General features: G+C 65.7%; 49 protein-coding genes and 3 tRNA genes (2 of these 52 running past the window's edge). 39 read left to right on the top strand and 13 right to left on the bottom strand.

Annotated elements, in window-relative coordinates; translation table 11 throughout:
• The 5 genes in view from AC1X6S_RS02985 to AC1X6S_RS02965 are tightly spaced (at most 12 nt apart) and all read left to right on the top strand, a layout consistent with a single transcriptional unit that may run on beyond the window.
• Positions 1–402, top strand: the 3' end of a protein-coding gene (locus AC1X6S_RS02985) for a cytochrome ubiquinol oxidase subunit I (protein WP_483404325.1). Its footprint begins 1011 nt before the window's first position; only the last 402 of its 1413 coding nucleotides appear in the window; its start codon lies off the left edge, out of view; its stop codon occupies positions 400–402.
• Positions 403–410: 8 nt separating this feature from the next.
• Positions 411–1436 (top strand): cytochrome d ubiquinol oxidase subunit II, encoded by a 1026-nt coding sequence (gene cydB, locus AC1X6S_RS02980; RefSeq protein ID WP_483404324.1) that lies wholly within the window; start codon positions 411–413, stop codon positions 1434–1436.
• A 9-nt stretch (positions 1437–1445) separates the two neighbouring features.
• Entirely contained in the window at positions 1446–3092 is a 1647-nt protein-coding gene (gene cydD, locus AC1X6S_RS02975; protein ID WP_483404323.1) for a thiol reductant ABC exporter subunit CydD, read from the top strand.
• Positions 3089–4801, top strand: a complete 1713-nt coding sequence (gene cydC, locus AC1X6S_RS02970; protein WP_483404322.1) for a thiol reductant ABC exporter subunit CydC — start codon at positions 3089–3091, stop codon at positions 4799–4801. Before cydD ends, cydC begins: the two co-directional genes overlap by 4 nt.
• 12 nt (positions 4802–4813) lie before the next feature.
• On the top strand, positions 4814–5431 hold the full coding sequence (locus AC1X6S_RS02965) for a TetR/AcrR family transcriptional regulator (protein ID WP_483404321.1): 618 nt from the start codon (positions 4814–4816) through the stop codon (positions 5429–5431).
• A gap of 10 nt (positions 5432–5441) precedes the next feature.
• Here AC1X6S_RS02965 and AC1X6S_RS02960 read toward each other — a convergent pair whose 3' ends face one another.
• A complete protein-coding gene (locus tag AC1X6S_RS02960; protein ID WP_483404320.1) occupies positions 5442–5891 on the bottom strand; it encodes a nitroreductase/quinone reductase family protein in 450 nt (149 codons plus the stop codon).
• Between the two features lie 134 nt (positions 5892–6025).
• Between AC1X6S_RS02960 and AC1X6S_RS02955 the strand changes: the two genes are divergently transcribed.
• The 6 genes from AC1X6S_RS02955 (at position 6026) to holA (ending at position 16128) form a co-directional block, all read left to right on the top strand.
• Positions 6026–7456, top strand: coding sequence for an anthranilate synthase component I family protein (locus AC1X6S_RS02955; RefSeq protein WP_483404319.1), 1431 nt, complete (start codon positions 6026–6028; stop codon positions 7454–7456).
• 69 nt (positions 7457–7525) lie between these two features.
• Positions 7526–10078, top strand: a complete 2553-nt coding sequence (gene leuS / locus AC1X6S_RS02950; protein ID WP_483404318.1) for a leucine--tRNA ligase — start codon at positions 7526–7528, stop codon at positions 10076–10078.
• A gap of 113 nt (positions 10079–10191) precedes the next feature.
• A complete protein-coding gene (locus AC1X6S_RS02945) occupies positions 10192–10860 on the top strand; it encodes a helix-hairpin-helix domain-containing protein (RefSeq protein WP_483404317.1) in 669 nt (222 codons plus the stop codon).
• 171 nt (positions 10861–11031) lie between these two features.
• Positions 11032–12042: an alcohol dehydrogenase AdhP gene (gene adhP, locus AC1X6S_RS02940; RefSeq protein WP_483404316.1), complete on the top strand. Its 1011-nt coding sequence runs from the start codon at positions 11032–11034 to the stop codon at positions 12040–12042.
• Positions 12043–12851: 809 nt separating this feature from the next.
• Positions 12852–15041 (top strand): ComEC/Rec2 family competence protein, encoded by a 2190-nt coding sequence (locus AC1X6S_RS02935; RefSeq protein WP_483404966.1) that lies wholly within the window; start codon positions 12852–12854, stop codon positions 15039–15041.
• Between the two features lie 46 nt (positions 15042–15087).
• Entirely contained in the window at positions 15088–16128 is a 1041-nt protein-coding gene (holA, locus tag AC1X6S_RS02930; RefSeq protein WP_483404965.1) for a DNA polymerase III subunit delta, read from the top strand.
• A 150-nt stretch (positions 16129–16278) separates the two neighbouring features.
• On the opposite strand, the gene rpsT is transcribed toward holA, so the two are convergent.
• Entirely contained in the window at positions 16279–16539 is a 261-nt protein-coding gene (rpsT, locus tag AC1X6S_RS02925; RefSeq protein WP_108391200.1) for a 30S ribosomal protein S20, read from the bottom strand.
• A 117-nt stretch (positions 16540–16656) separates the two neighbouring features.
• Positions 16657–17397 (bottom strand): alpha/beta fold hydrolase, encoded by a 741-nt coding sequence (locus AC1X6S_RS02920; RefSeq protein WP_483404315.1) that lies wholly within the window; start codon positions 17395–17397, stop codon positions 16657–16659.
• A 145-nt stretch (positions 17398–17542) separates the two neighbouring features.
• On the opposite strand from AC1X6S_RS02920, the gene lepA reads away from it, so the two are divergent.
• From lepA to hemW, 3 genes are read left to right on the top strand one after another with little or no spacing between them, the layout of a single operon-like run.
• Positions 17543–19396, top strand: coding sequence for a translation elongation factor 4 (lepA, locus tag AC1X6S_RS02915; protein WP_483404314.1), 1854 nt, complete (start codon positions 17543–17545; stop codon positions 19394–19396).
• Positions 19397–20050 (top strand): DUF1990 family protein, encoded by a 654-nt coding sequence (locus AC1X6S_RS02910; protein ID WP_483404313.1) that lies wholly within the window; start codon positions 19397–19399, stop codon positions 20048–20050.
• A gap of 29 nt (positions 20051–20079) precedes the next feature.
• Positions 20080–21303, top strand: coding sequence for a radical SAM family heme chaperone HemW (gene hemW / locus AC1X6S_RS02905; protein WP_483404312.1), 1224 nt, complete (start codon positions 20080–20082; stop codon positions 21301–21303).
• Between the two features lie 12 nt (positions 21304–21315).
• Here the strand turns inward: hemW and AC1X6S_RS02900 are convergent, their stop codons facing one another.
• Positions 21316–21927 (bottom strand): DUF4870 domain-containing protein, encoded by a 612-nt coding sequence (locus tag AC1X6S_RS02900; RefSeq protein ID WP_483404311.1) that lies wholly within the window; start codon positions 21925–21927, stop codon positions 21316–21318.
• Between the two features lie 268 nt (positions 21928–22195).
• On the opposite strand from AC1X6S_RS02900, the gene hrcA reads away from it, so the two are divergent.
• The 15 genes from hrcA (at position 22196) to AC1X6S_RS02825 (ending at position 36713) form a co-directional block, all read left to right on the top strand.
• A complete protein-coding gene (gene hrcA, locus AC1X6S_RS02895; RefSeq protein ID WP_483404310.1) occupies positions 22196–23218 on the top strand; it encodes a heat-inducible transcriptional repressor HrcA in 1023 nt (340 codons plus the stop codon).
• Between the two features lie 81 nt (positions 23219–23299).
• The gene (gene dnaJ / locus AC1X6S_RS02890; RefSeq protein WP_483404309.1) at positions 23300–24397 is read left to right on the top strand and encodes a molecular chaperone DnaJ; all 1098 of its coding nucleotides are present in this window, start codon (positions 23300–23302) and stop codon (positions 24395–24397) included.
• A 3-nt stretch (positions 24398–24400) separates the two neighbouring features.
• Positions 24401–25141: a 16S rRNA (uracil(1498)-N(3))-methyltransferase gene (locus AC1X6S_RS02885; protein WP_483404308.1), complete on the top strand. Its 741-nt coding sequence runs from the start codon at positions 24401–24403 to the stop codon at positions 25139–25141.
• A gap of 47 nt (positions 25142–25188) precedes the next feature.
• Positions 25189–25539 (top strand): histidine triad nucleotide-binding protein, encoded by a 351-nt coding sequence (locus AC1X6S_RS02880; RefSeq protein ID WP_483404307.1) that lies wholly within the window; start codon positions 25189–25191, stop codon positions 25537–25539.
• A 124-nt stretch (positions 25540–25663) separates the two neighbouring features.
• Complete coding sequence (locus tag AC1X6S_RS02875; protein ID WP_483404964.1) at positions 25664–26680, top strand: PhoH family protein; 1017 nt, start codon at positions 25664–25666, stop codon at positions 26678–26680.
• A complete protein-coding gene (gene ybeY / locus AC1X6S_RS02870) occupies positions 26677–27138 on the top strand; it encodes an rRNA maturation RNase YbeY (protein ID WP_483404306.1) in 462 nt (153 codons plus the stop codon). The genes AC1X6S_RS02875 and ybeY overlap by 4 nt, the downstream gene beginning before the upstream one ends.
• A 3-nt stretch (positions 27139–27141) precedes the next feature.
• Positions 27142–28440 (top strand): hemolysin family protein, encoded by a 1299-nt coding sequence (locus AC1X6S_RS02865; RefSeq protein WP_483404305.1) that lies wholly within the window; start codon positions 27142–27144, stop codon positions 28438–28440.
• A gap of 2 nt (positions 28441–28442) precedes the next feature.
• Positions 28443–29450 carry a GTPase Era gene (era, locus tag AC1X6S_RS02860; RefSeq protein WP_483404304.1) on the top strand — a complete coding sequence of 336 codons (1008 nt, stop codon included), beginning with the start codon at positions 28443–28445 and terminating at the stop codon, positions 29448–29450.
• 85 nt (positions 29451–29535) lie between these two features.
• A complete protein-coding gene (locus AC1X6S_RS02855; RefSeq protein WP_483404303.1) occupies positions 29536–30738 on the top strand; it encodes a sensor histidine kinase in 1203 nt (400 codons plus the stop codon).
• On the top strand, positions 30735–31424 hold the full coding sequence (locus AC1X6S_RS02850; protein ID WP_483404302.1) for a response regulator: 690 nt from the start codon (positions 30735–30737) through the stop codon (positions 31422–31424). The genes AC1X6S_RS02855 and AC1X6S_RS02850 overlap by 4 nt, the downstream gene beginning before the upstream one ends.
• 255 nt (positions 31425–31679) lie before the next feature.
• Complete coding sequence (leuA, locus tag AC1X6S_RS02845; protein ID WP_483404301.1) at positions 31680–33440, top strand: 2-isopropylmalate synthase; 1761 nt, start codon at positions 31680–31682, stop codon at positions 33438–33440.
• 210 nt (positions 33441–33650) lie between these two features.
• Positions 33651–34385 carry a DNA repair protein RecO gene (gene recO, locus AC1X6S_RS02840; RefSeq protein WP_483404300.1) on the top strand — a complete coding sequence of 245 codons (735 nt, stop codon included), beginning with the start codon at positions 33651–33653 and terminating at the stop codon, positions 34383–34385.
• 2 nt (positions 34386–34387) lie between these two features.
• Entirely contained in the window at positions 34388–35188 is an 801-nt protein-coding gene (locus AC1X6S_RS02835) for an isoprenyl transferase (RefSeq protein WP_483404299.1), read from the top strand.
• Between the two features lie 698 nt (positions 35189–35886).
• A complete protein-coding gene (locus AC1X6S_RS02830; protein ID WP_483404298.1) occupies positions 35887–36576 on the top strand; it encodes a DsbA family oxidoreductase in 690 nt (229 codons plus the stop codon).
• Entirely contained in the window at positions 36573–36713 is a 141-nt protein-coding gene (locus tag AC1X6S_RS02825; RefSeq protein WP_483404297.1) for a hypothetical protein, read from the top strand. The genes AC1X6S_RS02830 and AC1X6S_RS02825 overlap by 4 nt, the downstream gene beginning before the upstream one ends.
• A 27-nt stretch (positions 36714–36740) precedes the next feature.
• On the opposite strand, the gene AC1X6S_RS02820 is transcribed toward AC1X6S_RS02825, so the two are convergent.
• Positions 36741–37226, bottom strand: a complete 486-nt coding sequence (locus AC1X6S_RS02820) for an aminoacyl-tRNA deacylase (protein ID WP_483404296.1) — start codon at positions 37224–37226, stop codon at positions 36741–36743.
• Between the two features lie 33 nt (positions 37227–37259).
• Between AC1X6S_RS02820 and dusB the strand changes: the two genes are divergently transcribed.
• The 5 genes from dusB (at position 37260) to AC1X6S_RS02795 (ending at position 42607) form a co-directional block, all read left to right on the top strand.
• Positions 37260–38420 (top strand): tRNA dihydrouridine synthase DusB, encoded by a 1161-nt coding sequence (gene dusB / locus AC1X6S_RS02815; protein ID WP_483404295.1) that lies wholly within the window; start codon positions 37260–37262, stop codon positions 38418–38420.
• A complete protein-coding gene (locus tag AC1X6S_RS02810) occupies positions 38410–39678 on the top strand; it encodes a deoxyguanosinetriphosphate triphosphohydrolase (protein ID WP_483404294.1) in 1269 nt (422 codons plus the stop codon). Before dusB ends, AC1X6S_RS02810 begins: the two co-directional genes overlap by 11 nt.
• 52 nt (positions 39679–39730) lie before the next feature.
• Complete coding sequence (gene dnaG, locus AC1X6S_RS02805) at positions 39731–41590, top strand: DNA primase (protein WP_483404293.1); 1860 nt, start codon at positions 39731–39733, stop codon at positions 41588–41590.
• A 39-nt stretch (positions 41591–41629) separates the two neighbouring features.
• The gene (locus AC1X6S_RS02800) at positions 41630–42478 is read left to right on the top strand and encodes an ATP-binding cassette domain-containing protein (RefSeq protein WP_483404292.1); all 849 of its coding nucleotides are present in this window, start codon (positions 41630–41632) and stop codon (positions 42476–42478) included.
• A gap of 56 nt (positions 42479–42534) precedes the next feature.
• Positions 42535–42607: transfer RNA gene (locus AC1X6S_RS02795), tRNA-Asn, on the top strand.
• Positions 42608–42792: 185 nt separating this feature from the next.
• Here AC1X6S_RS02795 and def read toward each other — a convergent pair.
• The gene (gene def, locus AC1X6S_RS02790; RefSeq protein ID WP_483404291.1) at positions 42793–43359 is read right to left on the bottom strand and encodes a peptide deformylase; all 567 of its coding nucleotides are present in this window, start codon (positions 43357–43359) and stop codon (positions 42793–42795) included.
• A 45-nt stretch (positions 43360–43404) separates the two neighbouring features.
• Between def and AC1X6S_RS02785 the strand changes: the two genes are divergently transcribed.
• Positions 43405–44328, top strand: coding sequence for a DMT family transporter (locus AC1X6S_RS02785; RefSeq protein WP_483404963.1), 924 nt, complete (start codon positions 43405–43407; stop codon positions 44326–44328).
• A gap of 3 nt (positions 44329–44331) precedes the next feature.
• Here the strand turns inward: AC1X6S_RS02785 and AC1X6S_RS02780 are convergent, their stop codons facing one another.
• Together AC1X6S_RS02780 and AC1X6S_RS02775 are read right to left on the bottom strand one after the other, a co-directional pair.
• Entirely contained in the window at positions 44332–45603 is a 1272-nt protein-coding gene (locus AC1X6S_RS02780; RefSeq protein ID WP_483404290.1) for an RNA polymerase sigma factor, read from the bottom strand.
• Positions 45585–45962, bottom strand: a complete 378-nt coding sequence (locus tag AC1X6S_RS02775) for a YciI family protein (protein ID WP_483404289.1) — start codon at positions 45960–45962, stop codon at positions 45585–45587. The genes AC1X6S_RS02780 and AC1X6S_RS02775 overlap by 19 nt, the downstream gene beginning before the upstream one ends.
• A gap of 252 nt (positions 45963–46214) precedes the next feature.
• On the opposite strand from AC1X6S_RS02775, the gene AC1X6S_RS02770 reads away from it, so the two are divergent.
• Both AC1X6S_RS02770 and AC1X6S_RS02765 read left to right on the top strand, forming a co-directional pair.
• A complete protein-coding gene (locus tag AC1X6S_RS02770; protein ID WP_483404288.1) occupies positions 46215–47477 on the top strand; it encodes a glycosyltransferase in 1263 nt (420 codons plus the stop codon).
• Positions 47478–47486: 9 nt separating this feature from the next.
• A tRNA-Ile gene (locus AC1X6S_RS02765) sits at positions 47487–47560 on the top strand.
• Positions 47561–47563: 3 nt separating this feature from the next.
• Here AC1X6S_RS02765 and AC1X6S_RS02760 read toward each other — a convergent pair.
• Positions 47564–47686, bottom strand: coding sequence for a hypothetical protein (locus AC1X6S_RS02760; RefSeq protein WP_483404287.1), 123 nt, complete (start codon positions 47684–47686; stop codon positions 47564–47566).
• 384 nt (positions 47687–48070) lie between these two features.
• On the opposite strand from AC1X6S_RS02760, the gene AC1X6S_RS02755 reads away from it, so the two are divergent.
• A complete protein-coding gene (locus tag AC1X6S_RS02755; protein WP_483404286.1) occupies positions 48071–49330 on the top strand; it encodes a low temperature requirement protein A in 1260 nt (419 codons plus the stop codon).
• Here AC1X6S_RS02755 and AC1X6S_RS02750 read toward each other — a convergent pair whose 3' ends face one another.
• Entirely contained in the window at positions 49331–49453 is a 123-nt protein-coding gene (locus AC1X6S_RS02750; protein WP_483404285.1) for a hypothetical protein, read from the bottom strand.
• Between the two features lie 13 nt (positions 49454–49466).
• Between AC1X6S_RS02750 and AC1X6S_RS02745 the strand changes: the two genes are divergently transcribed.
• A tRNA-Ile gene (locus AC1X6S_RS02745) sits at positions 49467–49539 on the top strand.
• Between the two features lie 372 nt (positions 49540–49911).
• Here AC1X6S_RS02745 and AC1X6S_RS02740 read toward each other — a convergent pair.
• The 3 genes in view from AC1X6S_RS02740 to AC1X6S_RS02730 are tightly spaced (at most 30 nt apart) and all read right to left on the bottom strand, a layout consistent with a single transcriptional unit that may run on beyond the window.
• Positions 49912–52467 (bottom strand): phage tail tip lysozyme, encoded by a 2556-nt coding sequence (locus AC1X6S_RS02740; RefSeq protein ID WP_483404284.1) that lies wholly within the window; start codon positions 52465–52467, stop codon positions 49912–49914.
• 15 nt (positions 52468–52482) lie between these two features.
• Positions 52483–57354: an FAD-dependent oxidoreductase gene (locus AC1X6S_RS02735; RefSeq protein ID WP_483404283.1), complete on the bottom strand. Its 4872-nt coding sequence runs from the start codon at positions 57352–57354 to the stop codon at positions 52483–52485.
• Between the two features lie 30 nt (positions 57355–57384).
• Positions 57385–57671 carry the 3' portion of a PASTA domain-containing protein gene (locus AC1X6S_RS02730; protein ID WP_483404282.1) on the bottom strand. 145 nt of this gene lie beyond the right edge of the window, so 287 of the gene's 432 nt are visible here — the last part of the coding sequence; its start codon lies off the right edge, out of view; the stop codon is at positions 57385–57387.

Raw genomic sequence — 57671 nt, 5'->3', positions numbered from 1 at the left:
TTCCGCTGGATGATCGGCATGGGCATCCTGCACGTCATCGTCGCGGTCGTCGGTCTGTGGCTGACCCGCAAGGGGCGGATGCCAACCAACAAGTGGGTATGGAAGGCCGCGGTCTGGTCGTTCCCGCTGTCACTCGGCGCGATGATTGTCGGCTGGGTCTTTACGGAGATGGGACGGCAGCCCTGGCTCGTGTTCGGGTTGCTGGAGACCGCCGACGGCGTCTCTCCCGGGGTGACCGGTATCGAGGTGCTCATCTCGCTCGTTGCTTTCACTCTCGTCTACGGTTCGCTCGCCGTCGTCGAGTTCCGGCTGATCAAGAAGACCGCCCAGGAGGGCCCAGCGGCCATCGGCGAGTCAGAGGAAGAACCCGGAAAACCACTCATCCACACCACGGTCTACTAGGAAGACAAATGGATCTCACAGTTCTCTGGTTCGGCATCATCGCCTTCCTCTTCGTCGGGTACTTCGTGCTCGAGGGGTTCGACTTCGGCGTGGGGATGAGCCTCCCGTTCGTCTCGAAGGACGACACCGACCGTCGCGTCGTCATCAACACCATCGGCCCCGTGTGGGACCTCAACGAGACCTGGCTCATCGTTGCCGGTGCGTCGCTCTTCGCGGCATTCCCCGAGTGGTACGCGACGCTGTTCAGCGGGTTCTACCTCCCGCTGCTGATCATCCTTATCGCGCTCATCATCCGCGGAGTGTCATTTGAATACCGCCACCAGCGGCCGGAGAAGGAGTGGAAACGTCGCTTCGACCGGATGATCATCACCGGCAGCGCCATTCCCGCCTTCCTCTGGGGTGTTGCCTTCGCCAACATCGTCCGCGGTGTGCCGCTTGACTCCGGCCACAACTACACGGGAACCGTCTTTGACCTGCTGAACCCGTACGCGCTTCTGGGCGGCGTCACCACGCTCCTCCTGTTCTTCACCCACGGAGCCGTGTTCCTCACGCTCAAGACCGAGGGCGACCTCCGGGTCAGGTCCCGTGCCCTCGCAATCCGCGCTGGCGTCCTCACGGTTCTCGTCGCCGCGTCGTTCCTGGTCTGGACCGTGTTGTCTTACGGCACCCTGCCGGCATTCATTCTCGCCGCTGCGGCCGCCGTGACCCTGATCGCCTCGGTGTTCGCGAACATCAAGGGCAGGGAGGGCCAGGCTTTCACGCTCATGGCGCTCACGATCACCTTCGCGGTGCTCACGCTCTTTGCATCGCTGTTCCCCGACGTGATGCCGGCGAGCAACGACCCGGCCAACAGCCTGACCATCGAGAATGCGTCGTCGAGCCCGTACACGCTCCAGGTCATGAGCTGGACCGCGCTCATCGCACTGCCGCTCATCCTCGCGTATCAGGCCTGGACCTACTGGGTGTTCCGCAAGCGGGTCACCCGCGGCCACATCGAGGCCGTCGAAGACTCCCACGTCCCTGCGGCAGACTAGCCTTTGAGTGTGCGTCCCCTCGATCCCCGGCTCCTTCGATACGCGGTCAGTGCACGGTGGTTCCTGCTCGCAGGAGCTCTCGTCGGCATCGCCACCACGGCCTGCATCGTCGCTTTCGCCTGGCTCATCACCGAGTGCGTCACCGGCGCAATCGAGGGGCGCGGTCTCGATGAACTGATGCCGTACATCGGCGCACTCGCCGGCTTCGCGGTCATCCGTGCCTCGCTCGTGTACGCGCAGGACCTCATCGCTGCGAGGGGTGCCGCGAGGGTCAAGAGCGAGCTCCGGCTCCGTGTTCTTGACGCTGTCCGGCTGCTCGGGCCAGCGTGGCTCGCCGAACACAACACGGCTCGAGTCGCGACCCTGCTCGGCAGGGGGATGGATGCGCTCGATGACTACTTCTCGAAGTACCTGCCCCAGCTGATCCTGACGGTGATCGTCACACCGGTGATTGTCGTCGTGATTCTGATTCAGGATCCGGTATCCGCGCTTTTCATCCTTGTGACCCTGCCCCTCATTCCGCTCTTCATGGTTCTGATCGGCTGGGCGACCCAGGCGGTGCAGCGACGGCAGTGGTCGGTACTCGGAACCCTGTCGTCCGGTTTCGTCGACACTCTCGGCGGCCTGGCGACGCTCAAGATCTTTGGCCGCGAATCGCGGCAGGTCACACGGATGCGCGCGATCACGACGGATTATCGCGTGCAGACAATGAAGGTCCTCCGTGTCTCCTTCCTGTCGAGCTTTGCGCTGGAACTCGCCGCGAGCCTGTCGGTCGCGCTCGTCGCTGTGTCGATCGGCCTTCGCCTCGTTGACGGGTCGCTCGTGCTCGGTGTCGGCTTGTTCGTCCTTCTCCTCGCACCGGAGGCATTCCTCCCGCTTCGCCAGGTCGGCGCGAACTTCCACGCCGCAGCCGAGGGCGTCGCGGCCGCCGAAGACGCGTTTGTCGTCCTCGATGAGGCGCGGGAACTGCCTGCGGATGCCGCGGTGCCAGCGGGTGAGGAGCGCGGTTCCGGCGTCCTCCAGTTGCGAAACGTCAGCGTCGACTACGGGTCGGGTCCGGTGTTCGCCCCCGTGTCGACCGAGTTCACTCCAGGTCGGCTGACGGTCATCGCCGGGCCGAGCGGATCGGGCAAGTCCAGCCTCGTCGCCGCGATTCTCGGCTTCGTGCCGCGCTCGGGCGACATCTCGCTTGGTGGAGAGCCCGTGCTCCCCGGCGCCCAGGACCGCCCGTGGCTCGCCTGGACCGGGCAGCGGCCGTCGCTGTTCCTCGGGACCGTTGCCGATAACGTGGCACTCGGGTCCGGGCATCCAGACCCCCAACGCATCAGGACCGCACTCGCCCTCGCCGCGGCCGGTGAACTGTCGCCGGACCTTCCCGTCGGCGTCGCGGGCTCAGGGCTCTCCGGCGGCCAGGCGCAGCGCGTTGGTGTCGCACGGGCGATCTATCGCACGCTGGAGAACTCCTGTTCTGTTCTTCTGCTCGACGAGCCGAGCTCTGCACTCGACCACACGACTGAAAATCGACTGCTCGACGGCCTCGCGAGCATCGCGCGCTCGGGAACCGCTGTGGTCGTCGTGAGCCACCGGGCCGCCGTGATCGAACGCGCTGACGCCCTGCTTCACGTCAGCTCACTCGCGGGGGTGTCGGCATCATGAGTGCGGTACCCCATGGCTCAAACACGGTGAGTGCCGGCCAGGTTCGCGCGGTTCTCACCACCGCGCTGCCCAGGACAAAGGGAGCGATCCTCGGTGTCCTGTTCGGGATCCTCGCCGCCCTGTGCACCGTGGCGCTGCTCGCAACGAGCGCATACCTCATCACCCGCGCTGCGGAGCAGCCGCCCATTCTCTACCTGTCGATGGCGGTCGTCGGTGTGCGCGCATTCGCCCTCGGGCGTGCGTTCTTCCGCTACCTCGAGCGCCTCGCCAGCCACGACGCCGCTTTCCGGCAGCTGGAGACCGTCCGCGTGGATCTTCTGCGGAGACTCATTCCGCTCGCGCCCGATGGGCTCGGCCGGACCCGCCGTGGTTCGCTGCTGTCCTCGCTGGTCTCCGACGTCGACGAACTCCAGAACCTGCCACTCCGGGTGCTCCAGCCCCTGGTTACGTCCCTCGGCGTTGCCGCCATCGCCGTCTGGGTCGTCGCACTGATCTCGCCGGCGGCCGCCGCGGGACTCGCACTGGCCCTCGTCGCCGCATTTGTCATTGGAACCGTGGTCTCCGGCCGTGTCGCGGCATCCGCTGAACGGTCCCTCGCTCCGCGCCGCGCTGCGCTTGTGGACGCCCTCCTCGACTACCTCGGCAGCCTCGACGTTCTCATCGCGTACGGTGCCGAGGCGGAGGGGCGCCGCAGGGTCGAAGCCGCCGACAGCGCGCTCACCCGAGCCCTCACCGCGCGATCCGCGGGCGTGGGGATCGCTGCGGCAGCGCTGTCGCTGTGCGCCGGGCTGGCCGTGGCGTGGTCGCTGGTAGCGGGGATTCCCGGCCTGTCGGCTGAGAATGGTCTCACCGGGCCTGCACTCGCGGTCATCGTCCTCGTTCCGCTCGCGGTCTTCGAGATCGTGGCGAGCGTTCCCCTCGCGGCGAGTGCGTGGAGGCAGGTGCGAGCGAGCGCTGAACGGATTGCCCGGGTGGCACCCACCGACGTGCCGAGCGAACTTCCCTCGGATGTCGGCACCGCCGAAGTGGCTCACAACCCGACGGCACCCGTCATCGCGCTCTCGAACGTGACCGCACGCTGGCCGGGGGCGACGGCACCGGCTCTCAGCATTGCCTCCCTCGCGATCCAGCGCGGTGAGCGAGTGCTTATCGAAGGGCCAAGCGGCGCCGGGAAGACAACGCTGGCCCACGTGCTCGTGAGATTCCTCGACTACGAGGGGAGCTACGAGCTTGCCGGGCAGCAGGTGCGCGACCTCCCCTTCGCCGCCGTGCGCGGTGTGGTCGGGCTGTGCGAGCAGGTTCCCTACCTGTTCGACGAGAGCATCAGACAAAATCTCCTGTTCGCGAGGGACACCGCAACGGATGCTGACCTCACCGACGTGCTCGAGCGGGTCGGCCTCGGCGAATGGCTCGTCGCGCGCGGGGGTCTTGACGCCAGGGTCGGTGAGCGCGGCGCGCTCGTCTCAGGCGGACAGGCGCAGCGGATCGCCCTCGCGCGAGCCCTGCTCCGGGAATTCCCCGTCATCGTTTTCGACGAACCGACGGCGAACGTGGAGGCAGATCTTGCCGAATCGCTTCTCGTCGACCTGCTGCGCGCGGGACAGGGTGACGACAGGACCATCGTCCTGATCACCCATGCCGACCTGCCGGACGGACTCGTGCACCGGCGGTTCCGGATCGAGTCAGGCATCCTGACCTCCGTGCTGTAGAAATGATGGACCATGAATGACGATGTTGCACCGGCCGTCGGGTTACGGGCTCGCAAGCGAGCGAAAACCAGGTCCGCGATCGAACACGCGGCGATCGCACTCGTCCTCGAGCACGGATACGATCACGTCACCGTCGAGATGATTTGCGCGGCCAGCGAGGTGTCGCAGCGCACGTTCTTCAACTACTTCGGTTCCAAAGAGGGCGTGATTTTGGGCCCGGCGCCGACACTGGACGACCTTGACGGCAAGCGGTTCATCTCAGAGCCGGGTAACGACATCGTGCATGACCTCGTCCGGATCATGGCATCCGCCCTCACCGACGAATCGGTCGATGCCGAACTTCTGCGGTCACGGTTTTTCATCATCACCGCCACACCGGAGCTTCTCGGCAGGCAAATGGACTGGATGGTCGCGCAGGAGAACGAACTCGTGGATCTGGTGCTCGCTCGTTTTGCGGTCTCGGGCCGCACGGATGGCGACCTCCGCGATGAGGCGGCGATGGTGGTGGCCCTCGCGTTCACGGTGCTGCGTTACACGCTGCAGAAGATGTTCGTCGGTCCAGGCGCCGAGTCGGTCGAGGCAATTCTCACGCAGGCATCCGCCCTGATCAGGCGCATCGCCGCCGAGTGACACCGAGCGGTCACTCCGCCTCGCGGGACTCACAGATCACCACGGGGATGTCGCGGCTGGTCTTGCGCTGGTAGCGAGCGTACCCGGGGTATGCGGCGACGATTCGTGGCCAGAGTTCGTCCTTCTCTGCCGGGGAGGCTGCGCGAGCGCGCATCTTGCGTGTCTTACCCGACACGGTCACCGCCACCTCAGGATTGCTGCGCAGGTTGAGGTACCACTCCGGGTGGGTATCGCTCCCGCCCTTCGACGCGACGAGGACGAGTTTTTCGCGGTCAGAGATCGGCGTTGTCAGCATCGTCGCCCGAGGACGTCCGGATGACCTGCCGATCGTGTGTAGTTCCACCACATCCATCGTCCCGAGCCGTGAACCGAGCCGGCCACCCGTCACGGCAAGTATGCCCCGGTGGAGGATGTTCATGGCGCGCATTCCCGCGTCGGTGATGGCTGCTTTCAGGCTCATGGTCGCGAGTGTACGTTGCCGCGGTCCGGACTCCCGGTGCGGTTGACCGCAGCGCGGTGGCTGGTACTCCGATGACGGGTGTATTGGACGATTAGGGCCCAACACGCCACGCGCGGGCATCTAGGGTATGAACTGTGCAATCCGGAACGACGACTCGAGCGCTGGACATCTGGGTCGACCCGGAAGAGGCGTTCCTCGCCCTGTTCTCGGAATCCGAGCACGCGTTCTGGCTCGACAGCGGCAGGTCCGCCGCGACCGGGTTCAGCTATCTCGGCGACGGATCCGCAACGCTCACCGCGTCGGTCGCCGACGGCACCGTCACCTACAGCGCTAGTGGGAACGAAACGCCGCAGGTTCGCTCCGCCACCGTTTTCGAGGCCCTGGCCGATGTCCTCGCTGAAGACGCGGTCCTGGCTCACCACGACGTCACGGTCGGTGAGTTCACGGCCGGCTGGGTCGGCTGGCTGGGGTACGAGGCTGGCGCGGCCCATGTCGGAACCAGACATCACCAGTCGCGCTACCCGGACGCGGCCCTGGTGCGTGCCGAGCGCGTGCTCGTCTTCGATCACGCGGCGCGCACCGTAACCGCTGTCGTTGTCGCCGCTCAGGTGGCTGGTGAGGTGGCGGGGCAGGTGGCGCCAGAGCCCGACTTCTCCTGGCTCGGCCCGCTGACGCGGCGCGGCATCACGGGGGAGAGCACCGAGCCCGCCGAGCCGGTCCCGGCCGGACCGGTCCGCTGGCGCCACAATCCCGGCGAATACGGCACGCTCATCGCCCGCGCACAGGACCACATCCGCGCGGGTGACGCCTACCTCCTCTGTCTCACCAACGAGCTGCGCATCGACGGCACGTTCGACGCGACCACCGTCTACCGTCGGCTGAGACGGTCAAGCCCGAGCCACCACGGCGGGCTCATCCGGATCGGTGGCGTTGCGCTCGTCAGTTCATCGCCGGAGCAGTTCCTCCGGATCACTCCCGAACGAACGATTACCACGCGTCCGATCAAGGGAACGCGTCCTCGCGGTGATGGACCCGCGACGGATGCCGCCCAGCGCGATGGCCTGCTGGCGAGCGTGAAGGAGCGTGCTGAGAACCTCATGATCGTCGACCTCATGCGCAACGACCTCGGCCGTATCGCGGCACTGGGGAGCGTGCGGGTGAGCGATCTGTTGACCGTCGAGAGTTATGCCCAGGTGCACCAGCTCGTCAGTACGGTGACCGCCCGGCTGGCGGAGGGCGTGACGCCGGTGGCGGCCGTTGCCGCCGCGTTCCCGGCAGGGTCCATGACCGGCGCCCCAAAACTCTCCGCGATGACCCTGCTCGATGACCTCGAACGGGGCCCGAGAGGTGTGTACTCGGGAGCGTTCGGCTACTTCGGGGCCGATGGCGCCGTCGACCTCGCCATGGTGATCCGGAGCATCCTGATCGATCATGACGGAGCAGCCATCGGAACAGGCGGCGGTATCACGGCACTCTCGGTCGCAGACGATGAGGTCGAGGAGACCAGGCTGAAGGCTGCCGCACTTCTCGATGCGCTCGGCGCAAGCCAACAGGAAGTAGGCTAGTTGGCTGGACCGTGAGTGAGCCCGCCCTGCTCCTGCAACGGTCATTTCCCGCTTATGAATGAGAGCCACGTGTCACACGACGAACTGAATCAGGCCAGCAACAGGTACGACTTTGCCGCGATCCAGAAGAAGTGGCTTCCGGTCTGGGATGAGATGAAGCCGTTTGCGACGAATGACGCCACCGATCGGCGCCCGCGCAAGTACGTGCTCGACATGTTCCCTTACCCCTCCGGTGACCTCCACATGGGGCACGCTGAGGCGTTCGGTTTCGGCGACATCGTTGCACGGTACTGGCGCCAGCAGGGTTTCAACGTGCTGCACCCGATCGGCTGGGACTCGTTCGGGCTGCCGGCGGAGAACGCCGCCATCAAACGGGGCGTCGACCCTCGCGGCTGGACCTACGAGAACATCGCCCAGCAGAAGAAGAGCTTCCGCACCTACGCGCCGTCCTTCGACTGGGACCGCGAACTGCACACGTCTGACCCCGAGTACTACCGCTGGACGCAGTGGCTGTTCCTCCAGCTGTACAAGAAGGGGCTCGCCTACCGCAAGGACAGCGCGGTCAACTGGTGCCCGTTCGACCAGACCGTGCTCGCGAACGAGCAGGTCGTCGACGGCAGGTGTGAGCGCTGCGGCAACCTCGTCACCAAGAAGAAGCTCAACCAGTGGTACTTCCGCATCACCGACTACGCCGACCGGCTCGTTGACGACCTCAAGCAGCTCGAGGGCGCGTGGCCGGCCAAGGTGCTCAGCATGCAGCGCAACTGGGTCGGCAGGTCGACCGGTGCCGACGTCGACTTCACCATCGAGGGCAGGGATGCCGCGGTTCCCGTCTACACCACCCGTCCAGACACCCTGTTCGGCGTCACCTTCATGGTCGTGGCCGTCGATTCCGAACTCGCTGCCGAGCTCGTTGCCGATGCTCCCGCCGAGACGCAGCAGGCGTTCGCCGAGTACCTCGAGCGCGTCAAGGGCGAGAGCGACATCGATCGCCTCAGCACCGAGCGTGAGAAGACCGGTGTCTTCCTCGAGCGGTACGCCGTCAACCCGATCAACGGGGAGCGCATCCCGATCTGGGCATCAGACTACGTCCTCGCGGACTACGGGCACGGCGCGATCATGGCCGTTCCCGCTCACGACCAGCGCGACCTCGACTTCGCGCGGGCGTTCGACCTGCCTGTCCGCGTTGTCGTTGACACCAACCAGCCTGTCACCGGAGCGATCCCGGTGCTCATCGATGGTGAGCTGCCGGACGATCTTCCTCCGACAGACCCCAAGGCCACGGGGGAGGCCCTCACCGGTCCCGGGCGACTGATCAACTCAGGTCCGTTCAACGGGCTGTCAAAGAACGCCGCCATGGCGAAGGTCACCGAGGCGCTCACCTCGTCCGGGCTCGGCCACACCGCCAAGAACTACCGCCTGCGCGACTGGCTGATCTCTCGGCAGCGTTACTGGGGCACCCCGATCCCGATCATCCACTGCGAGAAGTGCGGTGAAGTGCCGGTTCCCGAGGACCAGCTGCCGATCGAGCTTCCCTCGGCCGATGGACTCGACCTTCAGCCCAAGGGAACCAGCCCGCTCGGTGCGGCCGAGGACTGGATCAACGTCGCCTGCCCGACGTGTGGTGGACCCGCCCAGCGCGACTCAGACACGATGGACACGTTCGTCGACAGCTCCTGGTACTACCTGCGTTACCTCAACGCGACATCCGACACCGTGGCATTCGACCCGGCCGAAGCCGAGAAGTGGGCGCCGGTCGACCAGTACGTCGGTGGCGTCGAGCACGCGATCCTGCACCTGCTGTACTCGCGGTTCATGACCAAGGTGCTCTACGACCTCGACTACCTGACCTTCACCGAACCGTTCACCTCGCTGCTCAACCAGGGCATGGTGCTCATGGATGGCGCGAAGATGTCGAAGAGCCGCGGCAACCTCGTTGAGTTCGCCAGTGAACTGTCGCTCTACGGCGCTGACGCGCTTCGGGTCACCCTCGCGTTCGCGAGCCCGCCCGAAGACGACATCGACTGGGCGGATGTCTCACCAGCCGGTTCCGCAAAGTTCCTCGCCCGCGCCTGGCGTGTCGCGCAGGACGTCACGAGCGCACCCGACGTGGTGTGGAAGAAGGGTGACGCCGCTCTCCGGCGCCAGACGCACAGGTTCCTCGCCGACGCACCAGGACTCGTCGAGTCATTCAAGTTCAACGTCGTGATCGCCCGACTGATGGAGCTCGTCAACGCGACCCGCAAGGTCATCGACACCGGCAAGGGACCAGCGGATCCCGCGGTGCGGGAAGCAGCGGAAGTCACCGCCGTCGCCCTCAACCTGTTCGCTCCGTACACGGCCGAAGACATGTGGGAGAAGCTCGGTTACGAGCCCACCGTCGCGCAGGTGCTCTGGCGCAAGCCCGACGCATCGTTGCTTGTTGAAGAGAGCGTCACGTGTGTCGTCCAGGTGGACGGTAAAGTCCGCGACCGGCTCGAGGTCTCGCCGCAGATCGCCTCGGACGACCTCGAGAAGCAGGCGCGGGCATCCGCTGGTGTCATCCGCGCGATCGGTGATCGTGAGATCGTCAACGTCGTCGTGCGTGCCCCTCGCGTGGTGAGCATCGCCACCCGGAAGTAGGGCTCAAGCGACACACGAGCCCGCCGTCCCTTCACAGGGGCGGCGGGCTCCTTGTTTTCCCCACGGTGCCTGCCGAGAGCATGGTTCCGGACAGGAGCTGGTTGGCTTCAGGCATGGCCATGCAGTCGGAGGGGCATTCTGAGCGTGGGGCCACCGGGGTAAGGCGGGCAGAGCTGCGGTCGAGGAAACCGGCTCACGTTCGGCTCGGTGCTGGAGCCGTGATCGTGCTCCTCATTGCGGGACTCGCGGTCGCCGTGGTCGTCTCGCTCATCGGATCGGCGGGAACGACGTCGACACTCGCGGTGCCCTCGGCCGAACGATCAACCGCGCAACCGGACAGCGCCGGGGCTGTCGCGTACGTCCATATCCTCGGTGCGGTTGCGTCACCGGGCGTCTACCGGCTGCGGGAGGGGGACCGGGTTCTCGATGCCGTCGCGTCAGCGGGAGGGTTCACCCCAACCGCCGACCAGCGCGGCGTAAACCTCGCGCGGTTCGTGGTCGACGGCGAGCAGATCCACGTGCCGGAGATCGGGGCCCAGAGCTCTGCGGATGCCGTCGCGCCGGGCACAGGGGCACCGGGCAGTGAGCGGGGAAAAGTGAACCTCAACACCGCGACGAGCCATGAGCTCGAGGAACTGCCGAGGGTCGGACCGGAAATGGCGTCACGGATCATCGCCTGGCGCGACACGAACGGGCCGTTCACCGCCGTCGACGAGCTGATGAGCATCACCGGAATCGGGGAGAAAACGTTCGAAGCGCTCAGGGAACTGGTGACGGTCTGAGGCACGAGAGAGTTTCCGGCGCCGGATCCGATGGTCGAACCGTGGCGCCGTCGGGCCTTTCGCCCCTGATGGGGATGTGCCCCGTGAGCGATGGTCATCACGGAGTCGACAGTGGTCTGAACATCGCGTCGCTCGTACTCCGTCATCCTCGTATCCTCCAAAGGAGTCATCATGAAAGCCGCCGTTGTCACCTCATTCACAGAGCCGTTGGAAATCCAGCAACGGGACGTTCCGGAGCCAGGACCGGGCGAGGTGCTTATCCGCCTGGAAACGTGTGGCCTGTGTCACACCGACATCCATGCCGCCCACGGCGACTGGCCGGTCAAACCGAGCCCGCCCTTCGTTCCAGGGCACGAGGGCGTCGGTATCGTCGAAAAGCTCGGTGACGGAGTGACCAGCAGGGCCGTCGGCGACCGGGTGGCGATCCCGTGGCTGGGTTACGCGTGTGGAGAGTGTCGATACTGCATCGACGGGCGCGAGACCCTGTGTGAGAACCAGCGCAACAGCGGCTACTCCGTCGACGGGGCATTTGCCGAGTACGCCGTCGCTTCGGCACGATTTGTTGTCAGCGTTCCCGAGGGCATCTCTCCGATCGAGGCAGCACCGCTCACCTGCGCCGGTGTGACCACGTACAAAGCGCTCAAGGTCGCCCACATCGTCCCAACCGAGCGGGTAGCGATCTTCGGGATCGGCGGTCTCGGACACCTCGCTGTGCAGTACGGCAGGATCATGGGCGGATCCGTCATCGCCGTAGATGTCGAGGATGCGAAGCTGGACCTGGCGAAGGACCTGGGCGCCGAGCACGTCGTGAACGCCGCGAAAGGCGATCCCGTTGAGGCCATCCGTGAGATCGGCGGCGCCGATGTTGCGCTTGTTCTCGCCGCGTCTCCGCGCGTGTTCGAGCAGGCGTTCGCGTCGCTTAACCGCGGCGGACGTCTGATCTGCGTCGGCCTGCCCGCTGATCAGGAAATGTCGGTGTCGATCTTCGAGACGGTGATCAAGGGCCTCTCGATCATCGGCTCGATTGTCGGCACCAGACAGGACCTCGCCGAGGTCTTCGCGCTGCACGCCGCCGGACACACGCGAATAATTGCGGAGACGCGACCGCTCGAAGGCGTCAACGACGCGATCGCCGAGGTTCTTGCCGGGAAGGTTCCAGCCCGGCTGGTCTTCGAGTACTAGGTTTTGTCCGAGGGCCTCGGTCTCCTCATTGGGCCGGGGTCCGGCGTTGTGTCAACGCCTTCGACTGATCCATACGATGCCCCACACCACGGCGGCGGCGACCGCGGTGAACAACGCCACGATGGCCAAGACAACGAGCAGATGTGTCATGCCGCCACCATACTCACCGTTCGGGGTTGGGCACCATAACCCGCCTCGGTCTCCACCCTCACTCCCGCACCGGTTCGCCGATACCGCGCGGGAACGGGTGGTCAGCCACACATCAGCGGAACAGTAAGGGCGGCCGCCGGAATACGACGACGAACGGGGAGCCGAGCAGTCCTTTCCGGCACACGCCGTCGATGTCTCCATAGAATTCCCAACCTGCCCTCGACATCCGACTGGCGAAGTTCCTTCTGCTGTGGCGGAAGGGCGAAGGGCTGTGGACAGGCGAGGCGGGTTCCTTCACACGGCGGCGTGTTCAACGGTTGTGCACAGTGAGGTCGCGCCCGAGCCACCAGTTCCGAGAGCAGGTTGGCTGGACGGCATGACCCTGTCGTGTAGCCATGATGACAGTGCTGGCCTCTGAGCACCGGCTTGTCCTGCCCGCAGCGGCAACGTGGATTGGGGCCGCCGTGATGGTCGGCGTTCCCGCAATCGCCGATGGTGTCGCAGCCGCCGGGATGCTGCTCACTCTGCTTTGTATCGGGCTCCTAGCACGTCAGGGACGATGCGGTCAAAGTCCCGCTCGCCGGCGGCCTCCGCGGGCGTGCCGACGGATCGGAGGACGGCGGCTGGCCGAGGCAAGGAGCTGGCTGGGGTTGCTCGCAGTGGCTCTGCTCGGTGTTGCGCTCGTGGCATCCGTCATCGCCGTCCGCGACGCATCACGCTCGCCGCCCCTGTTGAGCGGCGCCATCGACTCCGGACGGCCAGTCAGCGTCACTCTCACGGTGACCGACAAGACGGAACTGCAGAGTCGAAATTCGGCGACCCCGTGGGACCGGTCGACCCAGACCGGTGAACAGCGTCGAACGGAACAACGGATCCGGGGGACGGTGACCGAACTGACGGCGGGAGGTCGGACGGCGTCGGTGTCCGTTCCCGTCGTCGTGCTCGCGGAGGCGGGGTCGAACGAACTGGCCTCGATCGGTGAGCGAGTGTCGCTGGTCGGGCAGGCCAGGCGGACACCGCCGGGAGAACAGGCCGCGGCCCTGATCTTCGCCCTTGGCGAGGTCACACCGGTGACCCCGCCGCCCGCCTGGTTGAGTTGGGCGCCGGACATGCGCGCAGCGTTTGCCGAGCAAGCCGGGGAGTTGCCCGGCCGTGGGGGAGAACTCCTGCCAGGGCTCGCGATCGGCGACACCACGGGGGTGTCCGAGGATCTTGACAGTGACATGATTGCCAGTTCGCTCAGTCACCTCACCGCGGTATCCGGCGCGAACTGTGCCGTGATCGTCGCCGTGATCGTCCTTGTCCTGTCCGGCGTGGGCGCGCCACGGTGGCTCAGGATCGTCGGGGGACTCGTGGGGCTTGGCTTGTTTGTGATCCTCGTGACGCCCGAGCCGAGCGTCGTCCGGGCGGCGCTCATGGCCGTCGCGGTGCTGTTGTCGCTCGGCAGCGGTCGACCGGCCGCGGGCTTGCCCGTGCTCAGCCTCGTCGTGCTCATCATCGTGATCGGCGACCCATGGATCGCACGAAGCTACGGGTTCGTGCTCTCCGTGCTCGCCACCGCCGGACTCCTGATGCTCACGCGGCCGATCGCGGCGTTCCTCTCGACGTGGCTGCCCCAACCCGTGGCCGCTGGCATCGCCATCCCGCTGGCCGCGCAGCTCGCCTGCCAACCGGTGGTCATCACCCTGGACGCGTCGCTCCCGCTCTACGGCGTACCGGCCAACCTGCTCGCTGCCCCCGCGGCGCCTCTGGCGACCCTGCTCGGCTTGCTCGCGTGCTTGAGCGCTGGCGTACTGCCACCGCTGTCCTGGCTGGCGTTGTGGCTCGGCTGGGTGCCCGCGTCGTGGATCGCCGGGATCGCAACGACGGTGTCGTCGCTTCCCGCGTCACGTTTGCCGTGGCTGACCGGGGTCGGCGGTGCCCTCGCACTCGTGGCGGTCACCGTTGTGCTGATCGGGGCGATGATCGCCGTGGCGCGGAAGAACCGGACCGCCGCCACAGCGCTGGCCGCACTGCTGGTCGTCATCGTGGGCGCATACGCCGGCACCCTGCTGGCCGATCGGGTCGGACCACAGCTGGCGCTCCCGCGGGAGTGGAGTTACGCAGCGTGCGACATCGGTCAGGGCGACGCCGTTGTGATCCGCAGCCGGGGAGCCACGGCTCTCGTCGACACCGGACCGGATCCCGCGTCTCTCGGGCGCTGCCTCGACCGCCTCGGCATCGGTCGGATCGACCTGCTGGTTCTGAGCCACTTCGACCTCGACCACGTCGGCGGCGTCGCCGCAGTGGTGTCCCGGAGCGACAGGGTTCTCACTCCACCGCCCGAGAACGCGGCGGACGAACGGATGCTCCGCGACCTCACAGAGGGAGGGGCGACGGTCATCGAGGTGGCTGCCGGCGACTCCGGCAGGCTCGGCGCTCTCGGCTGGCAGGTGCTCTGGCCTCCGGGCGCAACCAAACAGCCGCCCTCGGGAAACGACGGAAGTGTGGTCCTGGAATTCGACGGTGACGGCATCCGGTCGCTGTTTCTCGGCGACCTGTCGGAGAGCGCGCAGGAGGCGTTGCTCGCGACGCGGACTGTTCGCGGCACCGTCGACCTCGTCAAGGTTGCCCACCACGGGTCAGCCGACCAGAGCGGGCGGCTGTACCGGGCGATCGCCGCGAGGGTCGGGCTGGTCTCCGTCGGTGCTGACAACGACTACGGCCATCCGGCCCCGACGCTCCTGGGCGCGTTGCGGGCAGCGGGCACCGCGCCTTTGCGGACCGATGAGTGCGGCCTCGTCGTCGTCGCGCCGTCTGGCGACACCCTTACGGTCTGGACCGAGCGCGGGGAGCCAGGCTGCCACTGAGTCTGTCGGTGCGCGCGGGTAAGCTTGGAGTGATTGAGGACGGTGAATTGTGGCAGCTGCACGAGGCGGGTCATCCGCTCGAACGGCGACGAAGGTCGCGATTCCCCACCTGAGCTGGAATCAGGTCCGCCCGGCACCCATTGTCCTCGTTTCGGGGACCCAGGGCTTCCTGGCGGAGCGTGCGACGAGGATCCTCCGTGACTTCCTCAAGGCCGAAGACCCGAGCCTGGAGATCAACGACATCCAGGCAGACAGCTACGCGCCCGGTGAACTGATCACCCTCGCCAGCCCGTCACTGTTCGGCGAGCCGCGGCTCATTCGTGTTTCGAACGTCGAGAAATGCTCTGACGCGTTTCTTCTCGATGCGCTCTCGTACCTCGAATCGCCCGCCGAGGGTGCCTACGTCGTACTCAGGCACGGGGGAGGGGTGCGAGGAAAGAAGCTTCTCGATGCCGTTCGCGCCAACAAGGCGAACGCCATCGAGGTGGTCTGCGCCGAGCTGAAGAAAGACACCGACAAGTTCGACTTCGCCGCGGCCGAGTTCAAGGCAGCGGGCAAGTCCATCCGCCCTGCAGCGCTGCGGGCGATCGTCGCCGCGTTCTCCGATGATCTGGCCGAACTCGCAGGCGCGTGCGCCCAGCTCATTGCCGACAGCGGATCGGAGGTCACCGAGGCGACGGTGACCCGGTATTACGGCGGCCGGGTCGAGACCAACGCGTTCGCGGTGGCAGACGCCGCGATCGCGGGCCGTTACGCCGAGGCGCTCGTCGGGCTGCGGCACGCGCTTGCCTCCGGCGCAGACCCCGTGCCGATCGTCGCTGCTTTTGCGAGCAAACTGCGCACCATGGCGAAGATTCAGGGCGGTCGCGGTTCGTCCGCTGACCTCGCCCGTCAGTTCGGGCTCGCACCGTGGCAGGTCGACCGCGCACGCCGCGATCTCTCCGGCTGGACCGACGAGGGCCTCGGCAGGTGCCTCCAGGTGCTCGCAGACACCGACGCCGGCGTCAAAGGCGAGGGCCGCGACCCGGTCTACGCGCTCGAGCGCATGGTGCACACCGTCTCCGGACGCGGCCGGCTGCCGCGCTGACCCGACCAGCGCTGACCCCACCAGCGCCGACCCCGCCCGGGACGACCCCCACGATAGAAGCGCGGACCGAAGACAATAGAAAAGGCCCCGCCGAAGCGGGGCCTTTTCTATTGGACCGGGTCGAAACCCTGGACCGAAGCGGAGGGACGCTTAGAGCGACGCGACCTTCTTGGCGAGAGCCGACTTGCGGTTCGCAGCCTGGTTCTTGTGGATGACGCCCTTGCTCACGGCCTTGTCAAGCTTCTTGGCGGCGGCCTTCACGGTTGCCTCAGCCTTGACCTTGTCACCGGCAACGATGGCTTCGCGGGCCTGGCGCACGACGGTACGGAGCTGGCTCTTGACCGCCTTGTTGCGCTCGGTTGCCTTCTTGTTGGTTCCGATTCGCTTGATCTGCGACTTAATATTTGCCACGTTTATACGCTTTCGTTGTGTTCTGAATGGAAGTGCCGGTCAGCGAGAGAGGGCGCATTCCGACGAAAATCGTGCGGAGTAATCCACACGCAAGTCAACACGTCACTCTACCAGTCGTCAGCTGTTACCGGAAATCTCCGACGGTTGCGCGCCCAGCGTCGCAGCGGCATCCGTGATCGCCCTCGTGAAATCCTCCGGTTTGATGAGGCTCACGAGGTGGGTGGCCCCGCGGATGACGACGACGGATGCCTGCGGCTTGGCGGCAGCGAACGCTCTCTGGTTGAGCCGGAAATGGTCGAGGCTCCCCGTGACGAACCACACAGGACCCGGGTAGTGGGCGAGGCTTCCGATCGGGTCGAGCCGGCCGACCGCCCCGAGGGCGGTATCCATGACGTCGAGCGCCACGCCGCCAGCGGCCATGTCGGCGAACCCCGCTGGCGGCAGGAACAGTCGTGCCATCGTGTCATTGAGCCACGCGCCGCGGTCCGGCAGGCGGTGAATGAGCCGGGCAAGCGCCCGGTAACCCCAGAGGCCCGGCCCACGGGGGAGGGTGAGGCAGCTCGCCGCGACCAGCCCGGCAACCCGGTCGGGGTGGCTGCCTGCGTAGTCGATGGCGATATAGCCTCCGAGCGACAACCCGACGAGCAGCGCCGGCCGACCAAACGCGTCGATGGCGTCGTCGATGGCGGCGTGGGCGGCCTCGATGCTGAACGGCTCTGCCATTCGTGTGCCGTGACCGGGCAGGTCGATCGCGGTCACGTCGAACCCCGAGGCGCGCAACTGTTCGACCTGCGCGCGCCACATGGTTCCGGACGTACGGATGCCATGTACGAGGACGATCGGAGGGGACGCGGCCATTCCCACATCCTGCACCCTCCCGAATGGCGATGCCAGAGGCTGACACCTCGGCCGGGGAGCTTCGTCGCGGTCGCGGCTCGACGCGAGGCCGGGGCATGGGACAATAGGGAGTTAGTCCACCCCACAACGAGACACTGAGGAACGCGTGAGCCCCAAAGCTGCGAAGGCACTCGAGCCTGCCGCTACCGACCCGTCGCTCATCCGCAACTTCTGCATCATCGCGCACATCGACCACGGCAAGTCGACGCTGGCAGACCGGATGCTGTCGGTCACCGGCGCTGTGAGCGACCGCGACATGCGGGCCCAGTACCTGGACCGCATGGACATCGAACGCGAGCGCGGCATCACCATTAAGAGCCAGGCCGTGCGGATGCCGTGGGAGGTTGACGGCCAGGCCTACGCACTCAACATGATCGACACTCCCGGCCACGTCGACTTCACCTACGAGGTGTCCCGTTCTCTCGCCGCGTGCGAGGGTGCCATTCTTCTCGTCGACGCCGCACAGGGCATCGAAGCACAGACGCTTGCGAACCTGTACCTCGCGATGGAGAACGACCTCGAGATTATTCCGGTCCTCAACAAGATCGACCTTCCGGCCGCTGACCCCGACAAGTACGCCAAGGAAATCGCGAACCTCATCGGCGGCTCGCCCGATGACGTGCTCAAGGTGTCAGGCAAGACCGGTGTCGGCGTCGAAGAGCTGCTCGACCGTGTCGTCGCGCGGATCCCGCACCCCGTCGGTGACCCGAACGCTCCGACCCGCGCGATGATCTTCGACTCCGTCTACGACACCTACCGCGGCGTCATCACCTACGTGCGAATGATCGACGGGCACCTCAGTCCGCGTGAACGCATCCAGATGATGTCGACGCGCGCCGTCCACGAACTGCTGGAGATCGGCGTCAGCTCACCCGAGCCCGTTCCTACCCAGGGACTCGGTGTCGGCGAGGTCGGCTACCTCATCACCGGTGTGAAGGACGTCCGCCAGTCGAAGGTCGGTGACACGGTCACCACCGCGCTGAAGCCGTCCACAGACCCGCTTCCCGGCTACACCGATCCCAAGCCCATGGTCTTCTCGGGTCTGTACCCGATCGACGGCAGTGACTACCCGGTTCTCCGTGACGCTCTCGACAAGCTCAAGCTCTCCGATGCGTCGCTCAACTACGAACCGGAGACATCCGTCGCTCTCGGCTTCGGCTTCCGCTGCGGCTTCCTCGGCCTGCTGCACCTCGAGATCGTCACCGAGCGCCTCGAGCGCGAGTTCAACCTCGACCTCATCGCTACGGCGCCGAGCGTGACCTACGAAGTGACGACCGACGACAAGAAGACCGTGACCGTCACCAACCCGAGTGAGTTTCCCAGCGGGAAGATCGTGTCGGTTGAGGAACCGATGGTCAAGGTCGGCATCCTCGCGCCGAAGGACTATGTCGGCACGATCATGGAGCTGTGCCAGGGCCGACGGGGTTCGCTCCTCGGCATGGAGTACTTCGGAGAAGACCGCGTTGAGCTGCGCTACACGATGCCGCTCGGTGAGATCGTGTTCGACTTCTTCGATCACCTCAAGAGCCGCACGCAGGGGTACGCGTCGCTGGACTACGAGCCGTCCGGTTCTCAGACCGCAGACCTCGTGAAGGTCGACATCCTGTTGCAGGGCGAGCAGGTCGACGCGTTCAGCGCCATCGTGCACCGTGACAAGGCGTACGCCTACGGCTTGCTGATGACTGAACGGCTGAAGAAGCTCATCCCTCGCCAGCAGTTCGAGGTGCCTATCCAGGCCGCCATCGGCGCTCGTATCATTGCGAGGGAGTCGGTCAGGGCCATGCGCAAGGATGTTCTCGCCAAGTGCTACGGCGGAGACATCAGCCGCAAGCGCAAGCTCCTCGAAAAGCAGAAAGAGGGCAAGAAGCGGATGAAAATGGTCGGTCGTGTCGAAGTGCCTCAGGAAGCGTTCATCGCCGCACTGAGCGGTGACACCGAGGTCGCGAAAGAAAAGAAGTAAGTGCGCCGGAGTAACTTTCAAGACCAGCCCGTCGACTACGCCGCGGTCGGCGCCACCCAGGCGCACGACCTCATGCAGTACCCGCCGCAGGGATTCGTGCCCTACGAGGCATCCATTCGCCTGGGCAGCGGAGCTGAACGGTTTGAGGCGGCGTCCACCTCGCTTCTGACCTGGGCTGTGCAGCGCGGCGCCGGCCTTCGCGTCGACGACGTCCAGGCCAGCTCGGGTGAGAGTTACGGCGGAATCCGCTACGCCGAAGACGGCTCGCCGCTCGAAGCGATCCATGTCTCCACCGAGCAGCGATTCGGCGCTGACGGCACGCCATACATCACGTCGGGCACCACCGCCCGGTTGCACGGCAGGATCGGCTCGTTCACGGTCGATGAGCAGATCAGGGTTGTCTACCTCATCGACGAGCCCAACGTCGTCGCGTTCGCATACGGAACCGTCGGTGGCAAGCGCGTGAGCGGCGAAGACGCGTTCCGCATCGAACGCCGCGAGGACGACTCGGTCTGGTTCCAGGTCCGGTCGTTCAAACGGCCGCTCGCACTGCGTTACCGGATCCTCCGGCCGCTGATGACCCTGCGCCACAAACGACTGACGACCGCGTACCTCCGCGCACTCTCGCCGTTGTGGACAGGCCCGGCCAGCTAGGTGATTCGTCACACACCCGGGACACACTGATGGCCGGCCCGCTTCCGCTCGGTGATCCCGCTCCGCCAGACGGATGCCTTCCGGCATCCGTTGCTGACGGCGCTCAGTCGCGGTCGCTCGCGTTCTACCTCCACGTGCCGTTCTGCCGCGTGCGGTGTGGTTACTGCGACTTCAACACCTACACCGCGACGGAGCTGCGCGGCGCCAAACAGTCCGACTACGCCGACGAGGCGGCCGCCGAGGTCGCGTTCGCCGCACGGGTTCTTCGGGACTCCGGCGTTCCACGCCGCGAGGTGAGCACCGTGTTCTTCGGCGGCGGAACGCCGACCCTGCTCCCGGCCGCCGACCTCGTACGCATGCTGAATGCTGTTCGCGCTCACCACGGCATTGCGCCTGGCGCAGAGATCACGACCGAAGCGAACCCTGACTCTGTCGATGCCGAGTACCTCCGCCAGCTCGCCGACGCAGGGTTCACTCGTGTGTCGTTCGGCATGCAGTCAGCGGTTCCGCGGGTGCTCGCCACCCTGGAGCGGACCCACGACCCCGAGCGCGTACCCCTCGTGGTCGACTGGGCCAAAGAGGCCGGCCTCCAGGTGAGCGTCGACCTGATTTACGGCACTCCCGGTGAGACCATCGACGACTGGAGCGTGTCAGTGGATGCCGCGCTCGCGACGCAGCCGGATCACATCTCGGCGTATTCGCTGATCGTCGAGCAGGGAACCAAGCTGGCCAGGCAGATCAGGTCAGGACTCCTCGCGCTGCCGGACGAGGATCTCCAGGCCGACATGTACGAGTTGATCGACTCCCGGCTGGCCGACGCGGGTTTCTCCTGGTACGAGGTCAGCAACTGGTCGACCTCGCCGTCATCGCGCTCACGGCACAACCTCGCCTACTGGCAGAGCCAGGACTGGTGGGGGATCGGGCCTGGCGCACACAGCCACGTCGGCGGGGTGCGCTGGTGGAACGTCAAGCATCCTGCGGCGTACGCCGGCCGGATCGCCGAGGGCGTGTCTCCCGCGGTAGGCAGGGAAACGCTCGATCCGGAGGCCCGCGAGCTCGAGCGTGTTCTCCTCGGGGCCCGGATCCGTGAGGGCATCGCCGTGCGGTCGCTCCCGAGCGAGGCCCGGGTCGCCGTGGCCGGCCTGATCGCCGACGACCTGGTTAACGCCAGAGCCGCCCTCGCCGGGACAATCGAGTTGACCCTGCGGGGGCGGCTCCTGGCCGACGTTGTCGTTCGGCGGCTGACCGCCTGACGAGTGGGTGGGCTACTTCACCATGCGGAACGCGAAGAAGTAGCGGTATGCCTCACCGTTGTTGACCTTCACACCGCCGATGATGCCGAAGATGATGCCGAGCACGCCGACGATCCAGGCGGCGGGGAACAGCAGCAGCCCGATAAGCACGACCGTGAGCAGCGCGCCGAGGATGTACAGGCCGATGACGAAGATCGTCACGGTGAGCTGGAAGTTCAGCGCTTCCTTGGCTTCCTGGCGAGCGAAAGGTCCGCGGTCCTTGAAGACCAGGTAGATCACCAGCGGGGCGATCCACCCGGCGGTTCCCGCGCCGAGGAAGGCTCCGAGCGCGCCGCCGAAGTGAGCGAGCGACGCCCACAGCTTGTCATCGGCCTGCGTCAGCGGGGTGGGGCCGCCGTACTGCTGCTGCCCATACTGCTGCTGGCCGTACTGCTGCTGGCCGTATGGCTGCTGTGGTGCGCCGTATGGCGGCTGCTGCGGTGCGCCGTACGGGGGCTGCTGCGGTGCACCGTATGGCTGCTGCGGTGGAACCGGCCCTCCCTGGTAGCTGGGTGGCACCTGTCCGCCGTCCTGGCCCTGTCCATGTGACGGATCGGGCTGGGAAGGCGTGTTGGGGTCGGTCATGGCATGGCCTTTCGATGAGGGGGACGCTGGGTATCAGCCGCGTCGACGAACGTCCGCGGGGGTGTGCGCCTTGTGGTACCCAACGGTACTGCCGTTGCCCCCATACAGGCAACGCTGAGCGCAATTACGACGCGGCGTGTCTCCGCGCTAGAATTAGCACTCAGGAGTATGGAGTGCCAACGCCGACTCCGCGTGCGGCATCCGCGAGTCAGTGCCCACAATCAACGCCCAGAATCAACGCCCGAAACCAGCGAAGGAGAAGACGGACATGGTCTCCGAACGAAGCCTCGAAGTGCTTCGCGTGATCGTCGAGGATTACGTCGCAAGCCGTGAGCCCGTCGGTTCGAAGGGGATCGTCGATCGTCACTCTTTCGGTGTGAGTGCCGCCACCATTCGCAACGACATGGCCCAGCTCGAAGAGGAAGACCTCATCAGTGCGCCCCATACGTCGTCAGGGCGGATCCCGACAGACAAGGGTTACCGGCTCTTCGTCGATCAGCTCGTTGAGCGGCGGCCGTTGTCCGCAGCCCAGAAGCAGGCGATTGAGGCGTTCCTCGGCCAGTCAGTCGACCTCGATGATGTGCTCGTCCGCACGGTCAGGCTGCTCTCGCAGATCACCAACCAGGTCGCGATCGTGCAGTACCCGTCGTTCGCCCGTGCGACGGTCAGGCACGTCGAGATCGTGGCTCTGAGCGATCACCGGCTGCTGACCGTGCTGATCACGGACACCGGTCGTGTCGAGCAGAGGGTCGTCGAGATCCGCGATCCTGTGGAACAGGAACTGCTCGAGTCCATCAAGACCCGCGTGAACTCGTCGCTCGTCGGACTCCCGGTCGAGGAGGCGTCGTCGACGCTCGACTCGCTCGTCGAGTCGAGCCCGCAGCTCGACAAGGAACTGATGGCGCGGATCACGTCCGCGCTCGCTGAGCAGTTCGGCGAGTACCGCCACGACAAGCTGATCATGGCCGGCGCCGCAAACCTCGCCAGAACCGAAGACGACTTCTCCGGGAGCATCTACCCGGTCCTCGAGGCACTGGAACAGCAGGTGGTTCTCCTTCGGCTGTTCAGCGAGATGGACACGGATGCCAACGGCGTCTCGGCGAGCATCGGCCGTGAGAACGCGTCCTTCGGTCTCGGTGAGACGTCGATCATCACAAGCAACTATCGTTCCTCTGCTGGCGAACTTGCCAGGCTCGGGGTCCTCGGACCGACGAGAATGGACTATTCGAACAACCTTGCCGCCGTTCGCGCGGTAGCCCGCTACCTCTCGCGCCAGATCGGCGACAACTAGTCACACTTGCGCGCGGCTCGGCGCGAAATACCCAGGAAGCTCGTCGAGCACATGTGCTTCCCAGACAACGAAAGGCCATGAGTGGCTGACCACTACGAAGTACTCGGAGTGTCCCGCGAGGCGACAACCGACGAGATCAAAAAGGCTTACCGCAGGCTCGCACGAGAACTGCACCCCGACGTCAATCCCGGGGCGGATGCCTCTGAGCGGTTCAAGCAGGTCACGCACGCCTACGACGTGCTCAGCGACGCCAAGCAGCGCCAGCAGTACGACATGGGCGGCTCCGGCCAGGGAGCGGCCGGTGGCTTCGGCGGCTTCGGCGATATCTTCGATACCTTCTTCGGCGGCCAAACCCAGCAGCGCGGCCCCAAGTCCCGCCGCGAACGCGGCCAGGACGCGCTGCTCCGCGTGGAGATCGACCTCGACGAGGTCATCTTCGGCACGCACCGCGACCTCGAGGTCGACACCGCAGTGCTGTGTGAGACCTGCCAGGGCTCGTGCTGCCAGCCGGGAACCTCTCCCATCACCTGCGACATCTGCCACGGCTCCGGCCAGATCCAGCGCGCCGTTCGCTCGCTCCTCGGCAACGTGATGACGTCGAGCCCCTGCGGAAGCTGCCGCGGCTACGGAACGATCATCGTTTCGCCGTGCGTCACCTGCCAGGGCCAGGGCCGGGTTCGCGCCCGCCGCACGGTGCCCGTCGACATCCCAGCCGGTGTCGACACCGGACTGCGGCTGCAGATGCCGGGCAGCGGAGAAATCGGCCAGGCCGGTGGACCCCACGGTGACCTGTACCTCGAGATCAAGGTCCGCAACCACGAGATCTTCAGCCGCAACGGTGATGACCTGCTCTGCACGCTCGACGTGCAGATGACGGATGCCATCCTCGGCGTGGAGACCACAATCCACGCGCTCGACGGTGATGTCGATCTCGATCTCAAGCCGGGAATCCAGAGCTCCGAGGTCCTCACCATCAAGGGCCGCGGTGTGACGAAACTGCGCGGTAACGGCAGGGGTGACCTGCGCATCGGCATCCAGGTCGTCACGCCGACCAAACTCGACCACCGAGAGAAGGAACTCATCAAGGCCTTCGCGGCCGGGCGCAAGCAGCAGGACACCCAGCTGGGTCACTTCCAGCAGGGCCTGTTCTCGAAGCTTCGCGATAAGTTCCTGGGCTAGCGCGTGGCCAACCTTTACCTGAACGAGGCGCTCTCTGAATCGCGGGCCGGAGAGCTCATCGAGCTCTCCGGTCCCGAGGCGAAGCACGTGACGACGGTGAGTCGGGCGAAGGTCGGCGACGACCTTCTCGTCGGCAACGGCAGGGGGCTGCTCGCCTGGGGAGTCATCGAGACCATCGAGGCCGGCCGGGTGGGCGTTCGTGTCTCCTCCGTTCGGGAGGACGCGCCGGTGGCCCCTGGCCTGGTTCTCGTGCAGGCACTCGCCAAGGGTGACCGCGACGAACTGGCGATCCAGGCGGCAACAGAGCTGGGCGTCTCGCGGATCATCCCGTGGGCCGCGGCACGCAGTGTCTCCCGGTGGGAAGGGCAGAAGAAAGAGAAGGGCAGGGCGCGCTGGGAAACCATCGTCCGCGAAGCGTCGAAGCAGAGCATCCGTTCGTTCGTCCCGTCCGTCGACGAGATCGTCAGCACGGCGGCACTGGCCTCGATGGCAGCTGAGCACCGCGTCCTCCTGCTCGAGCCGACCGCAACAGACAAGCTCTCCGACTTCGACCCTGCGTCCGACGGATCCGGTGGGGACATTGTTCTCGTCGTCGGGCCCGAGGGCGGAATCAGCAAGGAAGAACTCGCCGCTCTGACCACTGCGGGAGCCCGGGCGGTGCGGCTCGGAGACACAGTTCTGCGAACGTCGTCCGCCGGCCCGGCGGCACTCGCCGTCCTCAACGTTGCTCTCGGCCGCTGGTGACCTGTCAAGCCGGTCCACAACCGGCTCCCGGTTCGTAGGATAGAACCATGTCCGATACTGAGCGAAGCATTTTCAGCCGCATCATCGCGCGCGAGATCCCGGCAACGATCGTCGCGGAGACCGATTCCCTGATCGCCATCGAGGACATCGCACCGCAGGCACCCGTCCACCTGCTCGTCGTTCCGAAGACGGAGAGTTACCGGAACGTGGCAGAGCTCGCCGCGGGCGACCCCGGCCTGATGGCCGAGATGGTGGCTCTCGCCCAGCAACTCGCGAACGAGCGCGCTGGCGGAGAATTCCGCCTCGTCTTCAACACCGGTCCTTCGGCCGGTCAAACAGTTTTTCATGTTCACGCACACGTCCTCGCGGGGACTCTTGGAGAGGGAACACTTGCCTGATTCTGACGACCTTTCCGGCTCGAGCGAGCCGGTGACGCCCAACCGGGCGGCCCAGGACCGCGACGCAGCGGCGCCGTCGGCATCCGAATCGTCCGAAGCAAGCCTCCACGTCGACGGCGTCGCCATGGTCAGGCTCCTCGGTGCACAGGATCGTTTGCTCACCACGATCGAGACCCAGTACCCCGGTGTATCGCTGCACGTCCGCGGCAACGAGATCAACCTGTCCGGCGACCCCCAGCAGGTGCAGGCAGCGCGAACACTGATCCAGGAGCTCATCGAGCTGGTGAAGCAGGGCCAGGACCTCGACCCGCTCGAGGTGCGCTCGTCCGCCCGGATTCTCGACGACGCGTCTGGCCGTCCCTCTGAGCTGCTCGGCCAGGCGATACTGACCTCGCGCGGCAAGACGATCAGGCCCAAGACCCTGGGGCAAAAGGAGTACGTCGACGCCGTCGACGAGAACACCATTGTGTTCGGGATCGGCCCAGCCGGAACCGGAAAGACTTACCTCGCCATGGCGAAGGCCGTGCAGGCCCTTCAGCGCAAGGAAGTCGAACGCATCATCCTCACCCGGCCGGCCGTCGAGGCGGGGGAGCGGCTCGGCTTCCTCCCAGGGACCCTCACCGACAAGATCGATCCGTACCTGCGCCCGCTGTACGACGCGCTCAACGAGATGATGGATCCGGAACTGGTCCCCAAACTCCTGGCCGCCGGCACCGTCGAGGTGGCGCCGCTGGCCTACATGCGCGGCCGCACGCTGAACAACGCGTTCATCGTCCTCGATGAGGCCCAGAACACCACGCCGGAGCAGATGAAGATGTTCCTGACGCGGTTGGGCTTCGGCTCCAAGATGATCGTCACCGGCGACATCACCCAGGTCGACCTCCCGGTCGGTGCCTCCGGGCTCCGCCTGGTCACCCGGGTGCTCGACGGCATCGACGACATCCACTTCGCGCGCCTCACCAGCGATGACGTCGTCCGGCACACACTGGTCGGCCGGATCGTCGACGCCTACAGCGAGTACGACCAGGTGAAGCAGGCCGAACGCTTCGAGCGTGGCCAGGCTCAGGAATTTGCCAACCGGGCCGACCGCAGGGGATCAACACCCCGCGACCGTGCGAAGAGAAGAGGAACCAGCTCGTGAGTATCGAGATCAACAACGAATCAGCGATTCCCGTCGATGAGTCGGTGATTCTCCGGTTGGCTGACTACGCACTCGGTGTCATGCACGTCTCGAGCGAGGCCGACCTCAACATCGTGCTCGTCGACGAAGCGGCCATGGAGCAGTTGCACGTGCAGTGGATGGACGAACCGGGTCCAACCGACGTGCTCAGCTTTCCCATGGACGAGCTGCGGCCTGGGACAGAGGATGCGCCTACTCCGCCCGGACTGTTGGGCGACATCGTGTTGTGCCCGCAGGTCGCAGAGGCGCAGGCTGAGACGGCCGGGCACTCGACAATGCAGGAGTTGCTGCTGCTCACGACGCACGGCATCCTGCACCTGCTCGGATTCGATCACGCCGAACCGGACGAGGAGCGGGAGATGTTCGGAATCCAGCGTGACATCCTGCTTGGCTTCAGTATTGAGGAGCGCCGTTCCTAGGCCATGACACTTTTCTGGTTCATAGCCGTCGCGATAGTCCTCGTCGCATTCGGCGGACTGATGGCATCCGTCGATGCCGCGATCGGCGTCAAGTCACGGGCGGACATCGCCGAACTCGCCTCCCACTCACGACACTCGGCGGCACTGCAGGGCATTGCGGATGACCCGAACGCGCACCTCAACGCGGTCAACTTCATCCGTATCCTCGCCGAAACGACCGCGGCGGTACTCGTCACACTGGCCTTCGCGTTCAGCCTCGAGGAGCAGTGGCTCGTCCTGCTCCTGTCCGCGCTCATCATGACTGCCGTCTCGTTCGTGCTCGTCGGGGCCAGCCCGCGGAGCTACGGCCGCACGCACGCCGACGCCATCCTGCGACTCGCCGGCCCGCTCGTGCGCTTCATCCGGGTGCTTCTCGGCCCGCTCGCCGACGCACTGGTCGCGCTCGGTAACCGCGTCACCCCCGGAGTCGCTCGAAACGCGTCATTCTCGAGCGAAGAGCAGCTCCTGAGCATGGTCGACGAGGCCACCGAACTCGACGTGCTGGAGGAGGACGACCGCGAACTCATCCACAGCATCTTCGAGTTCAACGAGACGGTAGTGCGCGAGGTGATGATCCCCCGCACGGACATGGTCACCGTCGACGCGTCCGTGACGGTGCAGCAGGCAATGAGCCTCTTCCTGCGCACCGGGGTATCGCGGGTGCCCGTCACCGACGGCGAGGTCGACGACGTCGTCGGGGTCCTGTACCTCAAGGATGTCGTCCGGCTGGTTCACGAGGGTGACGCCAAAGCCAACAGCGTCACGGTACGGAGCCTCGCCCGCGAGGCGCTCTTCGTGCCAGAGTCGAAGAAGGCCGACTCGCTGCTCCAGCAGATGCAACTCGAGTCGAACCACCTCGCCATGGTCGTCGACGAGTACGGCGGGATCGCCGGCCTGGTGACCCTCGAGGACCTGCTCGAAGAACTCGTTGGCGACATCTCCGACGAGTACGACGCGGACAGCCGCGATGTCGAGGACCTCGGCGACGGCAGGTATCGCGTCAACGCCAGGCTTCCCGTCGACGAACTCGGTGAACTGTTCGACCTCGAACTCGACGACGACGAGGTGGACTCGGTCGGCGGGTTGCTCGCGAAACTGCTCGGCCGCTTGCCGGTCGCCGGCTCCGCGGTCGAGACCGACGGACTCGTGCTCACCGCCGAGCGCACAGAAGGGCGCCGCAAGGGCGTCAGCACGATCCTCGTGGAGCGAACAGAAGCTCTCAAGGACGTGCAGGAATCTTTCGAACAATCAGAGGAGAAGTAGTCATGACCCATGACGATCAGCAGAATGACCAGCCCGATGCAGAGCAGGAACAGGAGCAGGAGCAGGTGCAGGAGCCGGAGCAGCCGGAGCACGTCCAGCCGGAACGGGAGATCCTTCCCGACAACGGATACCGCGCGGGCTTCGTCTCGTTCGTCGGCAGGCCCAACGTCGGCAAGTCGACACTGACCAACGCACTCGTCGGGCAGAAAGTCGCGATCACCAGCTCGAAGCCGCAGACAACGAGAAAAGCGATCCGTGGCATCCTGCACGACGAATCCGGCCAGCTCATCATCGTCGATACCCCCGGCATCCACCGCCCGCGGACTCTTCTCGGGCAGCGCCTCAACGACCTCGTGCAGTCGACGCTCAGCGACGTCGATGTGATCGCCCTGTGCGTCCCCGCCAACGAGAAGATCGGCCCAGGCGACAAGTTCATCAATGAGCAGCTCGACCAGTACCCCCGGGCAAAGAAGGTGGCCATCGTCACCAAGATCGACGCCGCGCCGCGACCCACAACCGCGGAGCAGCTTGCCGCGGTACAGGAGCTGCGCGACTGGGACCTGATCATTCCTGTGTCAGCGACAAGCAGCATCCAGCTCGACATTCTGGTCCGGGAGCTGATCGCGCTCATGCCGACATCGGAGGCTCTCTATCCCGAGGATGCCGTCACCGACGAGAGCATCGAAGACCGCATCTCTGAGTACATCCGAGAGGCCTCCCTCGAGGGAGTCCACGATGAGCTGCCGCACTCGATCGCCGTCACCATCGACGACATGATCGACCGTGAGGACAAGGACATCCTCGACATCTACGCCAACATCTTCGTCGAGCGTGACAGCCAGAAGGCGATCATCATCGGCAAGGGCGGGTCCAGGCTGCGCGATGTCGGCCAGCAGGCCCGCATCCCGATCGAGAAGCTCGTCGGCAAGCAGGTGTTCCTGTCGCTGCGCGTCAAGGTTGCGAAGGACTGGCAGCGGGACCCCAAGCTCCTCGGACGCCTCGGGTTCTAGCAATTCGTACATCGGGAGGATGATCTTCACCTCCCGATGTACCGGATAGCCACGTCACGGCTCCGACGGGAACTAGCGTGGAGATATGTTCCGTCGTCTCTCGCCGCCGCAAATCACCGTCGACATCGTTGTCGCGGCGTTGTTCGGACTCGTCGTTGCGTCGGTAGAACTGCCGTTCAGCGATGGAATGGCGCCCGTGATCGTCGCACTCGGCATGACCGCGTCGCTCGCGCTGCGCCGCTTGTCGCCCGGCCTCGCGCTTGCGGTGGCCTGGCTCGCGGTTGCCGTTCAGCTCACCGGCGCCATGCAGCCCGTTCCCTCGAACCTGGCGATCCTCGCCGTGCTGTACGCGACAGGGTGCTACGGAGGCACCTGGGTCCGATGGGCCGGGCTCGCCTCGGCGATCGTCGGCGGAGTGGTCGCGGCGACATACACGTCGCTTATCTTTTTCTCCACGGGATACGACCTGACGCAGATGGCGGATTTTCCCGGGGTCGTCATCGCCTCGGTCTTCGGCTCCATCGCCGCCATTTTCGTCTTCACGCTGGCGTGGACGATCGGCCTGCTCGTGCGCACGTCGCAGGCGGCGAAGGCGGAGAGTGTTCGGCGTCGACAAGCGCAGGAGGAGCAGCGACTGGCGGAGCAGAACGTCGTCGTTGAGCAGGAGCGCAACCGGATCGCCCGTGACATGCACGACGTCGTCGCGCATTCCCTCGCGGTCGTCATCGCGCAGGCAGATGGGGCGCGGTACGCGCAGAAGGGTGACCCGGAGGCCATGGACTCGACGCTGGAAACGATCGCCGAGACGGCACGGGGCGCGCTCGGGGACGTGAGGTTGCTGCTGGCAGAGTTGAGGCACCGTCAGGGCGATGGGCCCCAGCCGCTGCTCACCGACCTCGACGCTCTGTTTGAACAGATGAGGGGCGCGGGCCTCGACGTGCGTGTGAATATCTCGGGTGCGCAGCCTCCGCTACCGACCGGCCACCAGATCGCGATCTACCGGATCCTTCAGGAAGCGCTCACGAACGCGCTGAGACACGGCAACCGAAGCGAACCGGTGCGTGTCGACCTGCATTGGCAGAGCACGGGAGTTGTCGTCCGGGTGGACAACCTCATCGCCCCGGTTCCCTCGTTGCCGGACGGTGTCGGGCACGGACTACCGGGAATGCACGAGCGCGCCGCCCTCGTCGGCGGCTGGTTTACCGCTGAACGCACCGAGGACTCCCGGTTCGTCGTCTCGGCCTATGTCCCCGTCCCCAACCTCGCTCAGATGGGAGCAATCCGATGACCGGTGAGACCATTCGTGTCGCCCTCGTTGACGACCAGGAGCTCTTCCGTGCCGGCATCCGCATGCTGGTCAGCTCGCAAGCCGACTTCGAGTTCGTCGGCGAGGCCGGCGACGGGAGAGCGGCCCTCGCGCTCGCGCGGGAGACCCAGCCCGATGTCATCCTGATGGACGTCAGGATGCCGGTGATGGATGGCATCCAGTCCACCATCGCGATCCTCGAACAAGCGGATGCCGCCGGCACGGTGCCGCCCCGCATCATCGTTCTCACAACGTTCGATCTCGACGAGGGCGCTGCGCACGCCCTGCGCAACGGCGCCAGCGGATTCCTGCTCAAGGACACCCATCCCGGTTTTCTCCTCGCCGCCATCCGCACCGTGCACGCCGGAAATGCGGTGATCGCGCCCGGTGCGACCCAGGCGCTGTTCAGCCACTTCGGTGGGGGCTCGCCGACCCGTCCCGTACCCGACCAGTTTGAAAGCCTCACGGCGAGGGAGAAGGGCATCTTCGCTCTCGCGGCGCGAGGAATGAGCAACTCCGAGATCGCCGCGGGCGAGTTCCTCAGCGAAGCGACGGTGAAGACCCACATCTCGAGGGTGCTCGGCAAGCTCGCTCTGCGTGACCGGGTCCAGCTCGTCATCTTCGCCTACGAGCACGGACTCATCACCCCGGAATCGCCTGTGCCCTGACCGCGGCAGCCGGGGACTGGCATCTCGCTCGGGTCCGCCCCACGCGCGGAGTGCAGAACCGAGCAGATTTTCGTGTGAGGCACCATTCGGGGATCAAAATGCCCAGAAGCGATGCGGGGGCGACGCCCGTGGTGTTAGCCTGTTTCTGTGTTGTTCGGTGCCTTCCTTCTTAGCTGCCGCGGCGAGGCTTAGCTCATAGCCCTCTCGTCGCGGAGTTCATCGTTGGCTGAACATCACACGCGAGGAGAAGAGATTATGCAAAACAACCAGACCCCGTCGGGTATGCCGATCCACAAGTACAGCCAGTACCAGGACACCTTCGACGTCAGCCTTCCCGACCGCACCTGGCCCGACAAGCGGGTCACTGCAGCACCGCGTTGGTGTGCCGTCGACCTTCGAGACGGAAACCAGGCTCTCATCGATCCGATGAGTCCCGAACGCAAGCGCATCATGTTCGACCTGCTGGTCAAGATGGGCTACAAGGAGATCGAGGTCGGTTTCCCGAGCGCGAGCCAGACGGACTTCGACTTCGTTCGCAGTCTCATCGACGAGAACGCGATCCCGGACGACGTCACGATCCAGGTTCTGACTCAGGCGCGCGACCACCTGATCGAGCGTACCTACGAGTCGATCGCCGGCGCCAAGCAGGCGATCGTGCACCTCTACAACTCGACGAGTGTGTTGCAGCGCGAGGTCGTTTTCCGCACGGACAAGCAGGGCATCATCGATATCGCCCTCGCTGGCGCGCGCAAGTGCCGCGAGATGGAGAAGTCGATCCCGGAGACTACCGTCTACTACGAGTACTCGCCCGAGAGCTACACCGGAACCGAGCTCGAGTACGCCGTCGATGTCTGCAACCAGGTGCTCGAGGTGTTCCAGCCGACGCCCGACCGCAAGGTGATCATCAACCTCCCGTCGACCGTCGAGATGGCGAGTCCGAACGTCTACGCCGACTCGATCGAGTGGATGGGCCGCCACCTCAACCACCGCGAGAACGTCCTCATCTCGCTCCACCCGCACAACGACCGCGGCACAGCCGTTGCCGCCGCGGAGCTCGGCTACCTCGCCGGCGCTGACCGCATCGAGGGCTGCCTCTTCGGCAACGGCGAGCGCACCGGAAACGTCGACCTCGTCGCCCTCGGGATCAACCTGTTCACGCAGGGCATCGATCCCCAGATCGACTTCAGCGACATCGACGAGGTCAAGCGCACCGCCGAGTACTGCAACCAGCTCCCGGTGCACGAGCGCAGCCCGTGGGCGGGCGACCTGGTCTTCACCGCTTTCAGCGGGTCGCACCAGGACGCCATCAAGAAGGGCTTCGAGGCGATGGCCGCCGACGCTGCCGCGCAGGGCAAGGATGTCAACGAGCTCAAGTGGGCTGTGCCGTACCTCCCGGTCGATCCCAAGGATCTCGGTCGCAACTATGAGGCGGTCATCCGGGTGAACTCGCAGTCGGGCAAGGGCGGAGTTGCCTACCTGCTCAAGACGGACCACGCGCTCGACCTGCCGCGCAAGCTGCAGATCGAGTTCTCCGGTGTCGTCCAGGCGAAGACCGACGAAGAGGGTGGCGAGTTCACGAGCGACGCGATCTGGGGAGTCTTCCAGGACGAGTACCTGCCGAGCGACACCGAGGCCGAGAAGTGGGGCCGGTTCGAGCTGCAGTCGACTCGCACGTCGAGCCGCATGGCGGGGTCCGTCGAGCTCACCATCGACCTGCGCGACCGCGACACGGTCTCCGAGGCGACCGCGACGGGCAATGGGCCGATCGCTGCGTTCCTCACCGTGATGCGGGACCGTGGAATCGATGTGACGCTCTACGACTACGTCGAGCACGCACTGAGCGCGTCGGGAGACGCACTCGCCGCGGCTTACGTCGACCTGCAGGTCGGCGACCGCCGGCTCTGGGGCGTCGGTATCGATGCTGACATTTCGACGGCGTCGCTCAAGGCCGTCGTGTCAGCGGTCAACCGTGCCATCCGCACCTCGACTCCCGACCGCGAGCTCGCCGGGGTCTGACCCGGGGCGGCTGTACCCCGCCTCGGAGGGCTCAGCCGGCTTCGGCGGACTCAGCCCGCCACTGCCAGCAAGGCCCCGCACCGCCGAGAGGCGCCTGCGGGGCCTTTCTCTGTCCGCGCTGCCTGCGACGGTTCGCGGGCAGCGTGATAATTGCGGATGCCACGCCCCGCGATCTGACCGAGCGCTCAGCGGGACGCGAGATACTGGACTGTGCCCGTTTACCGTGAAGAAGGAGTCGTGCTTCGCACCCACAAGCTGGGCGAAGCCGATCGGATCGTCACGCTCCTCACCCGCGGTCGCGGCAAGGTTCGCGCGGTAGCGAAGGGTGTTCGACGCACCGGCTCCAAGTTCGGCGCCCGGCTCGAGCCTTTCATGGTCGCGGACCTGCAGCTCTACGAGGGCAGGACGCTCGACGTCATCAACCAGGCCGAGACCCTCGCCTCCTACGGTGCACTGATCGCCGCCGACTACTCGAGCTACACCGCGGCGACGGTGATGGTCGAAACGGCGGACAAGCTCACCGAGTCGGAGGGCTCCCTCCAGCAGTACCTCCTGCTCGTTGGCGCGCTGCGCGCCCTGTCGCGCCACGACCACGACGCCACGCTCATCCTCGACTCGTATCTCCTCCGTTCGCTGTCGCTCGCGGGCTGGGCACCGAGCTTCTTCGACTGCGCCAGGTGCCAGGCGCCCGGACCCCACCGTCACATGGTGGTGCAACTCGGCGGGGTCGTGTGCGACAACTGCAGCCCGCCCGGCAGCCCGCGACTCGACGAAGACACCATCACCCTTCTGGCCGCACTGCTCACCGGCGACTGGGACGCGGCAGACGCCTCGGGCGACCAGCTCCGGTCGCGCGCGAGCGGTGTTGTCGCCGCGTATACGCAGTGGCACCTCGAGCGCGGTCTGAAATCCCTTGTCCACGTGTCACGAGAGCGAGCACAGTAACTTTGCCCAAGCCATTCACGCACAAGGATGCCGTTCCGTTCCGTCCCCTCGACTGGACGGGTATCTACCCACCACAGGTTCCGGCTGCGGCAGTCCCGAAGCACGTCGCGATCGTCATGGACGGCAACGGGCGCTGGGCCAACCGCAAGGGGCTGCCCCGGGTCGAGGGCCACCGGGCGGGGGAGGCGGCGCTGCTCGACGTCGTCGCCGGCGCCATCCAGATGGGCGTGAAGCACCTCTCCGTGTATGCCTTCTCTACCGAGAACTGGCGCAGGTCACCCGACGAGGTGCGGTTCCTCATGGGCTTCAACCGCGATGTGCTGCACCGCCGCCGTGACCAGCTCAATGAGTGGGGGGTTCGTGTTCGCTGGGCGGGGCGCAAGCCGCGGCTGTGGGCATCCGTGATCAACGAGCTTCAGTACGCCGAGAAGCTCACGCAGGACAACGACGTGCTGACGTTGACGATGTGCGTCAACTATGGCGGCAGGACCGAGATCACGGATGCCATGCGCCAGCTGGCAGAGCAGGTCGCTGCGGGCACGCTCAAGCCGTCCGGGATCACCGAGAAGTCGATCCAGCGCCAGCTGTACGTGCCGGACCTGCCGGACGTCGACCTGTTCGTGCGCAGCTCGGGGGAGCAGCGGACGAGCAACTTCATGCTGTGGCAGTCGGCGTATGCGGAGATGGTGTTCCTCGACACGCTCTGGCCGGACTTCACCCGCGAGGACCTGTGGGAAGCGGTTGGGCTGTACGTGGACCGCGACCGACGCTTCGGCGGGGCCGTCGACAAGCCCGGAACCTGACGGGCCTGCGCGCGCCGCTTCGGTGGTCGCAAATGCACGTTACGGGCCACGGTCGACGTGCATTCGTGACAGTTGAGTGGCAGAGGTGCGGGGTCCGCCGCTTCAGCTGTCCCAAACGCACGTTATGACCGACGGAAACCTGCATTCGTGACACTTGAGTCGCAGCAGGGCGGGGGCCCGCCCTTCAACTGTCGCAAATGCGGGTTATGACTTACGAGAACGTGCATTCGTGACAGTTGAGTGGTGCCGGAGCAGGGGTGACGTGCTTTTGGACGGTTGAGTGGTGCCGCGGCGGATGCCCGCTCTGGGCCGTCCGCGACTGCATCCGCCGGTCGGTCGCCTCTCCCGCCGCATGCGCCGCGGCTTCAGCTGTCGCAAATGCACGTTACGACCCGCGGAACCGTGCATTCATGACAGTTGAGTGGCAGAGGTGCGGGGTCGGCCGCTTCAACTGTCGCAAATGCAGCTTATGACCCACGAAAACGTGCACTCATGACAGTTGAGTGGCAGAAGGGCGGGGCCCCCAGCTTCAGCTGTCGCGATCGCGCGTTATGACCGAAGGAAACGTGCATTCGCGACAGTTGAGTGGCTGTGGAGGAGGGGTGACGTGCATTCGTGACGGATGACGGCGACGGCATCCGCCAATCGAGCCATACGGCGGCGGGAATACAACCGCGAGCACCCCGGTTGGCGTGAGTGTGAGTGAATCAATCAAGATCGACATCTGGTCAGACATCGCGTGCCCCTGGTGCTACATCGGCAAGCGCAAGTTCGAGACGGGAGCCGCCGCGTTCGCCGAACAGGCCGGCGCCAACGCACCTGCGGTGACCGTCGAATATCACAGCTTCGAACTCGCGCCGGATACCCCCGTCGATTTCGACGGCGATGAGGTTGAATTCCTCTCGACCCACAAGGGCATGCCTGCCGAGCAGGTTCGCGGCCTGCTCGACAACGTCAGTGGCATCGCCAAGGCGACGGGCCTCGACTACAACTACGACATCCTCAAGCACACCAACACGGTCAAGGCCCACCAGCTGCTGCACTACGCGAAGGCGCACGGCAAGCAGCTCGAGGCCAAGGAGCGCCTGCTCAAGGCATACTTCACCGAGGGCAGGCACGTCGGCCGGATCGAAGATCTCGCCGACCTCGCCGCCGAGATCGGGCTGGACCGCGACGATGTGGTTCGATCGCTCTCCGCCGACGAGTACCTCGGCGACGTGCGCGCCGACCAGGCCCAGGGCCACGAGTACGGCATCCAGGGGGTCCCGTTCTTCGTCATCGACGGCAAGTACGGCATCTCGGGAGCGCAGGAGGCTGCGGCCTTCGCCCAGATCCTCGACCAGGTCTGGATGGAACGACAGATGGAAAGTGAAGGAGCGACAGCATGAGTGAGAACAGCACACGTCCACGCCTGACCCTGCTTGGTGACACGGATGCCGTCAGCTGCGAGGGCGACGCCTGCGTGATTCCGTCCCTCGCCGAGGTCACCTCGGCTGTGGAGAAGGCGTTTCGCTCGGGTCTCTAACCACCGCGAGCGGTCGCGCCCGTCGGCTCACTCCGGATCGGTGATGTCTGCCACCACGGCGTCGAACGCCCGCGCGAGCGCGTCCGCGTCCACGAACGCGCTCAGCCCCGGCGCTCCGGCGCCGAGCGCGACGCGAGTGCCGACGACGGACTCGTCGAGATACACGGGCCACGGGGTCGTGCTGCCGAGCGGTGTAATCGTGCCGCGGGCGTATCCCGTCGCGTCGAATGCCGTGTCCGCCGATGGCAGCGACAGCTTGTTCACCCCAACAAGGGCGCGCAGCTTGGGCCACGAGATCTTCCGCCCGCCCGGCACCAGCGCGAACAGGAAATCACCGTCGTGGCGCTTCACGACGAGCGTCTTCACGATGCCACGAGGTTCGATGCCCAGGAGCGCCGCCGCCTCCTCAAGGCTCGATGCGTCGGGGCGCGGGACGATCTCAACCTCGAGGCCACGACCGGCGGCATCCGCCCTCACCCGATCCGATCCTGACGGCAACTGCTCGACGGTCATGTATTCGCCAGCTTTCTGGGAGAATTGAAGGACATGTCTGTTTCCCCAACGATAAGCCACACCCCGGCACTGTCGATCGGCTCTCTCGAGCTCGACGTGCCGGTCGTTCTCGCGCCCATGGCCGGGATCACCAACACCGCGTTCCGCCGGCTCTGCCGCGAGTTCGGCGCCGGGTTGTACGTCAGCGAGATGATCACCTCCCGCGCGCTCGTCGAGCGCAACAAGGAGACCATGCGGCTGATCAACCACCACGAGTCGGAGACGACGCGCAGCATCCAGCTTTACGGCGTCGACCCGAAGACCGTCTCAGAAGCCGTCACGATCCTCGTCGCCGAAGACCGCGCCGACCACATCGACCTCAACTTCGGCTGCCCGGTGCCCAAGGTCACCCGCAAGGGCGGCGGAAGCGCGCTGCCGTGGAAGCAGGACCTGTTCCGCGACATCGTCGAGGGCGCCGTGAAGGCGGCCGGCGACATCCCGCTCACGGTGAAGATGCGGAAGGGCATCGACGCCGACCACCTCACCTACCTCGAGGCGGGCAAGGCCGCCGAGGGCGCCGGAGTCGCAAGCATTGCCCTCCACGCGCGCACGGCGAGCGAGTTCTACTCCGGTCACGCCGACTGGTCTGCGATCACCAAGCTCAAGGAGACGGTGACGAGCGTCCCCGTCCTCGGCAACGGCGACATCTGGTCGGGCGAAGACGCCCTGCGGATGATGTCCGAGACCGGCTGTGATGGCGTCGTCGTCGGTCGCGGCTGCCTCGGCAGGCCCTGGCTCTTCGGTGACCTCGCCGCGGCGTTCACCGGCAGCGACCAGCGGTTTACCCCGAGCCTCGGTCAGGTGGCGTCCACTTTCCGTCGCCACGCCGAGCTGCTCGCCGAATTCTTTGAGAGCGAAGAACGCGGATGCCGTGACATCCGTAAGCACGTCGCCTGGTACTTCAAGGGGTACCCGGTTGGCGGGGACCTCCGTGCCCGCCTCGCCACTGTCGAGTCGCTCGAGCAACTCGACGAACTGCTCGCGACGCTCGACTGGACACTGCCATACCCGGGCGCCGACGCCGAGGGCCAGCGCGGTCGCGCCGGTTCACCGAAGCGCACGGTGCTGCCCGACGGCTGGCTCAACTCGCGGACGCTGGACAGCGTCGGACGCGGCACGCTGACCGAGACCGAGAGCGACACCAGTGGCGGATAGCGCGCCGACGCCGGGTCAGTACTCGGAACACGACACCGAACGGGCACTGCCCGAAGAGCACTCCTCGAGGCGCAGCGACTTCGCCCGCGACCGCGCGCGCCTGCTGCACTCGAGCGGACTCCGGCGCCTCGCCGCGAAGACCCAGGTGCTGAGCCCGGCGGCCGGACTCGACTTCGCCCGCAACCGGCTCACCCACTCGCTCGAGGTGGCCCAGGTCGGCCGCGAACTCGCCACCAGCCTCGGTCTCGAACCCGACGTCGTGGACACCGCCTGCCTCGCCCACGACCTCGGCCACCCTCCGTTCGGCCACAACGGTGAACGTGCGCTCAACATCTGGGCCGAAGACATCGGCGGCTTCGAGGGCAACGCCCAGACCCTGCGGATACTGACCAGGCTCGAACCGAAGGTCTTCGGACCCGACGGGCACTCCTACGGGCTGAACCTCACCCGGGCGAGCCTCGACGCGAGCTGCAAGTACCCGTGGCCCGCCGCCCAGGCGGTTATCGATCCGGGCGGACGCGCGAAGTACGGTTTCTTCGACGACGACAGCGACGCCTTCGTCTGGCTGCGCCAGGGTGCGCCGCCGCGCCAGCGCTGCATTGAGAGCGAAGTGATGGACCTCTCCGACGACATCGCCTACTCGGTGCACGACTTCGAAGACGCCATTGTGAACGAGTACATCGACCCGGCGTTTCTCAGCGCGAGGGCCGGACACGACTCGCTCATCGCCGCTGTGCAGGAGTGGGCAGGCGCCGACTTCACCCTCGACGACATGGCTCAGGCCTTCGATCGCCTGGCTGCCCACCCGCTCTGGGTGTCGAGCTGGGACGGGTCGCGGCGCGACCTCGGCAAACTCAAGAACTTCACGAGCCAGATGATCGGCCACTTCGCGCAGTCGGCGACCAAGGCAACCCGCGAGGCGTACCCGCAGGAGAGCGTCATCCGGTTCAGCGCGTCCGTCGTCGTTCCGCACGACGTGCAGGCCGAGATCGCCGTGCTCAAGGGCGTCGTCGCGGCGTTCGTGATGTCGAGCGATTCGCGCCAGCCGATCTACCGCAAGCAACGCAGCCTGCTCACCGACCTCGCCGACCAGCTCTATGCGGCTGGACCCGAATCGCTCGACCGCGGGTTCGCCGATGACTGGGCCGCGGCATCCGACGATGCTGCCCGCAAGCGGGTCATCGTCGACCAGGTGGCGAGCCTCACCGACCAGTCCGCCCTCGCCTGGCACGAACGACTCACCGTTGGCAGGCACTGAACCGTGCCTGTTGAGGAGCGTTTCGGCCATACCCGATCGGTAGGATAGACGGATGGCCGGCCGTATTCGTTCAAGCGACATCGAAGAGGTCAAGTCGCGCACGAACATCGCCGATATCGTCGGTGACCACGTCAGCCTCAAGTCAGCCGGCGTCGGCTCGCTCAAGGGACTCTGCCCGTTCCACGATGAGCGCAGCCCCAGCTTCCACGTGCGCCCGCAGCTCGGTTTCTACCACTGCTTCGGCTGTGGTGAGTCCGGCGACGCCATCTCGTTCCTGCAGAAGATGGACCACGTCAGCTTCGCGGATGCCGTCGAGCGGCTGGCACAGCGGGTCGGCTTCACCCTCACCTACGAAGACGGCGACGGCGCGCCGAGCGACTCCACGAACCGGGCACGGCTGCTGGCCGCAAACGCGGCGGCGGAGGCGTTCTTCCAGGAGCAGCTCACGACGCCAGGAGCAGATCCGGGCCGCCGGTTCCTCGGCGAACGCGGCTTCGACCACATCGCCGCAGCGCGGTTCGGCGTCGGTTTCGCGCCGAAGAGCTGGGACGCCCTGACCAAACACCTTCGTTCCAAGGGTTTCAGCGTCGAGGAGATCACGACGGCCGGGCTCGTCTCCCAGGGCGACCGCGGCGTGTACGACAGGTTCCGTGGTCGGCTGATCTGGCCCATTCGCGATGTCACCGGCCAGACCGTCGGCTTCGGTGCGCGCAAGCTGCTCGACGACGACAAGGGACCCAAGTACCTCAACACGCCTGAGACACCCGTTTACCACAAGGCCCAGGTGCTCTACGGGCTCGATCTCGCCAAGCGTGACGTGTCCCGCAGCCACCGCGTCGTGGTCGTCGAGGGATACACCGACGTCATGGCGTGCCACCTCGCGGGAATCACCACTGCCGTCGCGACCTGTGGCACCTCGTTCGGCGTCGACCACATCAAGACGCTCCGGCGCGTGATGGGCGACGACACAGCGAACGGCGAAGTGATCTTCACCTTCGACCCGGATGCCGCCGGCCAGAAGGCCGCAATGCGCGCGTTCGCCGAAGAGCGCCGCTTCTCTGCCCAGACCTATGTCGCTGTCGCACCCGACGGGCTCGACCCCTGCGACCTGCGGCTCAACCGCGGCGACGACGCGGTGCGGAGGCTCGTCGACAATAAAGAGCCGATGTTCGAGTTCGTGATTCGGCAGACCCTCGCGAGCTTCGACCTCGAAACCGTTGAGGGCAGGGTCGGTGCGCTGCGGGCGTCCGCCCCTGTCATCGCCGACATCCGCGACCCGTCACTTCGGCCCGGGTACACCCGTGTGCTGGCCCGGCACCTCGGCGTCGACCTGCCCGAGGTGCAGGCCGCCGTCTCCCGCGCGTCGCGCGGCGCCCTCGGCACGTCACAGGACAACGGATCGCGCCAGGCCGGAGCCGACGGAGTCGTCGCCGAACGCCCCGCGTCGATCCGCGATCTGCCCCGCGACCCGGCCACACGACTTGAGCGGGATGCGCTGATGGCGATCCTGCAGCATCCGGCCCTCGCGGGGCGCGAGCTCGTCCAGCGGGCCATGCTCACGACCTTTGTGAACCCGACGCTCGCGATCGTCCGGGATGCGATTGCGGCGAGCATGGACGCCTTCGGCACGGATGCCTGGTTCACCCGCGTGACCGAGATGGCGCCAACGCCGATGACGGGCATCGTGCAGCAGCTTGCCGTCGCACCGATTCCGGAGCGATCGGAGCGCGACCTGACCGCGTACGTTCGTGAAATCACCGTCGCCCTCATCGACCGGGAACTGCTCAGGCAGTCCCACGAACTGCTCGGACGACTGCAGCGCGTCGACCCGAAGGAGCGCGAAGGCTACCGCGCCCTCCAGGCGCAACTGATGGCCATCGAGGGCGAACGACGGAGCCTCCGCGAGGGCTAGCGGGTTCGCGATCCACACGCCTTAAGGCAGGATGTAACCATGAGTTCCCCGGCAAACACAGGCGATGCGGCAGTCATCGTCGACGATCTGACCGTCGACTATCCGGCGCACCGGGCAAGCGTGGCGCACCGCGCGGTCGACGGGGTCAGCCTGACTGTTGCCAATGATGAGGTCATCGGAATCATCGGCGAATCGGGGTCGGGCAAGTCGACACTCGCCCGGGTGCTCGCCGGTGACCTGACCGGTGCGCGCGGAACCGATCCGGCCCCGGTGATCTCCGGGGGAGAGGCACGCGTCCTCGGTCACGCGCTTCGCGGCATCCGTCGCAGGGAGCTGGCTCGGCTGACCTTCAACGTCGCGTACCTGCCCCAGGATGCCGCCGCGCGGCTTGCGCCGGAGCTGACCGTCGCCGAGCTCGTCGGAGCGCCGATCCTGGCTCGCGACCGACGGTACGACGCCAAGGCGGTGGGCCTCCGGGTCGCCACGATGCTCGACCAGGTGCAGTTGCCCCTCGCTGTGCTCGACAAGTACCCGTTCGAGCTCTCCAGCGGCCAGCGGCAGCGGGTTGCGATAGCGAGGTCGCTCGTGCTCGCCCCACGCGTGTTGATCGCCGACGAGCCGACCGCCGGCATTGACGTGACGGTACGCGGTTCGATCAGCGAACTCATTGAACGGCTCCGGGTTGAGGGAAGCTTTTCCGCGATCCTCGTCAGCCACGATCTCGCCCTGCTCAGGCACACCACACGGCGGGTCGTTGCGTTGCACGCGGGTCGAATCGTTGGTCTCGCGCCCATCGATGAGCTGTTGGGCGAAGGCGCGCACCCGTTCCTGGCGGGCTTCGCCGAGGCAACCGGGCAGCGCGACGGCGACAAGACTCGCCCGAGGTGACCGTCTCGATTTTGTGTTTCGCAAAGCTTTGGTAAAGTAGCTACGCAACGCAATGATCCTCGATAGCTCAATTGGCAGAGCAATCGGCTGTTAACCGGTAGGTTCTTGGTTCGAGTCCAAGTCGAGGAGCGAAAAGGCCACAAGGGCTCCACCCCTGTGGCCTTTTTTCTTGCCCGGATGCCGGATCGCGGATGCCGGATGCGGGATCCCGGATGGCGGTCGACCGGCTGTCGTATCGGTCGCGATCCTCGGGGCACAAAAAAGGCGCCGTCCGCCAAGTTCCTGCGAGCGGCGCCTTTGTCGAAAGTGCTGGTTCAGGCGTCGAGGTCGTCCACGCCGGGCATCCAGCTCACGCCGGGTACGCCCCAGCCCATCTTTTTCGTGATCTTCGCCACGATCTTGCGGTCGTGGCGGCCGAGGCGGTCGACGTACAGGTATCCGTCGAGATGGTCGTACTCGTGCTGGAGGATCCTCGCGTGCCAGCCGCTGACTCTCAACTCAACCGGGTTCTGCTCGAGGTCGACTCCGGTGAGGATCGCTTCCTCGCCGCGCCGGAGGGGGAATCTCTCGCCGGGGAACGACAGGCATCCCTCTGACTCTTCGTCCTCGTCGGGCTCTCCCGCAGGAGGGGGAGTGATCCACAACTCGGGATTGATCACGACACCGCGCCAGGGCCCGACCTCGTCGGTGTCGTAGCCGTACACGAACAGACGCAGGGGAACACCGACCTGCGGCGCCGCGAGTCCGACGCCGGGAGCGGCATCCATCGTCTCGAACATGTCCCTGACGAGCTGCCGAAGTGAGTCATCGAAAACCGTCACGGGTTCGGCGGGGGAGTGCAGGGCGGGGTCACCGGTGATACGGATGGGGAGAATGGCCATTCGTTGAGCCTAACCAAGAGCCGCCCGTTGTAGGCTCACAACGTGATGTTTGCGAACAACGACTTCAGCGACCTGACGAGCGAGTTTGTTCGCAACCCGAGCCAGCTCATCGGCATCCCGCTCGCCATCGTCGGCGCAGTCTTCATGTCGCTCGGTGCGCAGTTCCAGCACCGCGGTGTGACCAAGGTCGAATCGTCGAGCGGTGTCGATGCGACCACCGGACTCAACTTCAGCCAGCTGAAGCTTCTGCTCACCCGACCGTCATGGGTTCTCGGGACACTCATGCTCGGGTTCGCCATTGCGTTCCAGCTCAGCGCTCTTGCCTTTTCGCCGCTGATCCTCGTTCAGCCGCTCGGCGCCATCGCCCTCGTGATCACCGCGATTCTCAACGCGCGCATTTACAAGATGAGCCTCAACCGCCCGAGTGTGATTGCGATCTCCGCCTGTGTGGCCGGCGTCGCTCTGTTTGTGACGATCGCGGCGCTCGTCGGCGGTGAGAAGCCGGTGTCCAACGTCGATCTCATCACGATCCTCATCATGCTCGGTGTGGTGCTCATCCTCCTGACGCTCGGGTTCCTGTTCTTCCGCAAGCGCGCCAAGGCGCTGTTCTACATCCTCGCCGCGGGAATCATCTACGGTTTCGTCGCGACGCTCGCGAAAGTCGTCATCAACCGCATAGTTCACGAGAACTTCGACTGGCTGACCGTCCTGTGTGTCGTCGGCCTTCTCGTTGCCGCTGGCCTCGGCGCGTACTTCGTGCAGACCGCGTACTCTTCTGGGCCGCCTGACCTCGTCATCGCCGGGCTCACCGTCGTCGACCCAATGGTCGCCGTCGCGATCGGCATCGTCGTCCTCGACGAGGCAAGCGGCGCGCCGCTCTGGGCCGTTATCGGGTTTGCCGTCGCCGGTGCAATCGCGGTCTGGGGAGTGTTCCAGCTGGCCAGGCACCACCCGCAGGTGCAGGCGTAGATTTCAGTCACCGGATGCCTCATCGGCGCGGACCTCGTCGGCGCGGACCGCATCAGCGCGGTCGCGAAGCCACGCACGGGTGGGTTGGTCCGTCGTGAGTGAGATCGCCCTCTCGTAGGCGGCGATCGCTTCCGAACCCCGACCGGCCTGGGCGAGAAGGTGGGCCCGAACGGCCCACGCGGGCTGGAACCGCGAAACGCCAGCCTCCGCGATCGCGTCGAGAGCGTCGAGGCCCGCCGTCGGTCCGTCATCCTGGCCGATGACCGCGGCGAGTGCGACCCGGGCTCCGAGCGTTGGCGCGACGGTCACGAGGGCTTCGGAGAGGGTGCGAAGTGCGCGCAGGTCGGTCGTGCCCGTGCTGGCCCTCGCGCAGTGCACCGACTGGATCGCCGCTTCAATCTGGAAGCGCCCGGGTGCGCCGAGCCTGTGCGCCCGCGACAGGTATGCCTCACCACGGGCGATTGCGGCGGCATCCCACACCGCGGTGTCCTGCTCGTCAAGCGGCACCAGGGTCCCGTCCGGGAGGGTCCGCGCTCCCGTGCGCGAGATGCTCAACCAGAGCAGGGCTGCGAGGCCGAGCGCCTCCGGTTCGTCCGGGAGGAGCTCGGCGAGGATCTCCGCGAGATTCACCGCTTCAGTCGAGAGCGAACCCCTGATGGTGGTTCCCGAGACGACTTGCCAGTCGATCGCGTAGGCGCCGTAGATGGCCTCGAGCACCGCGGGGAGCCGTCCGGCCATCTCCGAGCGGTCGGGTACACGAAACGGGATCCCGGCATCCCGGATGCGACGTTTGGCACGAACGAGGCGCTGAGCCATTGTGTGGCGCGGGGTGGCGTATGCGCCCGCAACACGCTCGGCGTCGAGGCCGAGAACCGTCTGAAGCATGAGCGGTGTGCGGATGGCGGGGTCGATGGCCGGATGCGCACAGGTAAAGAGGAGCGCCAGTCGTTTGTCCGGGATCGCGTCGAGGTCAACGTCGTCCGAACTGTCCTCGGCAGTGTCGGCGCTCTCAAGCGGGACAGACCTCCGCTGGGCGGCTGAGTGAAAGTGGTCCCGCAGCCTGTTGCGTGCGACCTGGAAGATCCAGCCCTCGGGGTTCCTCGGCACCCCGGTATCCGGCCAGTTGAGTAGCGCCCTCTCCAGTGCGTCGGCGAGCGCGTCTTCCGCGGCGAAGATGTCCCCGCTTCGTGCCGCGAGGAGCGCGAGCAGTCGCCCGTGGGAATCCCGGGCGACCTGCTCGGCCACCTCTGCGACCGTCAGGCCGCGTTCTGCCACTGCCCCTCCGCGAAGTACAGGGCGGTGGGTCGGACCTCGATCACACCGTACTGGGCGGCCGGGCACTTTTCGGCCCAGGCGATGGCGGCATCCAGATCGGCGACATCGATGACGAAAACGCCGTTGAGCTTTTCGCGCGTATCCGCAAACGGTCCGTCCTGCACCTGCAGCTCGCCGTTGCGGAGGGTGACAGTCGTGGAGGACGCGACCGGCTGGAGGATATCGACGCCGATGAGTGCGCCGGCATCCGAGAGGGACTTTGCGTAGGCGTCGAATGCGGCCATTGCCGGTTCCATGTCCGCCTCGGTGATGCCGACGTCGGCCGGCTCAGGGTTGTGCAGGAGAAGTGCGTATCGCATGGTCTTACCTTTCTGCTGGGTGGTCAGGCTAACGCCGCAGCTGGCGTGCCGCTACAGAGATGACGATCCAGCGGGGCGCCAATCGACAGGAACACCCTCCCGGTGTCGGCGGCATGCCCAGCGGCACGCCAGCCATGTCCGGCAACACGCGCTGGGTGCCCGATAGTATGAGAGCGATTGATCCCCGGCGGCCCCCGCCAGAGGATGTGGTCGGGGTGATCATCTCCGGCCGATGACGGAGGAATCCCCACAGTGCCAGAATCAGTTCACTCGACAAACGCCGGGTCAACCGACCAGCCCCACGACGATAGCCGTCCGCTCCGAATCATCATCGGGGCGGACACCTTTGCTCCCGACGTCAATGGCGCTGCCCGGTTCTCTGAGCGCCTCGCCGCCGGCATGGTTGCGCGCGGACACGAGGTCCACGTGGTTGCTCCAGCCGCGTCCAGGAAGCACGGCACGTGGACGGAGACCCACGAGGGTCAGCAGATGGTCGTCCACCGGGTCAAGAGCTGGCGTTGGTATCCGCACGACTGGCTGCGGTTCGCTCTCCCGTGGCGTCTGAACAAAGACGCCGCACAGATCATCGACGCCGTTAAGCCCGATGTCATTCACTCTCAGTCATACGCCCTCGTCGGGCGCGGGTTGTCGAACCAGGGCGCCAAGCGTGGCATCCGGATCATCGCCACCAACCACCTGATGCCCGAGAACGCTCTCGAGTTCACGTTGTTGCCTCATCGCTTCCGTGAGTCGCTCGTGCGCTGGGCCTGGAAGCTGGCCCGCGGCAACCTCCTCCTGGCTGAAGAGGTCACGACGCCAACGCGCCGGGCGGCGGACTTCCTGGAGAAGTACACCGGCCTGACCGGGGTTCACGCGATCTCCTGTGGAATCGACGCGCAGATGTACACGCCGAGTTTCGAGCCACGGACCGAGAACCGCATTGTGTTCGTCGGCCGGGTCACCGGCGAGAAGCAGATCGACGTTCTGATCAAAGCCTTCGCGACTCTCGACCCCGCACTCGATGCGAAACTCGAGATCGTCGGCGGGGGAGACCAGAAGCGCAACCTCGAGACGCTGACAACATCGCTGGGGCTCGATGACCGGGTCATCTTCACCGGTTATGTGAGTGACGAGGAACTGCGTGAAACCTACACCCGCGCAACGTTGCTCGCGATGCCGTCGATTGCGGAACTGCAGAGCATCGTGACGATGGAGGCCATGGCATCCGCGCTTCCGGTTGTCGCGGCGAATGCGATGGCGCTGCCGCACCTCGTGCACAACGATGTCAATGGCTACCTGTTCGAACCGGGTAACGTTTCGGAGCTCGCGGCGCGGTTGACGGATGTCCTCACCGCGTCACCCGAGAAGATGACGTCGATGAAGCGCGAATCGTTGCGCATGATCAAGGCGCACGACATCCAGCGCACGCTCTCGACGTTCGAGAGCATGTATCGTGGACAGTCGGTGACCGACCCGGTCACCGAGGCGATTCCCATCCAGGTGTCAGACAACTAGACACCATCAGGGGCGGTAGCTCAGCTGGTTAGAGCAGCGGACTCATAATCCGTCGGTCACGGGTTCAAGTCCCGTCCGCCCTACTATCACGCGCTGATCGGCGCCACCTCGCTGATCGTTGTCCTCGGGGCGCACCCGCGACGCAACCTCCGGTCCAGGCTCTCGGCGAGGTCGAAACGATCCCTGCCGGAATCTGTCGTCGCGAACACGACCGGATTCTAACTCCGACCGACGCGACAGAGGGGGTCCTGTTGGTGCTCGGGCTCGGCAGGGTCTGGTTGCCGGAACGGCACGCGAGTAACGTCGGCGGCGGCGATGGCAGCACTGATCGATCGATCGATCGGACAACGTGGCCGGCCGGAGTGATGCATTGGCGGGCCGTCCAGTGAAGGAGAACGTGTTGGCTGTTCCTGACCCAATCGGCCGTCCGCGTGCGGCGATTAGTTCCCATGACGCTCGGACGAGGTTCTACCTGAGCTCGGTGGTGACCGAGGCTGGCACAGCGTGAGAACCCTCTCTTGCCGCCGATGTGTTCGGTCCAGCCGGGTAGATTTTGCTAGGACGGTAACCCCAGCTGTGCCACAGTATCTCGCATGACTACCGCCCGGCCCCAGTCGTCAGGTCCACTGAACCACCGTCTGCGCCGCATGACGGCGCGCGACCCCGACCAGGTGCACCGCGGGGCCACTCCGCTTGAGCTTCTGTTCGACCTCACCTTTGTTGTGGCATTCGGCCAGGCCGCCGACCAGTTGGCACACTACCTCGCAGAGGGCCATGTGTTGTCCGCGCTCACCGGCTTCGTGTTGTCGATGCTCGCCGTGTGCTGGGCGTGGATCGGGTTCAGTTGGATGGCGTCGGGCTACGATACCGACGACTGGTTTTTCAGGATCATGACCATGGTGCAGATGGTCGGCGTGCTCGTACTCGCGCTGGGTATTCCGGCCTTCTTCGTCTCCATCGATGAGGGCGAGCCGTTGGAGAGCGGCATCATGGTGGCCGGTTACGTGGTCATGCGCATTGCCGTGGTCGCCCAGTGGGTGCGCGCGGCATGGCAGGACGCCGCCCACCGCGCCGCGAATATCGCGAACGCCGCAGTGGTCCTCGTCTCGTCACTGGCGTGGGTAATGTTCTACCTCCTGCGCACCATGCCTTCGTCCATTGTCGTCCTGGTGCTGGTCGTCGCGGTAGTGACAGACTTCGGCGGCCCCTTTGCCGTCGACAGGAGATTCGGCGGCAAAGGCTGGCACGCGGCTCATATCGCGGAGCGCCACGGGCTGCTCGTGATCATCGCTCTTGGCGAGGCGATTTTCGGTACGATCGCTTCGGTATCGGCCATCGTGCAGCACGACGAGTGGACGTCGGAGGCCGTGCTCATCGTGGTCGCTGGCACTGGCTTGACCTTCGGACTCTGGTGGTCATACTTCACCCTTCCCTCAGCGCAGGTGCTCGCCGTACGGCGCTCCCGCGCGGCGCTGTGGGGTTACGCACACATCCTGGTCTTCACGTCAATCGCCGCGGTCGGTGCAGGGCTGCATGTTGCCGCGTATGTCATCGAGGGACACGCGCGGATCAGCGCCGTTGGCGCAGTAGCGTCGGTGGCGGTGCCCGTGCTGGTGTTTCTCCTGGTCATCTTCGCACTCAACGCCTTTTTAGTGCGAGCTCTCGACCCGTTCCACCTTGTGCTTCTCGCGGGAATGGTCATAACTCTCGCGTTATCACTCATCGTTGTTTGGGCCGGGGCAAGCATAGGGACGGGCCTGATGATCGTCATGGTCGCACCGCTTGTCGGCGTCGTCGGATACGAGACCGTGGGGTCAAAGCACGAGGAGCAGGTGTTGGCGCGTCTTGATTGACTAGAGGGAGGCCATCAAGGCGCACGACATCCAGCGCACGCTGTCGACGTTCGAGAGCATGTATCGTGGACAGTCGGTGACCGACCCGGTCACCGAGGCGATTCCCATCCAGGTGTCAGACAACTAGACACCATCAGGGGCGGTAGCTCAGCTGGTTAGAGCAGCGGACTCATAATCCGTCGGTCACGGGTTCAAGTCCGTCCGCTCTACTGAGTTCCGGTTAATCGGAACTGGCCCACGGGTAGACCGCGCAACACGTCTTCGTCGCCACTCCACTCGCGCCGAGCGGAGAGACAGCCGAACGCAGGTGGCGTGGGGCTACTTCATGCTGAGCGACGAGGGCGTCTCGTGGGGCGCACCGTGCTCGCGCTCTGCCTCGGAATGGCGTCTATCGATCGCAGCTAGGGTAATTAGCGCCGTTACATACATCGAATGAGTTGTCGTCGCGTTGACGTAGCCCTCTGACTGCGCTGCTGGTCTCGACGTCATTCCCTCCGTTCGCACCCATGCAAGTCAGGATTCGTTTGGGGCGCGGGCATGGATGGATTTCTAACACCGGGCAGGTCGCTCGCAATCCATGGTCAACCCGCGGCGCGATGAGCTTGCAGCGCCCTTTGGGCAAGCCTTCGGCGTTCCGCGAATACGGCCTGCACAGCGGGATGCGTTCGAGCAAGACGCGACTTGCGGTCGGGTGCGATGATGCTGCCGGGCCTCTCGAAGCTATAGACGACCTCATCGCACGCCTCGTCAAGTGAGACATTGATTGTTCGAAGTATTGCGTCGACCCCGGCATACGACCCTCGTAGTTCCGCCACGAGGTAGTTGACCTGCGCATCCATGTCGAACAGGATTGCACCGCCGAGCACGATCCCCTGATAACTGTGCTGAAACAAGCCCGCCCGTCGGTCGCGAGAGGTCCACTGGGCCAAGCCCACCCCTGGTAGGGCCGGCCCCCGACGCTGTGGTTCCCGGAGCATGACATCCTCGGGCGTGAAGTCGACGACAGTGCCGGAGACGTCCCGTGTCCGCAGCGGGGTTTCGGGTCGACTGCCTTCCAGTCGGCTCGGAATGATCCCCGACTCGGCCCATAGGTTTCCCACGAGCCCTGCCGCACCGTTGACGGGATATCCGTAACGTGTGACCAGCAGCCCCAGCACATAGCGTGCGCGCTGCTCGACCGGCAGCTGGCTCCAGTCCTGGCCCTGACTTGGGGTTGGCGAAGACGCGCCTGGAGGGGCCGCGGGCGGGTACGCACGAGGAGGCAACGGGGTGTTGCCGCGGCCGATTGCGGCGGCGAGGGCCATCTTCGTGTGTTGCCCAACGACGCCATCCGGGATGAGGAGGTTGCTGGCCTGGAAAGACTTGACGGCGTGTTCTGTGCGAGAGCCGAAGTCGCCATCAGCGGCGAGCGGGTGGCCGAGACTTGTGAGGACGCGCTGAAGTGCCGCCACGGCGGGCCCCCTGCTGCCCCGGCGCAGAGGCGGTCCCATCGCGAGCGTAGCCACGCCGATGAGTCGTGACGGCAGTTCCGTGGTACCCGTTTCAGCGGCGAGTAGTTGCTCCAGCATTTCGGAACCGTCAGTGACTTCGTTGGTGCGATTCCAGGGGGTGAAATGTTCCCGATCCTCCTCGGCTGGGCTGAGAGTCTCCCACTCCTCTTCGCCGATAGCTGCAACTTTGTCCAGCCCACCCGACTCCTCGAGGGACTCGTCGCTGCGAGCCCACCCGTCCGCCGGGCGCCATTCTCCGAACATCGATTGCTCACCGAATGGGATCCCGGCACGAGTCTCATCCGTGCCCCCCGTGATACTGCTGGAGGGGAGCGCGCTCACCCGTTCGTCTGACCAAGGTACAGTCCCGTCGCCTCCTTGTTCCCGCAGTGACGGCGCGATGTCGAGGTGGAAGTGGAGGACCAACGGCCCGTGCCAGTTGAGGTTCGTGCCGTCTGGTCGCGTTTGCCCGACGAACACAACGTGTCGCAGACCGGTTCGTCGGTTCACCGCCGCTGCCACCGCGTAATCGTTATACAGCACCCGCCAAGTTGCCCCGACCGAGGCCGCAGCCGCATCCAAGGCGAGCAGCATGGCGACGGCACGGTCTCTCGCGTAGAAGCCACGGTCATCGAGCGGACCTCCAATGGTCAGATCGAGGGAGAAGCCGCGGTTCTTGAATTTCCCGCCACCGTGGCCGGGATAGTTGCTGGCGCTGGTGGCCGGGGAACGTGACCACAGCTCACGCATGAGGCGGTTTGCCAACGGCTGCACCGGAGGAACGTTCCGCCCGGCGCGCTCGAGCGGCTCGAGACGATCGATACTGGCTGGCGGCAGGAATGACTCTATGGAGAGATAGCGACCTCCCGCGCCCAGAGTCTCGAAGTCCACTTCCTCGCGACGGCCGACCATCCAGCCCCGGGCGCTGACAGCGAGCCGCGCCGTACTTCCCTGGCTCCTGGCGCGGCCTGCAGAAGCGTGGATGGTTGCGGCGAAATCCTGCTCAAGCGCTCCGACGGCGGTCAATGCGAGGGCGCGCTTTGAGGGCTCCGATCCGGTCCGCTGACGAATCCGATCGGCGGTACAGCCTGCGAGGCGTTCGGCGAACTCTCGAATCGCGGCGATTCCGCCGAAATCAGAGGGGTCACGCGAGAGACGAGATTCTGCTGCGTCGTCGAGCACGGGAACCTGAACGCAGGCGGTCGGCACCGGGATGTCGATGGCGCGAGAAGGCGCGGATGGTGTCGGAGGCGCCGGCGGAGGGATGGATGGTGTCGGAGGCGCTGGCGGATGGACGGCCACGCGGTCGAACTGGGCCCACGTCTTCGGTCCGAGCTTTCCATCGTGGTCGCGGAGGACGCCGGGGAACACCCGTTGCTGGAATGACAGGATCGCACGTTCCGTCGCCTGGCCGAAGATGCAGTCCGCAACAAGCGGGGCGTCCGAAATGCCCACTCGACCGGCGGCAATTTCCGCAACGTGGAACGCGTTGATCCGGCGTTGCGCATCCCGCACGGCAGGGTGCATCGTGCCCCGTATTAATAAAGCAGGGCGCATTGACGCTGTGACGACGACGTCAGCGCATGGCCCTGGCGCCGACTCCGGCTCGGCGGATGAGGCGTTGGAGACGGTTGTCGTATGGAACATGATGGACTTCTTTCGTCACTGTGTCCCTCGGGCCAGGTGTGCGTTGACGGTTTCCCGGTACGCCGCGCCGTTGGCCCGCAGGTGGGCGGTGATGGTGTCGCCATTGCAGGCGGCAATGTATGCCCGGAGAGCGGGGTGTCGAGCGAGAAGCACCTCGGCGGCGGCCTCGAACCGGTTCGCTCGAATCTCGGATGGGATGCGATCGTGTTCGAAGCCCGCAGTGACCGCTGTCGCGGCGTATGCCAACAGGAATGTCTCGACGCCCGCTGCCGCATAGTCGAGCACGTGGACCGATTCGTGGGTCAGCCAGGTGAGGTCCCGTGGTGTCGACGTGTCGATCGGTTCCGGAAACCAGACGGTGTTACCGATGGTGATGGCGTTGCGGCCGTGCAGCGCGATCCGTACGACGTCCTGCAATACCGGCGCCACTTGCATGCCGGGATGAAAGACCGGCCCGATGACGAGGGCCATTGCGGCGAACTGGTCAACGGATCGGTCGTTGACCAGTGCCAGGAACTGACGCTCCCACGCACGCAGGGGAGTTATCGAATTGGTCGCGCGTTGACAGTCCTGCATCGTCGGCGTGCGCGGGGTCGAGGGCCTGAGCGGCGGGGCAGCTGACAACGCTTTGAGCGCCGCCCAGGTTTCTGCACCTACGACGCCGTCTCGACCAAGATCCGAACAAGCCTGGAACGCCTTGACGGCCAGCTCCGTGTGCTGGCCGAAGGTACAGTCCACGATGAGCGGTGACTGGCCGGCAGCAGCGAGTGCATCGGTGGTCCGGGCCAGGACCCCACGAACCTCATCGTTCGTGACGGGACAGGCGAGGGTGCCCTGACGGTACCGGGCGAGGAACACGTTGAGGCACTGCTGCGCGTATCCGACCGAGGGCCGGCGGACGTTCCTCCGCAGCACCGGATGCGGTGATCGGCCGCCGGGTGCCGGCTCAACTGCGGGAACGCAGCCGGTCGATGCCTCGGATATCTCCCCGGCGTCACCGAACCGGGTGCGGCAGTTGTCGCGCACGATGAGAGTGTTCGCAGGAACCACGCCGCGGTCGTCGGCCACGCGGCGTGCGAAGTGCGTCTCACCCGGGTGCAACACCGGGTCGAAGACGCGCACGTAGTGGCCTGGGAGGCGCGAGTCCGTCACCATACCGGCCGTCGGCAGTTCCTCGAGCAGGCGAATCTCCGGAGAGACAACGACGGCCACGTTGACGTGCGGGCTTCCTCGGCCGCGCGTAACCAACATGTCGCCAGAATCGAGAGTGACCGCCAGGGGCTCGGCCGGCGCAGCCAGCACCTCCAAGTCCCCATCGCGCTCCGCCGGGAACTCCAGTGGAGGAGTCCCGAGCCGATCAAATAACCCGCGGGGATCGGTGAGCGCTGGAGGAAGCTCAGCTGATGGGGTGGCGGAAGAAAATTCGGCGGCTCCGCCCGGCCGCGCGGACCGTTTCGATGCTCGCAGCACGGCGGCGGCAGAGGCGACGTGATAGGCGGTGCGCAATCCCGCATCGAGCGCGCCCTCCATATAGCCGAAGAAACCCGGGGAAGCCTGCTCCCCTGCGAAGAAAAGTCGGCCGCCGAACGGGCGGCTGAGTCGCTTCATGATCGTTGTCACTTCACCGGGGAGGGGGATGGCGTATCCCGTGCGGGTCCACTGGTCGGCGGGCCAGTCGACGAGGACCTCAGCGGTTACATTCCGTGAGTATCCGGGGAAGCGCTGGTTGAGTCGCCGGGCGTACTCCCTACCCGGCAGCACATAGGACCCGCCGCTGTAGACGGACAGTCCGACCCCAGCGACTGGTCGCGCCCCGGCAACGGCCGCCCGCCTGTCGGTGCTCTCCCACACGCTTCCGATTTCGTCGGTGAGCAGTGAGGGGGCAAGGCCATTCTGTTCCCAATAGGCGGACGGAGAGGTTGTGAGGTACTTCACCGCCGGGCCGCTGCTGACGGTGTAGTCCTTCCTTGCAAAAGGCGGGTCGGAGTCGACCGTGGGCCAGGTGGCGGGGGAGTTGGTGAGGATCGCGAACGTGAAGGCGCGTCGAGAGGAGTTTCCTGCCCGTTCCCAGGTCACCTCGACCCCTTTGGAGTTCAGTGAAAGGCGGGTGACAGCGGACGTCAGTCGGATATCAGGGACTAAGGCCGCGAGGTTGTTCGCCAGTTGCTGGTTTCCGCCGGCACAGCGAAAGTCTTCCGTGTGTTCCCAGTAACCCTGCATGTTGCTGCCGAGACGGTGCGAACTGATCGCTGAGAGTAGGCCAAGGTAGCTTTGCTGGTCGGTTGGCGCGCACTGGTCGTTGCCGAGTACGAATTCGAGGTAATCGCGCGCGAGGCTGTTTGCGTCCGGCAACAGATCGCGTTGGCGGAGCCGTTCGGCGACCGAGAGGCGGTCCCATTCGGCGGCGTGCGGAGAGATCCAGGGCCTGAGTCGGTCGACCGTCGCGGCCTCGCGTCCGAGCAGCCGCTTCGCCGGAGCGAGTTCCTTCTCGATCGCCTTGCGCTCGGCGTCGGTGAGGTCGGAACCGCCGAGCCGCCACCGGGTACGCAGGCCACGCCGTGTGTAGTCCTGCTCCGTCGGCACTCTGGTCATTTTCAGCCCTTGCGAACGCGCGAGGCGGAGCCATAGAGGGTGATTGCTGCCGATGAGTTCGGCTCCCGCCTCGATGGTCTTACCGGGTATGAGATCGCGCCGGCTCCAGACCCGGCCGCCGAGCCTGTCGTTCGCCTCGAAAAGTGTGACCGTGAAGCCACCCTGTGCGAGCCGGCTCGCAGCCATCAGACCGGAAAGTCCTCCGCCGACGACCGCGACGCTTACGTCTTTCGGTGAATCGGCATCCTGGTTCCCTTGAGTAACGCCGTTGCATCCGCAATCCGGTTCGGCTTCGTCAGGCTGATCGCCGGCGTGACCTGCACCGATGCTCTCGTGAGGAGGCGGTGGAAACCAAAGGGGTGAGGGCTCGTAGGCCCCGGTGGTCTCGTATCTATCGACGGCCGGTACCACGAGGTTTTCGGCCTGCGGCTGGCCGGCTTGCGCGTCCGGCACGGTCTGCCCCTGCTGATTGCCCGCCATTTCCAGATCGGAATCGCGCGTGCGCTGTTGCGCGGCCAACTCCTCATTTCCGATGACCCCGTCGTCGTGCGGCCTCTCTTCTGATCCGATGCCGCGTTGCGGGGGCGGCGCGGGGGTGACGAGTTCGAGGGCGTTACGCACGTTGAGCTTCCCGGCGCCCACACGACGGGGGTCCGAGTCTTCCGCGGCCGGGTCGCAACTGGCGAGAAGAATGCGACGGGTGTCCTCAATGCCGAGATGCCCTCCCCGCTCGAAGAGGAGAGCGACCGCTCCTGCCACGGCGGGGGCGGCCATGCTCGTGCCCGACATTCGCACGTAGGGCGACGTGAGTATTCCCGAGTGCGGGTGGGACCGAGCGCCGAGTTCCATAACACCCGGGGCAAGAATGTCGGGTTTTTGGCGACCGTCCCGCGTGGGACCGGAACTGCTGAACGGCGCGACAGGCGAGTCGGCGCGGTGCGCGTTGTATGCGCCGACGACGATCGTGCGAAAGCCATTCGCAATCGTTCCCGTCGTGGTCCTGGGGTCCGCCTCCCGCGAGGCGAGTCGTGACTGGCACGCGCGGCATCCACTGTCTCGTTCGATCCAGGCATGAACTCGCCCATCGACGACGTCGTCGGCGATGAGCGTGATCTGCCATGGCGATGAGTCGGGCGTCGGTTCGAGCATGATGCTGCACTGGTTGTCTCCGTTGTTGGGGTCGTGGGCGCGGTGATAGACGCGAGCTATCTCGGACCCGTTATGACGCAACGCGGCCGAAGATCCAAGTCCCACACGCTTCTCTAACCCGAGCGTTGGGGAGGCCAGTACCACGATCAGACGGTCCCGACCGGAGTACCAGATATCGACCTCGTTAGGTGTCGCATCCGCGGGATCGACTTCGATCGTGAACTGTTCCGTCTCTCCAGGCGTGAGCTGCCAGGATCCGTGTGTTCGGCGTTCGTAATAGTTGCCGCTCGACTGCACGATGGCGCGCCCGGGCATGCTTGACACGAAATGGTCCATAGAGCGTTCCACGAGGCTCTGGCCGGTGTGGGCGCCGGCATGCCTGCCCAAGCTGAGGTTCACGACGACGCAGCGGCCGGCGGCCACATTGTTGATGTAGTCAATTGCCTCAAGGAGTTCGGTGCTCCGACCAAGCGGCACGACATCGTGCCCCTCCCGCGTGCCGAGGTTAACGAAGACGATGTCGGCGTCGGGTGCCATACCCAACGATCCGCCCCCTCGCCCGTTGCCCGCCGCGATGCTCAGGGTGTGGGTACCGTGTGCACCAAGGCCCGTGTCGAACGACGCCGGGTGGTACCCGAGCGCGTCGTAAGGATCTGCAGACAGCAACGCCGCGTCGATCTCCTCCCGTCCGATAATGCGCCCGTAGCCGTACGGTTCCGCACTCGCTGACGGTCCCGACCGGTGGTCCCAGAGCGCGAGCAGTCGCGTCGAGCCGTCCGACCGGCGCAAGTCGGGGTGGACGAAATCGCACCCCCAGTCGACGAAACCCAAAACTACTCCGCGTCCGGTCTCTGAGACGCCGCTCGGGCGTCGAGCGTCATTCGTCGCGTCAGATTCGTTCTCGGCGCTGGGAGGCTCCACGTCGGGGCTATAGATGTGAGACGCCTTAACGCTGACGGTCGCATCGTCCGCCCAGATTTCTTCGAGTGAGCCCCGGAGAACGCGGGCCGTAACGACGTCACCGAAGCGCGCGACCACACGCGCGCCCGGAGGTGGAACAGCTGGATCCCGGAGACGAAGAATCACGGATACTTCGTCCCCGGGATCGCCGACGCCGTGGATGAGTTCCTGCAGTGCCGGATCCATTGCGGTGGCCTGTGCTGTGACGTCGCCCGGTCAACCGGCGGACTTCGAGGCGGAACCGCTCGCTTTGGAGGCAGTCCCGGTCGCCGAATTGAGGGCGTCGAGAATCTCAGTCTTGCGGCTCTCTGCCTTGACATCGGTTTCGAGCAGTGCCACGGCGTCGCTGAGGTGAGCGAATTGCGCGGTCCAGTCGGCCGATTGCGGAGGTTTCCTGACCACGAAGACTGTCACGGCAGAAGCGCGCGGGCGGGGCTCGTCGCCTTCGGGCCGCTGGGTCGTGACTTTACCTTCCGCCGCGCCGCTTTCCTCAACGTACCGCA

This window comes from Mycetocola sp. Y442 (assembly GCF_056898615.1).
The sequence above is the reverse complement of the archived record's forward strand: the minus strand, read 5'-3'. Positions and strand labels throughout refer to the sequence as shown.

Excerpts from the sequence above, each read along its gene's own strand:
- cydB (WP_483404324.1), top strand. The coding sequence starts at position 411 with ATGGATCTCACAGTTCTCTGGTTCGGCATCATCGCCTTCCTCTTCGTC.
- cydC (WP_483404322.1), top strand. The coding sequence starts at position 3,089 with ATGAGTGCGGTACCCCATGGCTCAAACACGGTGAGTGCCGGCCAGGTT.
- AC1X6S_RS02965 (WP_483404321.1), top strand. The coding sequence starts at position 4,814 with ATGAATGACGATGTTGCACCGGCCGTCGGGTTACGGGCTCGCAAGCGA.
- AC1X6S_RS02960 (WP_483404320.1), bottom strand. The coding sequence starts at position 5,891 with ATGAGCCTGAAAGCAGCCATCACCGACGCGGGAATGCGCGCCATGAAC.
- AC1X6S_RS02945 (WP_483404317.1), top strand. The coding sequence starts at position 10,192 with ATGGCCATGCAGTCGGAGGGGCATTCTGAGCGTGGGGCCACCGGGGTA.
- adhP (WP_483404316.1), top strand. The coding sequence starts at position 11,032 with ATGAAAGCCGCCGTTGTCACCTCATTCACAGAGCCGTTGGAAATCCAG.
- AC1X6S_RS02920 (WP_483404315.1), bottom strand. The coding sequence starts at position 17,397 with ATGGCCGCGTCCCCTCCGATCGTCCTCGTACATGGCATCCGTACGTCC.
- hemW (WP_483404312.1), top strand. The coding sequence starts at position 20,080 with ATGGCCGGCCCGCTTCCGCTCGGTGATCCCGCTCCGCCAGACGGATGC.
- AC1X6S_RS02900 (WP_483404311.1), bottom strand. The coding sequence starts at position 21,927 with ATGACCGACCCCAACACGCCTTCCCAGCCCGATCCGTCACATGGACAG.
- hrcA (WP_483404310.1), top strand. The coding sequence starts at position 22,196 with ATGGTCTCCGAACGAAGCCTCGAAGTGCTTCGCGTGATCGTCGAGGAT.
- AC1X6S_RS02880 (WP_483404307.1), top strand. The coding sequence starts at position 25,189 with ATGTCCGATACTGAGCGAAGCATTTTCAGCCGCATCATCGCGCGCGAG.
- AC1X6S_RS02875 (WP_483404964.1), top strand. The coding sequence starts at position 25,664 with ATGGTCAGGCTCCTCGGTGCACAGGATCGTTTGCTCACCACGATCGAG.
- AC1X6S_RS02865 (WP_483404305.1), top strand. The coding sequence starts at position 27,142 with ATGACACTTTTCTGGTTCATAGCCGTCGCGATAGTCCTCGTCGCATTC.
- era (WP_483404304.1), top strand. The coding sequence starts at position 28,443 with ATGACCCATGACGATCAGCAGAATGACCAGCCCGATGCAGAGCAGGAA.
- AC1X6S_RS02855 (WP_483404303.1), top strand. The coding sequence starts at position 29,536 with ATGTTCCGTCGTCTCTCGCCGCCGCAAATCACCGTCGACATCGTTGTC.
- AC1X6S_RS02850 (WP_483404302.1), top strand. The coding sequence starts at position 30,735 with ATGACCGGTGAGACCATTCGTGTCGCCCTCGTTGACGACCAGGAGCTC.
- leuA (WP_483404301.1), top strand. The coding sequence starts at position 31,680 with ATGCAAAACAACCAGACCCCGTCGGGTATGCCGATCCACAAGTACAGC.
- AC1X6S_RS02825 (WP_483404297.1), top strand. The coding sequence starts at position 36,573 with ATGAGTGAGAACAGCACACGTCCACGCCTGACCCTGCTTGGTGACACG.
- AC1X6S_RS02820 (WP_483404296.1), bottom strand. The coding sequence starts at position 37,226 with ATGACCGTCGAGCAGTTGCCGTCAGGATCGGATCGGGTGAGGGCGGAT.
- dusB (WP_483404295.1), top strand. The coding sequence starts at position 37,260 with ATGTCTGTTTCCCCAACGATAAGCCACACCCCGGCACTGTCGATCGGC.
- dnaG (WP_483404293.1), top strand. The coding sequence starts at position 39,731 with ATGGCCGGCCGTATTCGTTCAAGCGACATCGAAGAGGTCAAGTCGCGC.
- AC1X6S_RS02800 (WP_483404292.1), top strand. The coding sequence starts at position 41,630 with ATGAGTTCCCCGGCAAACACAGGCGATGCGGCAGTCATCGTCGACGAT.
- def (WP_483404291.1), bottom strand. The coding sequence starts at position 43,359 with ATGGCCATTCTCCCCATCCGTATCACCGGTGACCCCGCCCTGCACTCC.
- AC1X6S_RS02785 (WP_483404963.1), top strand. The coding sequence starts at position 43,405 with ATGTTTGCGAACAACGACTTCAGCGACCTGACGAGCGAGTTTGTTCGC.
- AC1X6S_RS02775 (WP_483404289.1), bottom strand. The coding sequence starts at position 45,962 with ATGCGATACGCACTTCTCCTGCACAACCCTGAGCCGGCCGACGTCGGC.
- AC1X6S_RS02755 (WP_483404286.1), top strand. The coding sequence starts at position 48,071 with ATGACTACCGCCCGGCCCCAGTCGTCAGGTCCACTGAACCACCGTCTG.
- AC1X6S_RS02740 (WP_483404284.1), bottom strand. The coding sequence starts at position 52,467 with ATGTTCCATACGACAACCGTCTCCAACGCCTCATCCGCCGAGCCGGAG.
- AC1X6S_RS02735 (WP_483404283.1), bottom strand. The coding sequence starts at position 57,354 with ATGGATCCGGCACTGCAGGAACTCATCCACGGCGTCGGCGATCCCGGG.